This is a genomic window from Empedobacter sp. R132-2 (assembly GCF_030324375.1).
GTDB lineage: Bacteria > Bacteroidota > Bacteroidia > Flavobacteriales > Weeksellaceae > Empedobacter > Empedobacter falsenii_B.
Window position 1 is genome coordinate 1 of record NZ_JACAGG010000019.1, and the last position, 55169, is coordinate 55169.

General features: G+C 31.9%; 41 protein-coding genes, 2 tRNA genes and 2 pseudogenes. 20 read left to right on the forward strand and 25 right to left on the reverse strand.

Translation table 11 applies throughout. From position 1 onward, the window contains the following. The 3 genes and pseudogenes from HXZ69_RS09700 to HXZ69_RS09710 form a co-directional block, all read left to right on the forward strand. Positions 1 to 234 (forward strand): annotated as a pseudogene (locus tag HXZ69_RS09700) (IS481 family transposase); the annotation flags it as partial. A gap of 143 nt (positions 235 to 377) precedes the next feature. Beyond that, on the forward strand, positions 378 to 1655 hold the full coding sequence (locus HXZ69_RS09705) for a DUF389 domain-containing protein (protein WP_038337098.1): 1278 nt from the start codon (positions 378 to 380) through the stop codon (positions 1653 to 1655). 1709 nt (positions 1656 to 3364) lie between these two features. Further along, positions 3365 to 3619 (forward strand): hypothetical protein, encoded by a 255-nt coding sequence (locus tag HXZ69_RS09710; RefSeq protein ID WP_286495823.1) that lies wholly within the window; start codon positions 3365 to 3367, stop codon positions 3617 to 3619. A 281-nt stretch (positions 3620 to 3900) separates the two neighbouring features. Here HXZ69_RS09710 and HXZ69_RS09715 read toward each other — a convergent pair whose 3' ends face one another. The 5 genes from HXZ69_RS09715 to HXZ69_RS09735 form a co-directional block, all read right to left on the reverse strand. After that, positions 3901 to 4722 (reverse strand): helix-turn-helix transcriptional regulator, encoded by an 822-nt coding sequence (locus HXZ69_RS09715; RefSeq protein WP_286495824.1) that lies wholly within the window; start codon positions 4720 to 4722, stop codon positions 3901 to 3903. 108 nt (positions 4723 to 4830) lie between these two features. Then, the gene (locus tag HXZ69_RS09720; protein WP_286495825.1) at positions 4831 to 5478 is read right to left on the reverse strand and encodes a DUF6266 family protein; all 648 of its coding nucleotides are present in this window, start codon (positions 5476 to 5478) and stop codon (positions 4831 to 4833) included. Positions 5479 to 7535: 2057 nt separating this feature from the next. After that, positions 7536 to 8840, reverse strand: coding sequence for an OmpA family protein (locus tag HXZ69_RS09725; protein ID WP_286495826.1), 1305 nt, complete (start codon positions 8838 to 8840; stop codon positions 7536 to 7538). An 18-nt stretch (positions 8841 to 8858) separates the two neighbouring features. Further along, complete coding sequence (locus HXZ69_RS09730) at positions 8859 to 15158, reverse strand: MBG domain-containing protein (protein ID WP_286495827.1); 6300 nt, start codon at positions 15156 to 15158, stop codon at positions 8859 to 8861. Positions 15159 to 18067: 2909 nt separating this feature from the next. Continuing rightward, positions 18068 to 18262 carry a hypothetical protein gene (locus HXZ69_RS09735; RefSeq protein ID WP_084106967.1) on the reverse strand — a complete coding sequence of 65 codons (195 nt, stop codon included), beginning with the start codon at positions 18260 to 18262 and terminating at the stop codon, positions 18068 to 18070. Between the two features lie 322 nt (positions 18263 to 18584). Between HXZ69_RS09735 and HXZ69_RS09740 the strand changes: the two genes are divergently transcribed. The 6 genes and pseudogenes from HXZ69_RS09740 (at position 18585) to HXZ69_RS09765 (ending at position 24889) form a co-directional block, all read left to right on the forward strand. Further along, entirely contained in the window at positions 18585 to 18980 is a 396-nt protein-coding gene (locus HXZ69_RS09740; protein ID WP_286495828.1) for a DUF5675 family protein, read from the forward strand. Positions 18981 to 19009: 29 nt separating this feature from the next. Next, a complete protein-coding gene (locus HXZ69_RS09745; protein WP_286495829.1) occupies positions 19010 to 19234 on the forward strand; it encodes a hypothetical protein in 225 nt (74 codons plus the stop codon). Positions 19235 to 20481: 1247 nt separating this feature from the next. After that, positions 20482 to 20646 (forward strand): annotated as a pseudogene (locus HXZ69_RS09750) (pyridoxal phosphate-dependent aminotransferase); the annotation flags it as partial. A gap of 349 nt (positions 20647 to 20995) precedes the next feature. Then, entirely contained in the window at positions 20996 to 22132 is a 1137-nt protein-coding gene (locus HXZ69_RS09755) for a DegT/DnrJ/EryC1/StrS family aminotransferase (protein ID WP_286495831.1), read from the forward strand. A gap of 148 nt (positions 22133 to 22280) precedes the next feature. Then, positions 22281 to 23300 carry a phenylalanine--tRNA ligase subunit alpha gene (locus tag HXZ69_RS09760; RefSeq protein ID WP_221854081.1) on the forward strand — a complete coding sequence of 340 codons (1020 nt, stop codon included), beginning with the start codon at positions 22281 to 22283 and terminating at the stop codon, positions 23298 to 23300. An 83-nt stretch (positions 23301 to 23383) separates the two neighbouring features. After that, positions 23384 to 24889 (forward strand): NAD(P)H-hydrate dehydratase, encoded by a 1506-nt coding sequence (locus HXZ69_RS09765; protein WP_286495832.1) that lies wholly within the window; start codon positions 23384 to 23386, stop codon positions 24887 to 24889. A 22-nt stretch (positions 24890 to 24911) separates the two neighbouring features. On the opposite strand, the gene HXZ69_RS09770 is transcribed toward HXZ69_RS09765, so the two are convergent. Further along, positions 24912 to 25421 (reverse strand): MepB family protein, encoded by a 510-nt coding sequence (locus HXZ69_RS09770; protein ID WP_286495833.1) that lies wholly within the window; start codon positions 25419 to 25421, stop codon positions 24912 to 24914. After that, on the reverse strand, positions 25422 to 26489 hold the full coding sequence (locus tag HXZ69_RS09775; RefSeq protein WP_286495834.1) for an ABC transporter substrate-binding protein: 1068 nt from the start codon (positions 26487 to 26489) through the stop codon (positions 25422 to 25424). Positions 26490 to 26680: 191 nt separating this feature from the next. Here HXZ69_RS09775 and HXZ69_RS09780 point away from each other — a divergent pair. Next, a tRNA-Arg gene (locus HXZ69_RS09780) sits at positions 26681 to 26754 on the forward strand. 108 nt (positions 26755 to 26862) lie between these two features. On the opposite strand, the gene der is transcribed toward HXZ69_RS09780, so the two are convergent. From der to HXZ69_RS09800, 4 genes are all read right to left on the reverse strand, one after another. Then, positions 26863 to 28170, reverse strand: coding sequence for a ribosome biogenesis GTPase Der (der, locus tag HXZ69_RS09785; protein ID WP_221854085.1), 1308 nt, complete (start codon positions 28168 to 28170; stop codon positions 26863 to 26865). Between the two features lie 103 nt (positions 28171 to 28273). Next, complete coding sequence (locus tag HXZ69_RS09790) at positions 28274 to 28702, reverse strand: adenylyltransferase/cytidyltransferase family protein (protein WP_038336508.1); 429 nt, start codon at positions 28700 to 28702, stop codon at positions 28274 to 28276. 35 nt (positions 28703 to 28737) lie between these two features. Then, complete coding sequence (locus tag HXZ69_RS09795) at positions 28738 to 29088, reverse strand: phosphomannose isomerase type II C-terminal cupin domain (RefSeq protein WP_038336510.1); 351 nt, start codon at positions 29086 to 29088, stop codon at positions 28738 to 28740. Positions 29089 to 29200: 112 nt separating this feature from the next. Further along, positions 29201 to 29276, reverse strand: a tRNA-Phe gene (locus HXZ69_RS09800). Positions 29277 to 29407: 131 nt separating this feature from the next. Here HXZ69_RS09800 and cls point away from each other — a divergent pair. After that, positions 29408 to 30904, forward strand: coding sequence for a cardiolipin synthase (cls, locus tag HXZ69_RS09805; protein ID WP_286495835.1), 1497 nt, complete (start codon positions 29408 to 29410; stop codon positions 30902 to 30904). A gap of 34 nt (positions 30905 to 30938) precedes the next feature. Continuing rightward, on the forward strand, positions 30939 to 31082 hold the full coding sequence (locus HXZ69_RS09810; protein ID WP_160279606.1) for a hypothetical protein: 144 nt from the start codon (positions 30939 to 30941) through the stop codon (positions 31080 to 31082). 42 nt (positions 31083 to 31124) lie between these two features. Here HXZ69_RS09810 and HXZ69_RS09815 read toward each other — a convergent pair whose 3' ends face one another. Then, positions 31125 to 31763, reverse strand: coding sequence for an HdeD family acid-resistance protein (locus HXZ69_RS09815; protein WP_286495836.1), 639 nt, complete (start codon positions 31761 to 31763; stop codon positions 31125 to 31127). A gap of 173 nt (positions 31764 to 31936) precedes the next feature. Between HXZ69_RS09815 and HXZ69_RS09820 the strand changes: the two genes are divergently transcribed. Continuing rightward, positions 31937 to 33262: a hydroxymethylglutaryl-CoA synthase family protein gene (locus HXZ69_RS09820; protein ID WP_286495837.1), complete on the forward strand. Its 1326-nt coding sequence runs from the start codon at positions 31937 to 31939 to the stop codon at positions 33260 to 33262. Positions 33263 to 33296: 34 nt separating this feature from the next. Here HXZ69_RS09820 and HXZ69_RS09825 read toward each other — a convergent pair whose 3' ends face one another. After that, positions 33297 to 34721: an MATE family efflux transporter gene (locus HXZ69_RS09825; RefSeq protein ID WP_286495838.1), complete on the reverse strand. Its 1425-nt coding sequence runs from the start codon at positions 34719 to 34721 to the stop codon at positions 33297 to 33299. A gap of 199 nt (positions 34722 to 34920) precedes the next feature. On the opposite strand from HXZ69_RS09825, the gene HXZ69_RS09830 reads away from it, so the two are divergent. Both HXZ69_RS09830 and HXZ69_RS09835 read left to right on the forward strand, forming a co-directional pair. Next, the gene (locus HXZ69_RS09830; protein ID WP_286495839.1) at positions 34921 to 37035 is read left to right on the forward strand and encodes a prolyl oligopeptidase family serine peptidase; all 2115 of its coding nucleotides are present in this window, start codon (positions 34921 to 34923) and stop codon (positions 37033 to 37035) included. A gap of 79 nt (positions 37036 to 37114) precedes the next feature. Next, complete coding sequence (locus HXZ69_RS09835; RefSeq protein WP_219034651.1) at positions 37115 to 38164, forward strand: NAD(P)-dependent alcohol dehydrogenase; 1050 nt, start codon at positions 37115 to 37117, stop codon at positions 38162 to 38164. Positions 38165 to 38225: 61 nt separating this feature from the next. Here the strand turns inward: HXZ69_RS09835 and HXZ69_RS09840 are convergent, their stop codons facing one another. Beyond that, the gene (locus HXZ69_RS09840; RefSeq protein WP_125349179.1) at positions 38226 to 38447 is read right to left on the reverse strand and encodes a hypothetical protein; all 222 of its coding nucleotides are present in this window, start codon (positions 38445 to 38447) and stop codon (positions 38226 to 38228) included. 30 nt (positions 38448 to 38477) lie between these two features. Then, positions 38478 to 38735, reverse strand: a complete 258-nt coding sequence (locus HXZ69_RS09845) for a hypothetical protein (RefSeq protein WP_286495840.1) — start codon at positions 38733 to 38735, stop codon at positions 38478 to 38480. 306 nt (positions 38736 to 39041) lie between these two features. On the opposite strand from HXZ69_RS09845, the gene HXZ69_RS09850 reads away from it, so the two are divergent. Both HXZ69_RS09850 and HXZ69_RS09855 read left to right on the forward strand, forming a co-directional pair. Further along, positions 39042 to 40124, forward strand: a complete 1083-nt coding sequence (locus HXZ69_RS09850; RefSeq protein ID WP_286495841.1) for a hypothetical protein — start codon at positions 39042 to 39044, stop codon at positions 40122 to 40124. Further along, positions 40108 to 40737 (forward strand): hypothetical protein, encoded by a 630-nt coding sequence (locus HXZ69_RS09855; RefSeq protein ID WP_286495842.1) that lies wholly within the window; start codon positions 40108 to 40110, stop codon positions 40735 to 40737. Before HXZ69_RS09850 ends, HXZ69_RS09855 begins: the two co-directional genes overlap by 17 nt. Here HXZ69_RS09855 and HXZ69_RS09860 read toward each other — a convergent pair. From HXZ69_RS09860 to HXZ69_RS09870, 3 genes are all read right to left on the reverse strand, one after another. Then, on the reverse strand, positions 40677 to 41234 hold the full coding sequence (locus HXZ69_RS09860; RefSeq protein WP_286495843.1) for a 5-formyltetrahydrofolate cyclo-ligase: 558 nt from the start codon (positions 41232 to 41234) through the stop codon (positions 40677 to 40679). The two genes, HXZ69_RS09855 and HXZ69_RS09860, sit on opposite strands and share 61 nt — an antisense overlap. A 370-nt stretch (positions 41235 to 41604) precedes the next feature. Continuing rightward, complete coding sequence (locus tag HXZ69_RS09865; protein ID WP_038336269.1) at positions 41605 to 41835, reverse strand: ferredoxin; 231 nt, start codon at positions 41833 to 41835, stop codon at positions 41605 to 41607. A 14-nt stretch (positions 41836 to 41849) separates the two neighbouring features. Then, complete coding sequence (locus tag HXZ69_RS09870) at positions 41850 to 43142, reverse strand: peptidase U32 family protein (RefSeq protein ID WP_280035167.1); 1293 nt, start codon at positions 43140 to 43142, stop codon at positions 41850 to 41852. Between the two features lie 153 nt (positions 43143 to 43295). Here HXZ69_RS09870 and HXZ69_RS09875 point away from each other — a divergent pair, with 153 nt between their 5' ends. Together HXZ69_RS09875 and HXZ69_RS09880 are read left to right on the forward strand one after the other, a co-directional pair. Beyond that, complete coding sequence (locus HXZ69_RS09875) at positions 43296 to 43637, forward strand: DUF4377 domain-containing protein (RefSeq protein WP_219034657.1); 342 nt, start codon at positions 43296 to 43298, stop codon at positions 43635 to 43637. Between the two features lie 39 nt (positions 43638 to 43676). Beyond that, complete coding sequence (locus tag HXZ69_RS09880; protein WP_280035170.1) at positions 43677 to 44450, forward strand: TrmH family RNA methyltransferase; 774 nt, start codon at positions 43677 to 43679, stop codon at positions 44448 to 44450. Positions 44451 to 44510: 60 nt separating this feature from the next. Here HXZ69_RS09880 and HXZ69_RS09885 read toward each other — a convergent pair whose 3' ends face one another. From HXZ69_RS09885 to HXZ69_RS09905, 5 genes are read right to left on the reverse strand one after another with little or no spacing between them, the layout of a single operon-like run. Then, positions 44511 to 45425: a hypothetical protein gene (locus HXZ69_RS09885; RefSeq protein ID WP_125349186.1), complete on the reverse strand. Its 915-nt coding sequence runs from the start codon at positions 45423 to 45425 to the stop codon at positions 44511 to 44513. A gap of 29 nt (positions 45426 to 45454) precedes the next feature. Then, positions 45455 to 45928 carry a ribonuclease HI gene (gene rnhA / locus HXZ69_RS09890; protein ID WP_038336544.1) on the reverse strand — a complete coding sequence of 158 codons (474 nt, stop codon included), beginning with the start codon at positions 45926 to 45928 and terminating at the stop codon, positions 45455 to 45457. 3 nt (positions 45929 to 45931) lie between these two features. Continuing rightward, positions 45932 to 47782 carry a M1 family metallopeptidase gene (locus tag HXZ69_RS09895; protein ID WP_286495844.1) on the reverse strand — a complete coding sequence of 617 codons (1851 nt, stop codon included), beginning with the start codon at positions 47780 to 47782 and terminating at the stop codon, positions 45932 to 45934. Beyond that, on the reverse strand, positions 47779 to 48525 hold the full coding sequence (locus tag HXZ69_RS09900; RefSeq protein WP_286495845.1) for a lysophospholipid acyltransferase family protein: 747 nt from the start codon (positions 48523 to 48525) through the stop codon (positions 47779 to 47781). Before HXZ69_RS09900 ends, HXZ69_RS09895 begins: the two co-directional genes overlap by 4 nt. A gap of 55 nt (positions 48526 to 48580) precedes the next feature. Next, complete coding sequence (locus HXZ69_RS09905; RefSeq protein ID WP_286495846.1) at positions 48581 to 50206, reverse strand: alpha/beta fold hydrolase; 1626 nt, start codon at positions 50204 to 50206, stop codon at positions 48581 to 48583. A gap of 163 nt (positions 50207 to 50369) precedes the next feature. Between HXZ69_RS09905 and pgi the strand changes: the two genes are divergently transcribed. Then, a complete protein-coding gene (gene pgi / locus HXZ69_RS09910; protein ID WP_286495847.1) occupies positions 50370 to 52022 on the forward strand; it encodes a glucose-6-phosphate isomerase in 1653 nt (550 codons plus the stop codon). Positions 52023 to 52068: 46 nt separating this feature from the next. On the opposite strand, the gene HXZ69_RS09915 is transcribed toward pgi, so the two are convergent. Together HXZ69_RS09915 and HXZ69_RS09920 are read right to left on the reverse strand one after the other, a co-directional pair. Beyond that, entirely contained in the window at positions 52069 to 53307 is a 1239-nt protein-coding gene (locus HXZ69_RS09915) for an MFS transporter (RefSeq protein WP_286495848.1), read from the reverse strand. Beyond that, positions 53307 to 55040 (reverse strand): thiamine pyrophosphate-dependent enzyme, encoded by a 1734-nt coding sequence (locus HXZ69_RS09920; protein ID WP_286495849.1) that lies wholly within the window; start codon positions 55038 to 55040, stop codon positions 53307 to 53309. Before HXZ69_RS09920 ends, HXZ69_RS09915 begins: the two co-directional genes overlap by 1 nt. Positions 55041 to 55169 lie beyond the last annotated feature (129 nt).

Genomic DNA, 55169 nt, shown 5'->3' on the forward strand with positions numbered 1-55169 from the left:
TTGTAGATAAATTTCCTTTCAGAATTAATACAATTCAAACAGATAACGGACATGAATTTCAATCAAAATTTCATTGGTATGTTTAAGATTTAAGAATGAGACACAGGTTTATAAAAGTAGGAAGACCTTGGTTAAATGGAAAAATTGAACCATCTCATTTAACTGATAAAAAAAGAGTTCTATCAACTTTTAAGCTATACTAATGATCCCGATCTAAATCAAAAATTAGGGGAATGAGAAAAATTTTATAATCTAAATAGACTTTATGTTCATTTAAAGTAAAAACACCTTATTAAATACTAAAATCAAAACTAAAATAATTATATTTAATGCCTACGTAGTGATGAAGTACGACAATTAATATCAATAAAATGTCTATGAATAGAATATACAAATTGCTCAATCTACATATTGGAGAAGAAGATAAGAATAAGGTCAAAGAGGATGTACAAAGTAATATCTCATTTAAAGGAGCAAATTTATGGATTTTAGCATGTGCTATTTTGATAGCTTCAATAGGTTTAAATGTTAATTCAACAGCAGTTATTATAGGAGCTATGTTAATTTCACCTTTAATGGGACCAATTGTAGGTTCTGGTTTTGCATTAGCAACTTATGATTTTACCCTATTAAAGCGATCTACTAAGAATTTGTTTATTGCAACATTAGCTGGATTGGTAGTTTCGTGTTTATATTTTTATTTAAGCCCATTTAAAGAAGTAGAGTCAGAAATATTAGCCAGAACATCGCCTACAATTTATGATGTCCTAATTGCTTTTTTTGGAGGTGTCGTAGGAGCTATATCAATAACAAGAATTGAGAAAGGTAACCCAATACCAGGGGTAGCAATAGCTACTGCATTAATGCCACCATTGTGTACAGCAGGTTTTGGTTTAGCAACTCTCAACTTTAAGTTTTTAGCGGGTGCATTATATTTATATAGTATAAATTGTTTTTTTATTGCCTTATCTACATTTTTGGTATTGAAATATTTGAAATATAAGCCAATACAAACCCAAAACCCTGCACTAGACAAAAAAGTACGACTAACTATAACTGTTTTGATGTCTTTATTAATTTTACCTAGTTTCTATCTAGCCTATAATCTATTACAAGAAAAAAGATATACACAAAACGTAAATACATTTATCCAAAAAGAGTTTCAGTTGAAAGGTAAAACTATTATTTATAAAAATGTAAACTTTAGATCAAATCCAAAACGTATTGAACTTGCATTTTTAACAGAGAAATATGATAGTTTACAAATAAAAGAATTTAATAATAAGCTAGCGGATTTTGGTTTAGAAAATACAACTTTAGTTGTTCGACAAAATAATAGTGATTTAAAACAAGAAATATTAAGTGAAATAAATAAAAATCAGCTAAACGTAACAGAAAAAGATTTACAAATACAACAATTAAAAACACAAATAGAACAAAAAAAAATTGGAGATGCTACTACTGAACGTGAAATAAAATCCTTGTTTCCTTCAATACGTTATGTTTATTTTGGGATTATTCAACATTATAGTGATAGTTTAAAAGCAAAACCAATAGTGATATATCATTCAGAACAAGAAATTGATGAAAATCTATTGCATAACTGGTTGAAAATAAAATTAAAGAGTGATAATTTAGCATTGATTAAAGAATAATATTTATTTTTCGATTCTAAAAATCAGATTTAGAAGATGTTACAATATTTTATATAATAAGGTTATTTATAATCTGATAATCCTATTTTGCTGAACGATATAATAATACGAATTCTTAAGTTAAATTTTTTTAATGTTTATTCTTATTTTGAATTACGTCAAAACCTTTTTTCTCGCTACAAAATTCTTTCAGAATTCCACTCAAAATGATGGTTGTATAGTTGAAATGAGTAGAATGAATAACGTGATTAAATTAAACTTTATTTGACTTGGTTCAGCAACAATTCGAATGTAGACTGAATAGCTTTAAGTGATTGAAACTTGACGAGCTGTGAACGAAATTGGTAGGTGATGAAGGGGAATGATTGCTAAGGATGTAGATGTTAGATATTCGATTTTCGATTTGTGAAATGTATTATGTATTATGTATTATGTAAAATGTATTATGTATTAAGTAGTATGTTTTCAGATTAAGGATGAGGTTTTGAGATATCAATATTGAAAAAAGAATAAAAACGTAAAACTTATTACGTAAACATATCGCTCACTAATCTTTTTTACGCTTGTTTCAATGGATTGAAACTCGTCTGCAAATCGTATGTCGATTTGGAATTTGTTGTTAAAAGGGATTATAATATTGAAAAAGGATGAGAAACCGGCATTAAAACTCTCACGTTAAGAAAATGGTTGAATGGAGCGTTAAAAAGGTTTTAGCCCGTAGGGTTTTTAAAATCTTTAGTGGAATGAGGGCATTTTTAGTAGAGAGGTTTACGGCCAAGTCTTTTTTCGTTAGTTTTTTTGACGAAAAAAAGTGACAAAAGATTCTGCACTTCGATTGCCTCAGTGCCCGTATTAAAAGTGACTACGAATTTTAATTAAAAAGAAGGATTATGAAAAACTATATTCATTCATTTTTATTCATTACTTTTTTAATTGTTTTTAAATGAATTCATATGCCCTTCGGGGAAGTCTTGACACAAAAACATTTGAAATTAAAAATTTGAAATTAAAAATTTGAAATTAAAAGGAGAAGCTCCAGTGGAGCTTAGGTATAATGCTTACAAGTCGGTCAATAACGACTACTCGCTAAATTCATTTCTGCTTCTTTTATCGTCAGTCAGAGTGACGTTTGTAAAACGTTGTATCGAAGACTTAGACGATAAATAACAATTACTCGCTAAATGCTTAACTATGTTCATTTTTACCTTGATGAAAAAACATTTGAGATTAAGAGGAGAAGCTTGATAAGCTTCGGTATATTACTTTTTATTCATGGGTTATTATTGTTTTCAAATGAATTCATATACCCTTTGGGGAAGTCTTGATCAAAAAGTAATCAAAAGTTATTCATATGATTTATTATTATTTTTAAGGTATTCATGAATGCAAAGCATTACAAGACTGCGATTTTCGACGTTCAATTCTCATCTCACGCACTAAAAAGATTAAATGATTCGCATACGCTCACTAATCTTTTTAACGCTCGTTTCAATGGATTGAAGCTCGTCTGCAAATCGTATGTCGGCTTTAAAATTCTTATTTAAAGCAATCTCGACTCTTCAACAATGACGATTTATAAATTCGTTGTTAAAAATGAATTTTAGTATAGAAAAAGGATGAAGAAACCGGCATTAAAACTCTCACGTAAAGAAAATAATTTAAGTTTTAAGTATTGAGTTTTAAGTAATAAGTTTTTACAAAATTTATGAATGAAAAAAGGATTAGAAAAATGTCATATGATTTGGAGACGAGAGTCAAAAAAGTTGAAAGTTATGGTTAAAATGTTTGAGTGGAGCGTTAAAAAGGTTTTAGCCCGTAGGGTTTTTAAAATCTTTAGTGGAATGAGAACATTTTTAGTAGAGAGGTTTACGGCCTTGACTTTTTGGTTACTTTTTAGTCAAGTAAAAAGTGACATTAAAGAATTTTTAATCTCAAATGTTATAAAAAGTGGATTTGAATATTGAAAAAGGATGAAAACGTTAAACGTAAAACTTATTACGTAAACATATCGCTCACTACGCCGAATTGAAACTCTACTTTTCAGCAATGACGGTTTATAAATTCTTTGTTAAAAAAGGATTTGAATATTAATAAGAATAAAAATAAAAACGTAGAACTTAATACGTGTCACGTAAAACTAAAAAAAACACGTAAAACGTTAATCGTGAAACTTATACCAAGACCGTTAACCTATAAACTCATCGAACATCGAGAAGACAGTGAGATGTGACTGTACTTCGATAGTTTAGATAATTAATCGAGGAATTTCTTTTAAAGGAATTTGGTGTTTCGCAAATGTACGTTTTAAGGTAGTATAAGTGGAGAAACCACTTTGAATGGTAATGTCCTTGAATGGAGCATTGGTAAACATGATCAATTCTAATGCTTTCAACATTTTTAATTTTTGTTCGTATTCCGTAAAGGAGCAGTTGAAATAGTAGTTGAATCCTTTTTGAATTTCATAGTAAGTAAATTCCGTATCTGCTGTAAAAGCATAAAGTGTTTGGTTTTTTTGCAGGCATTCTTTGTAAATTAATTTGAGTTTTTGAATGGGAATATGATAAAATTTTTTCCAGTTTCCTTTCAATTCTTGGCTTTTGACTTGGATCGAAACACAATAATACGCAAATTGATTTTGTTTGTGTCGGTGAACAAAACCAGCGAGATGGTGGTAGCCGTGTGATAAACCTGAAATATCAATAAGAAAAGGAAAATATTGGTTTTGATTATAAGTGATTTGTGTGTTGTTTTTTAAAAGTTTGTAAAGTGCTTCTATGTCAACATTAAAATCTATTGATAAGGTTGGGGGACGTGGACATTCGCAGAGGTCATTGAAGTAAAAAATTAATTGCGGAATAAACAAAATCTGTGATTGATAATCTTGTATCGCAAACAAATTGATTTTTTGAATAAAGCCAAATGCATATTCAATCATTTGCATATACTGTTTGTTTAGGATATCTTGTTTTGCTTCGACTTGTGGTTCATTTTTCTTGATTACATCTCCATATCGATGAATAAAAAAGTTCAGGTACTTGATATATTCTTCATATACTTCAATTTTCATACGCTTAAAAATTAAAATTGAAAATGGTTGTAGTAAAGATGTATTTGTCTAATATACAATAAATTATAATATAAACAAAAATCCCCTCCAAAAGTAGAGGGGAAGTGATTAAAGTACAGTGACTTGACCTAAGTAAACAGATGGTGCAGCGTCTTGCTTTATGACGGATAAAAAACTCATCCATACATGTACATCTGTTCCTTGATATTTGGGTAGAAATTGGAGTACATATGATTCTTCGGAGCGTTTTACAGTTGTTTGTACAACCGTTGATTGTGCTTTTGTATTCCCATCTTCTACATACAATATAACCAAGGTGTCATTTTGATCCACAAGTTCTGTTGCATTATTGGTCCATGTAATCGTTGCCGATAGTGGATCGTCTGCAATAACATTTACAGGTTGTGGTTCGAGTAAATTACCTTTTGTGAATTGAATAGCATCATAATCAATAGAAAAGGTTAAGGTATCCATATTACAAGGCATAGATTGTAATAAATTTGCCATGGCTTGATTATAAGGCGATTTTAAACCAGCTCTTTTTCCGTAATAGGTTTTAGCCAATGCTTTATACCCTTGTATAAACTGCACAGCAAAATTGAATCTGTCTTTTATGACTTGTTGTTTTGGCGTTGGTATACGATTTGATTTTCGTGGTCGTATACGAGAAATTTCATTTCCTTCGATATTCGAAACAACAATTCGTCCTGTACGTCCTCGCGTACCCGACAATAGAGAATCTGTAATTTTTCCCATTTTTAATAGATTTTAAATTAAACTTTATTTGACTTGGTTCAGCAACAATTCGAATGTAGACTGAATAGCTTTAAGTAATTGAAACCTGACGAGCCGTGAACGAAATTGGTAGGTGATGAAGGGGAATGATTGCTAAGGATGTAGATGTTAGATGTACAATGTATTATGTATTATGTAAAATGTAGATGTTAGATATGAGATATGAGATTTGAGAAGTGAGATTTTAGAGTTGTATTATGTACAAAGTAGATGTTAGATGTTAGTATTGAGAGGGTTGTTGTACAATGTATTATGTATTTGAGGTTAAGAATGTGGTTCTGAACATAATTACGAGAATAAGAAGATAATTAGTAGTTCATTATTTTATTACGTTCATTTTTATTCATGAGTTATTATTGTTTTCAAATGAATTCATATACCCTTTGGGGAAATCTTGACACAAAAACATTTGAAATTAAAAGGAGAAGCTCCAGTGGAGCTTAGGTAAAATTGTTATAAGTTGATTAATAATTTTACATTCATTTTTACCTTGATGAAAAAACATTTGAGATTAAGAGGAGAAGCTTTATAAGCTTCGGTATATTACTTTTTGCTTGATCAAAAAGTAATCAAAAAATCAAGACTGCGATTTTCGACGTTCAATCTTCATTTTACTCTCTAAAAATCTTAAACGATTCGCTATCGCTCACTAATCTTTTTAACGCTCGTTTCAATGGATTGAAGCTCGTCTGCAAATCGTATGTCGGCTTTAAAATTCTTATTTAAAGCAATCTCGACTCTTCAACAATGACGATTTATAAATTCGTTGTTAAAAATGAATTTTAGTATAGAAAAAGGATGAAGAAACCGGCATTAAAACTCTCACGTAAAGAAAATAATTTAAGTTTTAAGTATTGAGTTTTAAGTAATAAGTTTTTACAAAATTTATGAATGAAAAAAGGATTAGAAAAATGTCATATGATTTGGAGACGAGAGTCAAAAAAGTTGAAAGTTATGGTTAAAATATTTTACTGTTTGCGTAGCAAATGATTTAAAACATTCAATGGCTGAAACTTATTTTGACCGTCGAAAATCAAAGACAAGTCTTTTTTCGTTAGTTTTTTTGACTATTCCCCGAAGGGCATATGAATACCGATAATTAAAATAGAAAAGTAATGAATAAAAAAGTGATAGAAAGGTTATTCTCGTTTTTCAAAACTATATTTCATTCATTTTTGTCTTGACACAAAAACGAACCAAAAAAGTCAAGTCTGTGCTTACAAGTCGGTCAATAACGGCTACTCGCTAAATGCTTTAGAACATTCGCATATGAAATGCGAACATAAATCATTTTTAACGCTCTTTACGCCGAATTGACACTCGACTTTTCAGCAATGACGGGTTTGAATTCATTGTTTAAAAGGGATTTTAATATTAAAAAAGGAGTTAAAAAACCGACGATTTAGAATCGAAATGCAATTCAAGTTTAAATTATTGAAATAAAAAAAGTTGGAGTATCTGAGTGGAGCGAGTTGCCAACTTTATGGAAATAATTTATTTAAAATACCTGAGCCATACCATGGCTCCTCCTTTTAATCTCAAATGTTGTTAAAAGAGAATTTGAATATTGAAAAAAGAGTTAAAAAACCGACGATTTAGAATCGAAATGCAATTCAAGTTTAAATTATTGTAATAAAAAAGTTGGAGTGTCTGAGTGAAGCGAGTTGCCAACTTTATGGAGATAATTTATTTAAAATACCTGAGCCACACAGTGGCTCCTCCTCTTAATCTCAAATGTTTTTTGGATGAGCAAAAAATGAAAAAAAGAAATAAGTATTACCTGAGCCATACCATGGCTCCTCCTCTTAATCTCAAATGTTTTTTGCGCTCTTCCCTGTAAGGCATATGAATTCAATATTCATAAAATAATATAGGTCATGAATAAAAAAATGAAAAGAAGATTCTGCACTTCGAGTTCCTCAGTGCCCGTGTTTAGAATGACATAAAAATCCCTTTATCTAAAAAAGACAAAGGGATTTATTTGAATGATATCAATAACTAATGAATAAAATAGAAAATTATTCTTTTAAATTGATTTCAACTCGTCTATTTTTCTGACGATTGTTATTATTTGTATTGGGGTAAAGCGGAGCTGTTTTACCCTTCGAAATGATTTCAATCTTTTCAGTTGGAATACCTTTATTAATTAGGTAATCAGAAACAGCTTGCGCACGTTGCATACCAACTTGTAGATTTCTATTTTCTGTACCTATATCACATGTATGTCCAGTTATTTGAATAGATTTCCAATCATGTTTTTTTAGTAAGTCAGCAATTCTACTCAATTGCTCTTGTTGATTTACAGAAACAGTTGTAAGACCTAAATGATGAAAAATTATTGGCTTTTCTATTTCTTTTTTGTCACTATCTGATAAATGTTTTAACTCTGGTATTTCTTGTTTTATCGGTTCTTTTATCGGTTCGACTACTGAAGGTAAAACTTCTTCTTCCAAACTAGCTTCTTCTATTTGAGGTGGCGAAAGTGATTGTGTTTTAGATTTTCCAATACCCAATCTTATTTGTATACCATATGCCAGTAGTTTCGATTGATCCATCATGTTTGATGATCCTAACACACCATTTGCCAGTTGAGTCATCTTTTCTGCTTCGTAGTTTACCAGTGGACTATTGACTGCAACTTGCTTAACCATATCATTCAATCCATAATCGAGATAAACTCCTGTATAAACTCTAACTTTGTCCGATAATTTGAAACTAACACCTGTTTCTGCGCTCAAAGTAAAACCTGTCTTTAGCTTTGTCGAGTTTTCAGCTTTCCAATCATTTAATGTTCCAAAACCATGTTGTGGTAAGTTTGTTAACTCTACATTAAGGTCTTCGTAATAACCACTTGTTTTAATCTCATTTACGTTAATTGTAGATTTTTGACTAAATGGAAAGACTACTTTTCCTCCTGCATTGATATAAAATTGTGTTGTTCCTTTGGTATGGTATTGAACCATTAACGGGATACTTACGCCATAAAATCGACTTTTTTCTTGATAACCTTTTGTTTGTACGCGATATTCGAAAGCATCACCGTCGCTATCGACTTGATACGTACTGTTTATTTCATCATTTAAACGAGTTGTATTGCGAAAGAGCGAAAATTCTGCTCCTGTTATCAGGCTCCAATTTGTGTTGATAAAGTAGGTGTAACCAACACCTACTTTTCCACTTGTTTTTAACGTTGTTTTTCCATTATAAACATTATAATTTAAACCTTGAGGTCCACCATTCAACGTAATACTCCATTCTTGTGCTTGTCCGATATTTCCTATTAGAGCTATAGCAATGCTTAATATAAATTGTTTTTTCTTCATCGTTTTGAGGTTCAAAAGTTAATTCACTAATAATTTTACAGATTCACGTTTACCATTTTCTAAGAATAAATAAATGATATAAATTCCTGGAACCATAGGAACTTGAGTTACCACTTCTGGTGATACTTGATTGATCTCTTTGTTCAATTTACCTGTGATATCTGTTATCATAATTTTGGCACCTTTCAATTCTTCAGATGGATAATCTGCTTTAATGGTAAATGTTGTCCCTTGTCGCGCAGGATTTGGAACTACTTTTACACCTCCTTTGTGTTGACCTGCAACAATAACCAATGGGCATGTTTCCATAGTGTTTCCATCTTTGTCTTTCACGACTAACATGTAACTACCATTAAGCGGAGTCGGAGATGTATAATATTGTCCTTGAGCACCTACAATTGCTTGTCCATCTTTGTACCATTGCCAGCTCACAAAATCATCTGATGAATTATCGAAAATTAAGACATCCTCCCATTTTTTCTTGACTTTTCCAATTAATCTCATGTTCACTTGTTTTATGACATGAGTTGCAGGTAAATAATTGTTATTTCCATCTTGCTGTGCTGTAATATCTACAGAACCTTGTTTATTAAAGGTCAAACTATTTCCAATAACAGCTGCAATAGTTGAATTGGATGATGTATAATAAACTGGTAAATCACTTGATGCCGTTGCATTCAATACCAATGTATTTTCACCATCACAACCAATTGTTAAGTCTTGTGTCCATGTGATTACTTGTGTTGCTTTATTAATCGTTAAATCAGCAGTTAGCGTTTGATCTTGATAGTTATTACCACCAGTAATATTCGCAGTAACGGTATATGTACCTGCTTGTGATTGATCATTGTTTACATAGTTAACCGTTGTTCCTTTTGGTAACAATCCAACAATAGCTAAGGATTTAGCTGTTCCATCGTATGTAAAATTATTGTCATTAAATGTAATACCTACTAAACTAGCTTTAGTAATCGCTAAGTCCGCTTTTTGATATGTAAAGTTATAGTTTGCTGAAGCAGTTAATGTTCCTTGAGTTATTGGATAATTTCCTACGTTTTCTCCTGCATCGCGTGCTAAACTTCCAGTCAATTGATCTGTTCCAATTAATTGCCCTGAGGTAATTTGATACGTTAAACTTGGGTCATTTGTTCCATAAACTTTAGACTTCGCATCAGCGGCTACTGTTAAACTAGCTGGTGTAATCGCTAAGTCTGCTTTTTGATATGTAAAGTTATAGTTTGGTGAAGCAGCTAATGTTCCTTGAGTTATTGGATAATTTCCTACATTTTCTCCTGCATCGCGTGCTAAACTTCCAGTCAATTGATCCGTACCAATTAATTTTCCTGAGGTAATTTGATACGTTAAACTTGGGTCATTTGTTCCATACACTTTTGATTGTGGATCAGCTGTAACGGTTAAACTAGCTGGTGTAATCGCTAAGTTTGCTTTTTGATAAGTAAAGTTATAGTTTGATGAAGCTGCTAATGTACCTTGAGTTATTGGATAATTTCCTACATTTTCTCCTGCATCGCGTGCTAAACTTCCAGTCAATTGATCCGTACCAATTAATTTTCCTGAGGTAATTTGATACGTTAATGTAGGATCTGTACTTCCATAAACTTTAGATTTTGAATCAGCAGTAACGGTTAAACCAGCTTTAGTAATTTCAAAGTCTGCATTTTGATACGTCAATGTATAGTTTGCAGAAGCATTTAATGTACCTTGATTGATAACATAGCTTCCAACATTTTCTCCTGTATCACGAGCTATAGCACCTGATAATACCTCAGAACCGATTAATTTTCCTGAGGTAATTTGATACGTTAATACCGGATCATTCGTGCCATATACTTTAGACTTTGCATCAGCAGTAACTGTTAAACCAGCTTTAGTAATGTCAAAGTCTGCTTTTTGATATGTAAAGTTATAGTTTGGTGAAGCTGCTAATGTACCTTGAGTTATTGGATAATTTCCTACATTTTCTCCTGCATCGCGTGTTAACGCACCTGTTAATTGATCCGTACCAATTAATTTTCCTGAGGTAATTTGATATGTTAATGCCGGATCTGTACTTCCATACACTTTTGATTTTGAATCAGCAGTAACGGTTAAACCAGCTTTAGTAATGTCAAAGTCTGCTTTATTAAATATAAAATCATAGTTCGAAGAAGCATTTAAAGTTCCTTGATTGATTGTATAGTTTCCTACATTTTCTCCTGCATCGCGTGCTAAACTTCCAGTCAATTGATCCGTACCAATTAATTTTCCTGAGGTAATTTGATAGGTTAATGCCGGATCATTTGTTCCATACACTTTAGACTTTGCATCAGCAGTAATGGTTAAACTAGCTGGTGTAATCGCTAAGTCTGCTTTTTGATATGTAAAGTTATAGTTTGGTGAAGCAGCTAATGTTCCTTGAGTTATTGGATAATTTCCTACGTTTTCTCCTGCATCGCGTGCTAAACTTCCAGTCAATTGATCCGTACCAATTAATTTTCCTGAGGTAATTTGATACGTTAATGTAGGATCTGTACTTCCATAAACTTTGGACTTCGCATCAGCTGTTACTGCTAAACTAGCTTTAGTAATCGCAAAGTCTGCTTTTTGATATGTAAAGTTATAGTTTGGTGAAGCAGCTAATGTTCCTTGAGTTATTGGATAATTTCCTACGTTTTCTCCTACATCACGTGTTAACGCACCTGTTAATTGATCCGTACCAATTAATTTTCCAGATGTAATTTGGTAGGTTAATGCCGGATCATTTGTGCCATACACTTTTGATTTTGAATCAGCAGTAACGGTTAAACCAGCTTTAGTAATGTCAAAGTCTGCTTTATTAAATATAAAATCATAGTTCGAAGAAGCATTTAAAGTTCCTTGATTGATTGTATAGTTTCCTACATTTTCTCCTGCATCGCGTGCTAAACTTCCAGTCAATTGATCCGTACCAATTAATTTTCCTGAGGTAATTTGATACGTTAAACTTGGGTCATTTGTTCCATACACTTTTGATTTTGAATCAGCTGTTACTGTTAAACTAGCTGGTGTAATCGCTAAGTCTGCTTTTTGATATGTAAAGTTATAGTTTGTGGAAGCAGCTAATGTTCCTTGAGTTATTGGATAATTTCCTACATTTTCTCCTGGATAGCGTGCTAAACTTCCTGTCAATTGATCAGTACCAATTAATTTTCCTGAGGTAATTTGATACGTTAAACTTGGGTCATTTGTTCCATACACTTTAGATTGTGCATCAGCAGTTACTGTTAAACTAGCTTTAGTAATGTCAAAATCTGCTTTTTGATATGTAAAGTTATAGTTTGGTGAAGCAGCTAATGTTCCTTGAGTTATTGGATAATTTCCTACGTTTTCTCCTGCATCGCGTGCTAAACTTCCTGTTAATTGATCCGTACCAATTAATTTTCCTGAAGTAATTTGATACGTTAATGTAGGATCTGTACTTCCATAAACTTTTGATTTTGAATCAGCAGTAATAGTAAGAGCTGCCGGAATAATTGTTAATGCTTGTGTAACAGATACTGCAGTTACATATTCATTATTACCAATTTGCGAAGCAATAATGTTTACTTGGCCTACAGCTTTTGGAGTTACAATCCAAACCGAATTAACGCGATTTACTTCTGCAATTGTAGGATCTGAGCTTGTATAAGTAATTTCTAATCCAGAAGAAGAAGTTGCTGTTAATGGTTTTGCAACATCTCCATACGTTATTAATGCAAATGGATTGAATGTAATCTGTTGTGATTTTTTATCAATATTAACCGTAGCTGAACTACTATTATTAGATGGATTAGGATCTAAAATTGGAGATGAAACAATAGCTGTTAATGTTTCAGACCCTATAGTATTTACTTGTGATGTTAATGTCAAATGTTTAGTTTCACCTTCATTTATGTTTCCTATACTCCACATACCTGTTCCATTATTATAAGATCCTTGGCTAGGTGTAGCTGAAACAAAATTAATACCTTGTGGTAATGTAATATTGACAGAAACATTATTTGCATCATCTGGTCCTAAATTAGTTGCAGTTACAGTAAAATTTACCGTTTCATTTAATTCAGAGATTGGTTTGTCAATAGTACTTACAACAGCTAAATCACTTTCTCTAGCATCTACTAAAACTCCTGTTGTTGATCCGACACCATTTAAAGTTAAATTAGCATCATTCCCTGCAAAATCTTTAATGCTACCTTCATTAAAATTTAACGATTTAACTTTAATACCATCTGCATCGTAATCACTTCTTTGTACAATGTATCTAAATGTTAAGCTACTTGTATTTGGCAGCGAAACATAATTAGCTTGTACTGTTTTTGTTCCTATTTCAATTGAAATAGTAGGAACTGCCGTTAGATCTATAGCCTCAGAAAAATTAACAATAAAATAAAGTTGTTGATTTTTTGTGTAAGTTGTATTTGGAGGTACTGAAAGTGAAGTGATTATTGGAGCTGTTTTATCTATTACAAAATTTACTGTTGCCGTATTACCTGCATTATCAGTAACCATGATTGTATAATGTCCTTCTGACGAAACTACACTACCAGAACTGAAACTACTACCATTTAGTGTTGCCGTTCCCTCACTGAAAATAATAGTGCGATTGGTATTGTATATACCATTATTTGTTACGCCTGAAACTGAAGGTGCAGTATGGTCGATAGTATAAATCTCACCACTGGTAAATCCACTAACAGCATTATTATCAGCATCTTTTATTCCTGTACCATTGTTTAAATCTAATCTAATCGTTCCATCTCCTGACAAACCTGTTATAGTTACAGTATAAGTAGTCCCCGATCCAGTTACATTAGAAATACTACCGATTGTATTACCTATAGAAGTTAATGTAAAATCATCAGTACTAACACCAGTTACATCTTTCGAAAATTCCACATTATATTCTACTGTATTTGCATTTGTAGGGTTGGTACTTCTTCTTGTAATTGATGATACGACTGCTGGAATTGATGCTGGCTGAGTAACTTGAAGATTATTAATTGTAAAAGTACATCCATTGTCATCGGTAATGGTAACAGAATAGGTGCCTGCAGTAAGATTTGACCTGTTCTGAGTTGTTATTCCGCCTCCCCAATTATAAGTATAAGAGCCGCTACCGCCTAACGGCGAAATATTTATTGCTCCATTATTTCCACCATAGTAACTCACGTCAGTAATAGTAATAAATCCTGGTATTATAGCCGGATTTTGAGCTATAGTAAAGGTTTTTGTTATAAAAGTTCCTTCATTATCTGTTATTGTAACAGTATAATTATTTGGAGATAAGCCAGTGGCAGTTGCACCATTTCCTCCCGATGGTGACCACGAATAGGTATACGGAGATTTTCCTCCCGAAGGTACAACTGTTGCCTTTCCGTTGTTCACACCATTACAAGCAATTGTTTGTGATTGAGTAGCAGATAGGGCAGGATTGGTTGTAAAAGATTTGACATCTCCATAAGCAGTCCCCGCGGCATTTGTCGCATAGGCTCTATAATATAGTGTTGTAGCTGCAGGCAATGAAGTTGCATTTATAGTAAACGCACCACTTCCATTGGTTGTTGCAGCTACATTTGTAACTCCTGGCCCATTTAGTACTGGGTTTGCTGTCGTTGACCAAACAATTCCTCTAGCACTTATTGTTGTTCCGTCATCAGTATTTGATCCTCCTACTGTAACTGTTTTGGCTCCTAAGTTTGTTACCGTAGCATCTGTTGTTACTGTTGGCTGGTTACTATATTTTTCCCAAGTAAAAGCATCAAGCCCCATGTATGCATAATCACCACCTGCCGTAATAACTAATTCATCAATAACAATATTAGAATAGTTCTGTCCATTCAAATTTGTTAAATCAATAAGTGTATGGCCATTCGCATATTTTATATCAGTATTAAAACCTGATGTTTTAATCGTACTATATTTGGTTACACCGTTTAATTTCCCTACTATTGTTAATGTCCCTGTAATAGATTGATTATCATAAACATCACTAAGATAGATCCAAAAACGATTCATTCTAAATAAATTGGATGTTGTCTTGATGCTAAAAGATGCATTTGCAGTCGGTAGAGTATTATTATCTATAAATTGATTGTCTGCCGAAGTGCCGCTCCATCCCCAACCATTTGATCTATAAATATTAAAAGTACCTTTATGTGAAATGATATTAAAAACAACACCATTATCGGTAAAATTGATACTTCCTTGAGATTCTGTTTCAAAAGTTTCTGTACTTGATTGTGCATTTACTACAATAGTAATAATAAACCACAACCAAAAAAATAAGTAGAGTTTTCTCATATTATTTGTTTTTAATTTTTAAAATAATTTGAGATAGTAAAAAAGTAGTCTTACAAATAAAGAGACAAAAACAGTTATTTCCTAATTTTAGGGGGGGACAAATAGGGGGACATTTGTAATGGTTTACGTTTTTAGAATACGGCAAAGTATTGATTTTGATTTTGTTAAATTTTAATAAATAGGAATATTATATTCATTAAGTAAATAATTTATTTTACTTTGTGTTTGTTGTGTATTTAAGAGTTGTATATTTTAATTTATTAGTAGTTTAAATATATTAAGTATTAAAAGCTTAGGTACATTTGTTCATTTTTTATTCATGAATTATTTTATACCCTTCGGGGAAGTCTTGAGGTAAGTTAAAATATTGTAAAAAGTATTATGTAAAAAGTAGAATGTATTAAGTATAAAGTAGATGTGAGGTGTTAGTATTGAGAGGACTGTAAAATGTACAGATTAGATGTTAGATATGAGAATTGAGATTTTAGAGTCGTAAAATGTATTTGAATATTGAAAAATAGTCATAAAAATGTCATATGATTTGGAGGCGAGTGTCAAAAAGTTGAGGGGCATGGTTAAAATGTTTGACTGTTTGCGTAGCAAATGATTTAAAACATTGAATGGCTGAAACTTATTTTGACCGTCGAAAATCAAAGACAAGAGTTTTTTGATTACTTTTTTGCTCATAAAAAAGTGATAGAAAGGTTATTCTCGTTTTTCAAAACTATATTTCATTCATTTTTTTATTCATGAGTTATTATTGTTTTCAAATGAATTCATATACCCTTTGGGGAATCTTGATAAAAAAAACATTTGAAATTAAAAATTTGAAATTAAAAGGAGAAGCTCCTGTGGAGCTTAGGTACATTTATTCATTTTTTTTCTTGATAAAAAAAACGAACCAAAAAAATCAAGTCCGTGCTTACAAGTCGGTCAATAACGGCTACTCGCTAAATGCTTTAAATCATTCGCATATGAAATGCGAACAGTAAATCATTTTTAACGCTCACTACGCCGAATTGACGCTCGACTTTTCAGCAATGACGGTTTATTAATTCATTGTTAAAAAAGGATTTGAATCTTGAAAAAGGATAAAAAACCGGCATTAAAACTCACACGTTAAGAAAATAATTTAAGTTTTAAGTATTGAGTTTTAAGTAATAAGTTTTTACAAAATTTATGAATGAAAAAAGGATTAGAAAAATGTCATATGATTTGGAGGCGAGTGTCAAAAAGTTGAAAGTCATGGTTAAAATGTTTTACTGTTTGCGTAGCAAATGATTTAAAACATTGAATGGCTGAAACTTATTTTGACCGTCGAAAATCAAAGACAAGAGTTTTTTGATTACTTTTTTGCTCATAAAAAAGTGATAGAAAGGTTATTCTCGTTTTTCAAAACTATATTTCATTCATTTATTATTCAATACTTTTTTAATTGTTTTTAAATGAATTCATATGCCCTTCAGGGAACCTTGATGAAAAAACATTTGAGATTAAGAGGAGAAGCTCCAGTGGAGCTTAGGTACATTTATTCATTTTTTTTCTTGATAAAAAAAACGACCCAAAAAAAATCAAGTCCGTGCTTACAAGTCGGTCAATAATGGCTACTCGCTAAATTCTTTAAATCATTCGCATATGAAATGCGAACAGTAAATCATTTTTAACGCTCTTTACGCCGAATTGACGCTCGACTTTTCAGCAATGACGATTTATAAATTCATTGTTGAAAGTGGATTTGAATATTGAAAAAGGATGAAGAAAATGGCATTAAAACTCACACGTTAAGAAAATAATTTAAGTTTTAAGTATTGAGTTTTAAGTAATAAGTTTTTACAAAATTTATGAATGAAAAAAGGATTAGAAAAATGTCATATGATTTGGAGACGAGAGTCAAAAAAGTTGAAAGTTATGGTTAAAATATTTTACTGTTTGCGTAGCAAATGATTTAAAACATTCAATGGCTGAAACTTATTTTGACCGTCGAAAATCAAAGACAAGTCTTTTTTCGTTAGTTTTTTTGACGAAAAAAAGTGACAAAAGATTTCTCGATACCTCGAAATGACATATTGAATGTGATTCTGAGACAAGCTCAGAATGACAAAATTCGTAAAACGTTAAGCGTAGAACGCAAAACTTAATAAAACCTATGTTTCTATTGTGGTTAGAGAAATAATGTGTTAAAAAGTGTTAAAATTCTGTATCGGTGTATATCGAAAATGACACTTTTCTGTATCGGCTGTGTATCCGCGCTGTATCCATTCTGTATCCATTGTATATCCGTTCCGTATGGTTTGTTCGGTGTTCGTGTATCGGTGTTGAGTTGTAAAATGTAGTATGTATTATGTAAAAAGTATTAAGTAAAAAGTATTAAGTAAAAAGTATTAAGTATTAAGTATTAAGTAAAAAGTATTAAGTAAAAAGTATTAAGTAGTATGTAAAAAGTATTAAGTATTAAGTATTAAGTAAAAAGTACAGATTAGATGATTGATTTTAGATGTGAGAATTGAGATTTTAGATTTACAAATTATGGGAGGAGAAATTCTTCACCCTAGCTAAAAACAGTAGTTTAGATTTTGTTTAGGCAAAAGCAAAAAGAGAAATAAAAGTTTATTTCTCTTTTTTTTGTTATTTCACTAAATGGGTAAGAATACCTCTGATAATATCGTGTTGTAAATATAGGTTTCGCTTGCCTATTTGATATACGTTAAAATACTTTTTTAAGCGATACCTTCGTAAGGTGGATTTTGAAATTTGTAATAGGGTTGTTACTTGATGTTCTTCCATTAAAATGGAATCGTTGAATTGGATAATATTATTTTTCCAATCTTGTTCCAATTCATCTATTTTTTTGATAATAGAATTGAACCATTGAACCGAAAATATAGTTTTATCGTTCATAATTTTTTGTTTTAAATTGATTCTTGAAAATCGAGAGGATTAATGTTATACACGTCGCAAAACTCTCTTAGACTTAACATGTCGTCTTTTGATTTACCTACTTTTTGTTTGGCTTTTTGTAATAAGCGAAGACTTTGCCTGTAACTTCTTCCGGTGGCATTTTGAATGTCTTTCGCATAAATGATCATTCTTTTGTTTTTTTTCATATTTCTTTTTTTTTTTTGATTGTGGAATTAAATTAAATAGAACTATATAGCTTGTTGTTGTTGCTGGTATTATTTGTTTAGTTTTTTTAGAAAATGATCTATTTTTCTAAAAATTATTGTTGTTGTATGACAAAAAGGGATAAAAATGTATTTTATTGATTATAAGTGACATTTGGTTTATGGTGACTTGTTTTATATGGAAATAGATTAGAATTTTATGAAAAGTTTATGCAGAGTTGACTTATTAGTATGAGGATTATGAGATGAGTAATGTGGAGGTAGGCGACAGATAAAATGACTAATAACTATAAAAAAATAAAATATGGATTTAGTTTTAAAAAGAAAATATTTACCTGATGGAACCAATGGACAGCTTTGGTTACAGCAACAACTGATTTGCATGACAATTGAGTTACCATGGAAGAACAATTTGAAACGCAAATCATGTATTCCTGAAGGTAAATATCCACTAAAGAAGCGATTTAGTAAACGTTTTGGGTGGCATGTATGGATTGATTTGGTTCCAAATCGATCGTTGATTTTATTTCATCCAGCGAATGATGCACTAAAGGAGCTGAATGGATGTATAGCTCCAGTTACTTCTCTGCAAGGAGAAGGAAAAGGTATTGACTCTCGTAAAGCATTTGAACGACTGAAAACAATCGTTTATGAATATTTACAGAGAGGTGAACAGGTTTTTTTAGACATTAAAAAATAAACGTTATGAATATAGTAGAACGTTTGCAATTGCCAACCCCTAAGTTATTTCAACGTATTCGTACAATAGGATTAGTCGCTGCTAGTATTGGTGGTGTATTGATTGCCGCTCCTGTTGTATTGCCAGCACTATTGGTGCAATTAGGTGGATATTTGGTTGTGACGGGAGGTGTTTTAACAGCTGTAAGTCAATTAACTGTTGACCATGATGTTGTTGATGAATCCGATGCCGCCTCACGATCACACGAAGTTTAGTGTGATTTGTGGAGCTATGTGCGGTATGTATGCGAGTATACAATGGCAGGATATTATTTCGACAATTTTACTTTCGCTCGTAGGGGCATTAAGTAGTTTCTGTCTTTCGCTGTTGTTGCAAAAATTGAAGAATGAAAATTTAATGTAATTGTTAAAGGCTACCCAGTAGATGGGTAGTTTTTTTTGTTGTGTAAAAGTAGATGTGGGAATTGAGATATTAGATATTAGATGTGAGAATTGAGACTTGTAAAATGTAAAAAGTAGAGGTTAAGTTTGAGATTTTAGATATGAGTATTGAGGGGTTGTAGAATGTAAAATGTAGAGGTTAAGTTTGAGATTTTAGATTTGTGAAATGTATTATGTATTATGTAAAAAGTACAATGTATTATGTATTTGAAAAAGGATCATAAAAATGTCATATGATTTTGAGGCGAGTGTCAAAAAGTTGAGATGCATGATTAAGATTATTCATTTTTTTATTCATGAGTTATTATTGTTTTCAAATGAATTCATATGCCCTTCGGGGAACCTTGATGAAAAAACATTTGAAATTAAAAATTTGAAATTAAAAGGAGAAGCTACAGTGGAGTTTAGGTAAAATTGTTACAAATTGATTAATAATTTTACATTCATTTTTGTCTTGACACAAAAACGAACCAAAAAAGTCAAGTCTGTGCTTACAAGTCGGTCAATAATGGCTATTCGCTAAATGCTTTAGAACATTCGCATATGAAATGCGAACATAAATCATTTTTAACGCTCTTTACGCCGAATTGACGCTCGACTTTTCAGCAATGACGGGTTTGAATTCATTGTTTAAAAGGGATTTTAATATTAAAAAAGGATGAAAAACCGGCATTAAAACTCTCACGTTAAGAAAATAATTTAAGTTTTAAGTATTGAGTTTTAAGTAATAAGTTTTTACAAAATTTATGAATGAAAAAAGGATTAGAAAAATGTCATATGATTTGGAGGCGAGTGTCAAAAAGTTGAGTGGCATGGTTAAAATGTTTTACTGTTTGCGTAGCAAATGATCTAAAACATTGAATGACTAAAACTAATTTTGACCGTCGAAAATCAAAGACTTGATGTTTTGTAATCACATACTCTGTTTGCACAGACTTTGCATTAAGGTAAAAGTTAGAAGAAAAATAATAAAACAGGTTTTTAATTTCTCGAAAAAAATCGACATCCTCTACAAATAAAAGCCAGAATCCTCAGTAATCCTTTCCTTCGTGAATTAACGGAAAGCAATGCATATGCAACCTGTTTTTGCTGATGCACCTTATTATGGAGGAACGGTAGCAGAAGAATTATTTGAAAATGGTTTATGTTTACCTTCTGGTTCTAATTTAACTGATGTAGAACGCGAACGAATTACAGCTAAAGTAAAAGAAGTATTTGGAAAATAATTTTTAAAAATATAATATCAATCAAATCCTCTTAAGTTTTCTTAGGAGGATTTTTTTATTAAATATGAAATAAATTTCCCTCTTGAGAGGGGTTAGGGGAGTGTGTAAATGATGTTAAGATTCAAATTAAGGTTAAGATTTCTCGATACATCAAAATGACAAAATTTCTTTTTGAAAAGAGTATTTGAATTAGAAAAAAGGATATAGAAATAGGCATTAAATCTCTTACATTAAGAAAATGTTTGAGAGAGTATTGATAAGATTTTTTATTTTATGAAGTTTTATGATAAACTAATGAAGCAAAAATCATAGTTTTATCATAAATTTGCTCAACAAAAACAACTATAAAATGGCTGAAAAGATATGGTTATCATCTCCTCATATGGGAGGTAACGAACTAAAATACATTCACGAAGCATTCGATGCAAACTGGGTTGCACCATTAGGACCTAACGTAAATGGTTTTGAAGCAGATTTAGAAAATTTCTTAAATGCAGATGTAAAAGTTGCAGCATTATCTGCAGGAACAGCGGCAATTCATTTAGCATTAATAGAATGTGGGGTTTCACATGGTGATGAGGTAATCTGTCAATCGATGACATTCTCAGCAACAGCAAATCCAATTGCTTATCAAGGTGCTACACCTGTTTTTGTAGATTCTGAAAAAGATACATGGAACATTTGTCCAATAGCATTAGAAGAATCAATTAAAGATAGAATTTCAAAAGGAAAAACACCAAAAGCAATTTTAGCAGTGCATTTGTACGGAATGCCATATAAAGTAGACGAAGTACATGCTGTTGCTGATAAATATAACATTCCTGTGATAGAAGATGCTGCAGAAGCTTTAGGTTCTAAATACAAAGAAAAAGCAGCAGGGACTTTTGGTCGTTTTGGAGCGTTATCGTTTAATGGGAATAAAATTATAACAACTTCTGGTGGTGGAGCATTAGTTTGTCAAACACAAGAAGATAAAGATAAAGCAGTATTTTTAGCGACACAAGCACGCGATAATGCACCTCATTATCAACACTCACATATTGGGTACAATTACCGTATGAGTAATATTACAGCAGGTATTGGTCGTGGCCAAATGGAAGTTTTAGCAGATAGAGTTGAAGCTCGTCGTGCAATGAATAAATTCTATCAAGATTTATTTGCGGATATTGATGGCGTAACGGTATTTACAGAACCAACTTCTGATTATTTCTCTAACCATTGGTTGTCAGCGATTTTAATTGATCCAAAGGTAGCGGGGAAAACGCGCGAAGATTTGCGTTTAGCTTTTTTAGAAGATGATATCGAATCTCGTCCATTATGGAAACCAATGCATATGCAACCTGTTTTTGCTGATGCACCTTATTATGGAGGAACGGTAGCCGAAGAATTATTTGAAAATGGTTTATGTTTACCTTCTGGTTCTAATTTAACAGATGCAGAACGAGAACGAATTACTGCTAAAGTAAAAGAAGTATTTGGGAAATAATTTTCAAAAATAAGATATCAATCAAATCCTCCTAAGTTTCTTAGGAGGATTTTTATTTATAAGAATTAGACGTTTTTAATAAAAGTACTCGAATAATTTGTTATAAGTTGATTATCGGTTAAATTTGTAATCAAATTGATCAGAAATTATGATTGACCAAATCAAACAATATATTGAAGAAGTAAAAAACTTCCATTCAACAAATGCTGCTGAAATTGAAGAATTCAGAATTAAATTTTTAGGAAAAAAAGGAATTTTAACAGACTTGTTTACACAGTTCAAATCTGTTCCGAATGAACAAAAAAAGGAATTTGGTCAAGTTGTGAATGAATTAAAAACATTGGCAACTGAAAAATCAACTGTTCTTAAAAATGAAATCTCAAACGAAGGAAAAACTGATTCTTCTTTAGATTTGACGCGTCCTGGAGAGCCTTTTACATTGGGATCTCGTCATCCAATTAACATTACAAAAAATCGTATTATCGAGATTTTTAATCGCATTGGATTTAGCGTTTCTGAAGGGCCAGAAATCGAAGATGATTGGCACAATTTTACAGCGTTAAATTTGCCTGCACATCACCCTGCAAGAGACATGCAAGATACATTTTTCATCGAAACTGATCCAGATATCGTGTTGCGTACGCATACATCGTCTACGCAGATTCGTCATATGGAGAACAATCAACCGCCCATGCGTTTCTTAGCGCCAGGTCGTGTTTACCGTAATGAGGCTATTTCGTCTCGTTCGCATATGATGTTCCACCAAATTGAAGGTTTGTATATCGACGAAGGTGTTTCGTTTGCAGATTTGAAACAAACGTTAAGTTATTTTACAACTGAGTTATTTGGTAAATCTGAAATTCGTTTACGTCCTTCATATTTCCCATTTACAGAGCCTTCTGCGGAGGTTGATGTATATTGGGGATTAGAAACTGAAACCGATTATCGTATGACAAAGGGTACAGGTTGGTTAGAAATTATGGGATGTGGTATGGTAGATCCTAACGTTTTGCGCAATGTAGATATCGATCCTGAGAAATATTCGGGTTATGCATTCGGTATGGGAATTGAGCGTATTGCGTTGTTGTTGTATCAAATTGGGGATATCCGTTTGTACACAGAAAATGATAAACGTTTCTTAGAGCAATTCCGATCAGAATTATTTTAAGATTAATAGAATATAAATAAAAAAAGGAACTCAATTTGAGTTCCTTTTTTTATTTACTACCTTTATGTAAACAAATGTTATTCATGAAAATACTCAATTCAAAACAGATAAAAGAATGGGATCAATTAACGATCAAACATCAAAATATATCCTCTTGGGATTTGATGGAGCGAGCTGTATTGAAATTGACTGAAAATATAGTGAATGATATTCCATCTAAAGAATTACCCATTATTATTTTTTGCGGAAAAGGAAATAATGGAGGAGATGGATTAGGAGTTGCAAGAGAATTGAAAAAATTAGGCTATAAAACATTGATTTATATATTGAAATCAGAGAATTATAGCGAAGATAATTTAAAGAATCAACAACTTTTGAGTTCTAATGATTTACATTTTTTTAATTTGAATGAAGAGTTACAACTTCCTGAAAATTCAGTTATTATCGATGCTATTTTCGGAATTGGAATTAATCAACCTTTGCATGATGATTGGAATTCAGTCTTCAATCAAATAGAAGAGTCAAATCCGACGCAAATTATCTCGATAGATTTGCCTTCTGGTTTTATTGCTGATTCTCCTATGCAAAAATATTTTCCGTGTTGTAAATCAAATAAAACATATACTTTTCAGGTTTCTAAATTAGGTTTATTATTTCCTGAAAATCAGATTTACACCGATGAATTTATTTTGTTAGATATTGGATTAGAACAACATGTGAGTAATGAATTTGAGACAAATTATTATTTTATACAGAAAAATGATGTTCAGAAATTTCTAAAGAAACCAAGTCAATTTTCGCACAAAGGTACATTTGGTCATACGTTGATAATTGGTGGAAGTTTAGGAAAAATAGGTTCAATTATTTTAAGTGCAAAAGCAGCCTTGAAGACGGGTAGTGGTTTGGTAACGACTTATACTCCTCAATGTGGATTAAATATTTTGCAAACAAATTTGATAGAATCAATGAGTTTGACTGATGATTCAGAAAAACAAATTGAACATTTTCCTGAGATAAAAATTTATCAAGGAGTTGCTGTTGGAATGGGAATGGGACAACACCCAACTACAGAAGCAAATTTTATCAATTGGATTAAGAATCAACAACAACCTTTGGTGATTGATGCTGATGCATTAAATTGTTTAGCTAATCAGAAAGATTGTTTTACGTTGATTCCACAAGATTCAGTTTTAACACCGCATCCAAAAGAGTTACAACGTTTAATTGGAGAATGGGAAAATGATTTTGAGAAATTAGAAAAAGTTAAAAAACTTGCTGTTTTTCATCAATTGACATTTATTATAAAAGGTTTTTATACTGCAGTTATTACATCCGAAGGTAAAATTTATTTCAATTCGACAGGAAATTGGGGAATGGCAACTGCTGGATCTGGAGATACGTTGAGTGGAATTATTGCGTCGCTAATTGGACAAGGTTATCATTCATCAGAAGCTTCAATTTTAGGTGTTTATTTACATGGATTGGCTGGAGATTTGGCTGTAAATAAAATTCATCCACATAGTTTAATTGCGTCAAATATTAGTGATTTTATCAGTGAAGCTTATTTTTATTTGGATTCGAATTTTTGAAAAAATAACAAAAAAACGGAACTCAATTTGAATTCCGTTTTTTGTTGAATATCTTTTCTAACTTGGTTTTATCAATTTGTTGATTGTTGACTTCTACGAAATAATCTTGTTGCCAATTTTGAGTTTTCTCCGCTTGTTTATTTTCAGGTTTTATCCAATTCGGATAAACTCTAAAACCTCTTTTTCCTTCTTTTTTAATTGAGGTCAAAATATGTTTTTCAATTAAAATTGATTTCGGAAAAATATAAAAACCTAGTTTAGAATCATCTTCTGCAGCAATAATGTAATAATCAAAACCATCATTTTCGTCGAAAGGTTCGGTTTGTTTAGCTGTATTTCGTTTCCATAATGTTACAAATTGACCAACTTTTTTAGGCGTAATTTTCGATTTTCTAAATTTTATAGAAAACTCATTAACATTGAAATTATAACCTATATATTCGTCACATTCTGCATCTTTTTCAAGAGTTGAAATGGATAAATTCGAAGATTTTAGAACAAAATCTTCGAATTTTTGAATAATTTCAGTCATTTATTTCAATTGTTGATAAAAGTACAACTCATACGTTGGAAATAAATTTGGATAGAAAATTTTTCCTAAATCATTCAAAATAATATCTGGACGAAGGATTCCTTGTTCAAAATAATCATTCGAACCTTTTGCATTCATTCGTTTGTTGTAAGCGTAAACATTTCCTTTCTTAAACGCATCAAACCACGCATAATTTGGATAAGAAGCTTTCATTTCTGCCAACGTATTTACGTTTGTTACATTAATCCAATAATTTGCAGATTTTCCAGCTGTATAAACTTCTTCAAATGTTAAGCTCAAACTATTTTCACCTGTTTTATTCTTGAAAATATAATTTCCTTTCGCATCGTCTATTAATTTTGCTTGCAACAAATCATTTGTCGGAACGTACCAAATGTCGCCATACATTGTATTCACAATTGTTGAAATGTTGCCTTTGGCTTTGGTTTGAATGATATTTTTGATGGAGTCGTAATTATTTTTAACCGTTTCTACACGTTTTTCAGCTTCTGTATCTTTTCCGAATAATTTTCCGAAAACCTTCAGATATTCAACTTGTCCCAATGGGTTTTGCTCTTTGTATTCATCTAAATACAATACTTTTATTCCATTTTGTTCCAATTGTTGATGAAATTTTGCTAAAACAGGATTAGAACTTGCAATAATCAATTGAGGCTTATTTTTTAAGATAATTTCTGTGAATAGTTCGTTTGAATTTCCAACTTTCAAGATTGATTTATTCGCAATTCCTTCGGCTATTTTAGGATTGTAAATAAAATCTGCATCGCAAACTCCTTTGATTAAGTCAAGACTTCCTAATTGATCTAAAAACGTCACAGCAGATGAAGTTTCTACCATCACAGTTTTGATAGGCAAGTCTTTTTTATCAAATGAAATTGTATTTCCAGAAGATTTTATCGTGATTGTTTCGTTGTTTTCTTCGATAGAAATATTTTTTGCAAACTGAAAAGTTGTATTTTCTTGTTCGGTTTTAACAGCTTCTTTCGACTGTTTACAACTACTAATGGCAAGAAGAACGAATGAACTTAGAATTAATTTTTTAATCATTTTGGATTGAATTTAGAGCAGGCAAGTTAAGAAATAGGATGAAATCATAAAAAAATATTTTTGTAAGCAATTGATTCGTTGTGAATTAAATTATTGTTAAAAATTTTTCTCGAAAAGCTTAGGTTTTTACGATAAAAGAGCTGTATATTTGCATTCGAAAATAAAGGAAAATACTTTCAATTATTTCAAACGGCCGAGTGGCGCAACTGAATAGCGCACTTGATTACGGCTCAAGAGGTTACAGGTTTGAATCCTGTCTCGGTCACAAAAATGCTCAGCGGCAATCGTTGAGCTTTTTTTATGAATGTTAAATTCTATTGTTATCAATAAAAAAGTCCATCTACAAATTGTAAATGGACTTTTTGGATTTTTATTATTTCTTTCTGAAGTAAACTTCAATAGGAACTCCTTCAAAATTGAATTCCTTTCTCAATTGATTTTCGATAAATCGTTTGTAAGGATCTCTAATATATTGCGGCAAGTTACAGAAAAACGCAAATTGAGGCGTTTTTGTAGGTAACTGCGTTACATATTTGATTTTGATGTATTTTCCTTTTACTGCAGGTGGAGGTGTAATCTCGATAATCGGTAACAAGGTTTCGTTTAATTTACTTGTTTTGATACGACGACTACGGTTCTCGTAAACTTCGATAAATGTATCCACAGCTTTCAAGACACGTTGTTTTGTAAGAGCCGAGATAAACAACACAGGAACGTCTGTAAAAGGCGCAATACGTTTTAGAATAGCATCTTTGTATTCTTTCATTGTATTGGTTTCTTTTTCCAATAAATCCCATTTGTTGATTAAGATGACCACACCTTTTCGGTTACGTTCTGCTAAATAAAGAATATTCAAATCTTGTGCTTCAATACCACGTTCTGCATCAATTACTAAGACACAAACGTCGCATTCTTCGATTGCACGAACCGAACGCATGACAGAATAGAATTCTAAATCTTCGCTTACTTTTCCTTTTTTACGCATTCCGGCAGTGTCTACCAAAACAAATTCGTGTCCAAATTTATTGTACAACGTTTCGATAGAATCACGTGTTGTTCCTGCGATATCCGTTACAATATTACGTTCTTCACCTAATAATGCATTGATTAATGTAGATTTTCCAGCATTTGGACGACCTACGATTGTAATTTTAGGTAAACCTTCGAATGGATCAATGTGTTGTTCTTCTGTAAAACAATCTACCACATCATCTAATAATTCACCTGTTCCACTTCCGCTCATTGCAGCGATAGTGTACATTTTTTCGAATCCTAAGTTATAAAACTCATAAGAATCTTCTAAATTTTTGTTGGTATCGACCTTATTCACAACTAAGAATGTAGGCTTCTTAGTGCGTCTTAAAAGGTTGCCAACTTCCTTATCCATATCCGTTAAACCAACTTGATTGTCTACCATGAACAAAATTACATTTGCTTCATCAATAGCCAATTCAACTTGCTTGCGGATCTCTTCTTCAAAGGTATCATCTGAACCAACGACATACCCTCCGGTATCGATTACGGTAAACTCTTTTCCATTCCAATCAGATTTTCCATAGTGACGGTCACGTGTAACACCAGAAGTGTCATCAACGATAGCTTGTCTTTTTTGGATCATTCTGTTGAAGAACGTAGATTTACCAACGTTTGGTCTTCCTACAATTGCAACTATATTTGACATTTTGCAAAGGTATAATTTTTAGAATTATTTTTTACATTAATTTTTTGATTGAGAAAGTATTGTAAATAAAAAAGGTTAGATAAACTCTAACCTTACTCCATTTTTATTTTACAACTTTAAGAAGTTCTTTTTCGGCAACCACTTTTCTAAGTCCAGAACTTGAGAAACGGTGGTCTCTTGAATTGTAATACAATTCGATTCCTTTTTCTTCACAATATTTACGTCCTGTGAAGTTTTTGTCTTGGTATTCAATCCCTAAAATACGCACATCGATTTTGAAAGATCTCAAAACATCTTCTAAATCCTGTTCTGTTGCATAAGGCACAATTTCGTCAACAAATTTGCAACCTTTTAACTGAATGTAGCGTTCTACAACAGTTTGTGTTGGTTTGTTTTTTTCTGGTCGATCTAATGTTGGATCTGTTTGTAAACCTACAATCAAATAATCGCAATGTTGTTTTGCGTCTTCTAGCATTTTGATATGTCCCGCATGAAGCAAATCAAAAGCACTAAATGTAATTCCGATTTTCATAGTCAATTAGTATAGTCTTTTATAGTTAGTTTTTATTAATCTTCAGATGATCGGTTGTAATCATCTTCAATGCGAATGATGTCTTCTTCCCCAAAATACGTACCATGTTGAACTTCGATAAAAATTAGAGTCTCATTACCTATGTTCTGAATACGATGTTTTGCTTTTAATGGAATAATAACGACTTCACCTGCTTTGTATTCATATTCTTTATCATCAAGTGTTACCATTGCAGTTCCTTGAACAATTGTCCAAACTTCTGCACGATGATTGTGGTATTGGTAAGACAAACGCCCGCCAACATTCACTTCTATTCTTTTTAATTTATATATATCGGTGTCCTCTAATACGTAGTACGAACCCCAAGGTCTATTTCCTATTTCCATGTTTTATGCAATTTACGGAATATTTAGATACAACTCTAAAATACTCGATGAATAAATTGTTATGTTCATTCAAAAAAAAAACCTCAAACACATGCTTGAGGTTTTATAAATGTGGTGGTGCCTCCAGGAATCGAACCAGGGACACAAGGATTTTCAGTCCTTTGCTCTACCAACTGAGCTAAGGCACCGTCATTTTGGATTGCAAATATAAGAAGGTTTGTTTTATATTTCCAAAATTATTTTTAAATATTTTCTATTAATTTTTTAAGGAATTGATTTTTATTCATTTATTTTTATAAAAATTACGAATTGGTAACAAATGGAATGGTCAATCACACTTTTGCACATCTGGAATTTTATCAAAGAATGGTATTGGGTTCCGCTTACCGTCCTTTATATAATGGTGATTGTTACTATTTTGATCGAAAATCGAAACCCTACTAAAACAATTGCATGGATACTGGTGATTGTTTTTCTACCGTTTATTGGAATAATCTTATATTTTTTCTTTGGACAGAAATTTAAAAAAGATGAATTTTTTAAACGTATAGATAAGAATCATCAAAAAATCATCAATGAAAAATGGGCTGAAATGGATCAATTTGTTCACGATGATTTAGATAAAGTAAATGCAAGAATTGGTTCTTTGTCACAGGTTTATCGTTATTTAAATAATGCAAGAGTTGCTTATCCTGCAACAAATAATAAAGTAAAGTTGTTGACAAATGGAGAAGAAAAATTTCCTCTTTTTTTGGAAGCTTTACGTGAAGCTAAAAATCATATTCATCTCGAATATTACATTTTTGATGAAGATCATATTGGAAATGAAATCATTGATATTCTGATTGAAAAAGCTAAAAATGGTGTAGAAGTTCGTGTAACTGCGGATGATTTTGGATCATCAAAACTGAATAAACATCACTCAAGATTTGATGGAACAGGTGTGGAGTTTCAAACATTTTTACCTGTTCGATTTTCTTCTTTAGCGAATTCTAATTACCGTAATCACCGTAAAATTTTGATTGTTGATGGTAAAAAAGCATTTTTAGGTGGAATTAACATTAGTGATAAATACATCAATCAAAATGGTGTAATAAGTCCAAATAATAAGATTTATTGGCGTGATACTTCTGTGATGATTGAAGGAGATTCTATCAATAGTTTGCAATTGCATTTTTACTTAAATTGGATGATGACGGAAGGCAAAAAGTATAATATTTCTGATTCAAATTATTTTTACAATTCTCAAAGTAAGATTTTTGAAGATGCTGCAACTGTTAGTTTCGGACTTTCTTCGCCTGGTAGTGATGTACATTCGGCAATGGAAGCGATGATTTTGGCAATTACTTTAGCGAAAAAGAAAGTGCAATTGTGTACACCATATTTTATACCAAGTGACGAATTTAAGACAGCGATGATGATTGCTGTTTCGAGCGGAGTAGAAGTGGAGTTGATTATCCCTAAAAAAGGCGATTCTATTGTGGTGCAACAAGCGTCATTATCATTCCTAAAACCTTTGATGAAGCGAGGTGTGAAGGTTTATTTGTACGAAAAAGGATTTCTTCATGCCAAAACTATTACTGTCGATGATAAATTGGCTTTTATTGGAACAGTAAATTTAGATTATCGTAGTTTTATAATTAATTTCGAGATTACTTCGGTGATTGAAAATGCAACGTTATTACAACAAATGAGTGCTCAATTTGATATAGATAAAGAGGATTCAGAATTATTAACTATTGAAAAGTGGGAAAATAGACCTTGGTATAACCGTGCGTTTGCATCGATTTGTAGATTATTAGCACCGATATTGTAAATATTTATTATATTTAATTTTAAATTAAGGTAATATGAAAAAGCTATCTTTATTATCAATTGGAAAAATTGCTATGGGTGCAGTTCTAGCTTATGGTTTTCTAAATTTTATCGATCAACCAGATGTTATGATTGAATCTTTTAAAACTGGATTTTTAGAAGGAATCTTAGGAAAATAAAACAAAAACCTCCACTTCAATTAAAGTGGAGGTTTTTGTTTTTTATTGATTTTTAAAATCTTCGATTTCTTTTCTAATTTCTTCATATCGACTTCTCAAATCGTCTGAAATATTATTCGGGATATCTTTAATTTTCTTCAATTGTAATGAAATAAAAATCGCAAATAATCCGGTAGAAATAACCGCTAATCCAAGCCAAGCTACTGCTGTTAAACCTGCTAATTGTGGAGATGATAATAAAATAAGCGAAATAACTAATCCAACAATTGCCAAAAATAACGAAACACCCCAATCTCTTACACCATAATTTTTTAGGTCAAAAGCATAACTAATTCCAGAAATTGAGCGGAATAACACTAAGAACCCAACATAATAAGCAAAAACTTCTAAGCTTAAAATAGGATTAACAACTAGCATAAATCCAACAATTGTGGTGATAATTCCATACGTTAATGTCCAGCCCCAACTGTCAATTTCATCTTTATTTGAGATCGAAAAAACAATTTCCGAAATTCCAGAGAATAAAAAAGATACAGCAAAAAATACTGAAAGTGCAACATACGATGCTGTTGGAAATGCGAATGTATAAATTCCAAGTCCAACGAATAATAATCCAATGATTAATAAAATCCACCAATATTTGACAGAATTTTTGATTGATTTGTAAAAAGTACGAGCCATTTTGAAAAAAAATATTTAAAATTATAGACTTAAAATTAAGAAATATTCTAATTAAACCTCTATTTTTTTGTTTTTTTATAATGATTATTGATTTCTTAAAATTCAGGATTTATTTCATGCTTACTAAAAATTAAATACTCTTAACTTTGAAGTTCGCTTAAAAATCAACGAAAATGAAGTATGGAATAGAGGCGGCTTCTATCTACGTTCCGCATATATATTTACCAATAAAAGATTTAGCAATTCAGCGCAATATTGATCCTGATAAACTTGAAATAGGATTAGGATTAAAAAAAATGTCTGTTTTAGATGTTCATGAAGATACAGCAACTATCGCTGCGAATGCTTTGTTGAAATTAATCACAGATTTTGATATAAATCCAACTGAAATCGGACGAATTTATTTAGGAACAGAAAGCGCTTTAGATGGAGCAAAACCAACCGCAACTTATGCAGTACAATTGGTAGAATCTGTTTTGGCTAAACAATTTGGTGAACGACCTTTTAGACATACAGATGTTGTGGATATGACGTTTGCGTGTGTGGGTGGAGTAGATGCGATGCACAATTCTATTGATTATGTTCGTGTAAATCCAGCTAAAAAAGCAATTGTAATTGCAGCCGATTATGCAAAATATGGCTTAGAATCGACGGGAGAATATACGCAAGGAGCTGGTGCAGTAGCGATGTTAATCTCGAATCAACCAGATTTGATTGCGTTTGATAACTATTGGGGAATTGGAATGGAATCTGTTTTTGATTTCTTTAAACCACATCAATCAACTTCTGATGAAGCGATTTTGAATGCTTTAGGAACAACAAAATCTGAAATCGAAATTTTTTCAGATGAACCAGTTTTCGAAGGGCAATATTCTAACGAATGTTATAAGAATAGAGTAAGAGAAGCTTATTTTAATTTTAAAGAAAAAGCAGGTGTTGAAGGAAAATTGTACGAAAATTGGCGATATATTGCTTTTCACTTACCTTATGCATTTCAAGGAAAAAGAATGTTTTCGGATGTTTTTGCGTTAGAAAATGGTCAAGATAATTCGAATGATAACTTGAAAATTGTTTCAAAATCGGATGAATATAAAGCTTTAATCAAAGAAAAAGTAGAACCAACTCAACGTGCTTCTTCTGAGATCGGAAATATGTACACAGCTTCTGTTTTCACGGCATTTTTATCGGCTTTACAAGTGAGTGCTGATAATGATGAAGAGTTGAATGGAAAAACTGTTGGATTTATTGCGTATGGTTCTGGATCTAAATCGAAAGTTTTTCAAGGACAAATTGGTGAAGGTTGGAAGAATGTGATGAATAAAATGGATTTGTTCACTTATTTAAATAAAAGAGAAGCAATTTCTTTTGAACAATACCAAGATCTACACAATAAAAATCTGAAAACATCTATTAATGATTCGAAAGGTTTTGCTTTAGATCGCATTGAAACTGAAATTCCAGATTTGAAAGGTGCAAGATATTATACTTACAAAGGATAAAACATAAAAAAATCGCTCATTTGAGCGATTTTTTTTATACTATTTTCTGCTTCCATTTCCCTCGTTTAAAGAGAATAAATGCTAAAATTGCAATAAACGTTTCCGAAACAGGAATTGCTATAAAAACGCCTTCTTCCTTCAAATTGAAATGATACGTTAACATATACGCTAATGGAATTTGGAATAACCAAAATCCAACAAAATTGATAATCGTTGGCGTCATTGTATCGCCCGCGCCGTTAAAAGCATTCATCATTACCATTCCAATTCCGTATAATAAAAAACCAGTTGCCAAAATGTACATTCCTTCTTTTGCAACAATTTTGATATGTTCTTCTGTTGTAAAAATTGAAACTAAATAATTACTTAATCCATAGAATATAACACTTACAATCAACATGTAGATGATATTAAATTTCATGGTCATAAGGACTGATTTTTCTGCTTTTTCGGGATCTTTATTTCCTAAGTTTTGACCAACTAAAGTTGCCGCAGCATTACTCAATCCCCAAGCAGGTAACATAAAAAACATCATCAGTCGTAAAGCTGTTTGATAACCAGAAGATGCAATTTCTCCACCAGATTGAGCAACAATTCGCGCAAGAATAATCCAACTACAACTTGCAATAATATATTGTACAATAGCAGGAACTGCAATTTTTACAATATTGATAATTAGTTTAGATTTTGGAACGAAATAACTCCATTTGATTTGAATTAATGAATCTTTTTTCGTTAAACCATACAATTGATAAACCACACCACCACTTCTACCAATTGCAGTAGCTAAGGCTGCTCCTTCTAATCCCATTTCAGGAAAAAAGAACCATCCGCGAACAAGAATTGGACACAGAATAATATTTATTCCGTTAGCTAACCACAAACTTTTCATCGCAATTGCTGCATTTCCAGCTCCGCGAAAAATTCCGTTAATCAAGAATAATAACACAATTGATAAACAACTTGCCATCATTATTTTAGTAAAATTCTTCCCGTATTCTGCGGCTTGTTCAGATGATCCCATCCAAATCAATAAATCTTTGGCGAATATAAATCCGAAAATACTCAACAGAATTGTAATGATTATCGATAATAAAATTGCTTGCGAAGCACTTTCCGAAGCTTTTTCGGGTTTCTTTTCTCCAATTCTTCGTGCAATAATGGCAGTTGCAGCCATACTTATTCCTATTGAAATCGAATAAACAATTGTTAATAAAGATTCTGTAAGACCAACAGTTTGTATGGCGAAAGCGCTTTCTTTTAAATGTCCTACAAAATATAAATCGACCAATGCAAAGACAGATTCCATCACCATTTCGAACATCATGGGAATCGCTAATAGAAATACTGATTTTTTGATTGGTAATGCGGTTAAATCTAAGTTTTCGCTTGAAAAAGATTGTTTAATCAACGAAAAAATAGACCCAATTTTGGCTGTTAAAGACTTTTCTACAGTCATTTTTTTTGGTTTTTCAAATTAAAAATACTTGATAAATTTTTAAATCAAAATGAATTTAACGTTAAGTTGCCGCGAAGTTGTAAGTATTCATTTCAATTAAAATCTGAGAGGATTTTGCCCAAAAATAAATCATTTTTTTCAATACCAATTTATCTTTTTGATTTTATTATCTTTACCAAAACAGCTATACTAAGAAGAAATGAAAAAAACTGCTTTTATTTTATTTAATGTTGCCCTTATGGTAGGAGTGAATGCACAGAGTTATAAGAAAAAGTATCCAGATTCAAAAAAAATTGATCATGTTGATACGTATTTTGGAGAGAATGTACAAGATCCATATCGTTGGTTGGAAGATGATTTGTCTGAAGATACTAAGAAATGGGTAATTGAACAAAATAAAGCAACTTATGCTTATTTGAATGAAATTCCATTACGTACACAATTGAAAAAATCGTTGACGGATATCTGGAATTACGAGAAAATTTCGACGCCTTTTAAAGAAGGAGATTATACGTATTACTACAAAAATGATGGTTTACAACAACACTCAGTTTTGTACCGTAAATTAGGTGAAAATGGAACAGAAGAAGTTTTTTTAGATCCGAATAAATTCTCGAAAGATGGTTCTGTTTCGTTGGCTGATGTTAGCTTTTCTAAAGATGGAAGCTTAGTTGCCTATTCAATTTCAGAAGGTGGATCAGATTGGAGAAAAGTAATTGTTCTTAACGCAAAAGATAAAACACAAGTTGGAGAAACATTGATTGATGTTAAATTCTCTGGAACAGCTTGGAAAGGAAACGACGGTTTCTACTATTCGTCTTATGATAAACCAAAAGGATCTGAATTATCTGAGAAAACAGATCAACACAAATTATATTACCACAAATTAGGAACAGCTCAGAAAAAAGATCAATTGATTTTTGGAGGAGCAGAAACACCTCGCCGTTATGTTGGTGCTTATTTGACGGATGATGAGCGTTTCTTAATTATTACAGCTGCAAATACAACAACTGGAAATGAGTTGTATTATCAAGATTTGTCTCAAGCAAATAGCCCAATCAAAACAATTGTGAATAATTTTGATACAAATACTTCTGTGATTGATAACGATGGAGAGACTTTCTACATTTTTACAAATAACAAAGCACCAAACAATAAAGTAGTTAAAGCAACTATTTCTGATTTGAGCGAAGCTGCTTGGAAAATAGTTATTCCAGAAACTGAAAATGTATTATCTGTTTCTACAGGAGGAGGTTATTTATTTGCTAAATACTTAAAAGATGCAATTTCGGTTGTGGAGCAATACAAATATGATGGATCAAAAGTCCGTCAAATTACATTGCCAGGCGTTGGTTCTGCATCAGGATTTGGAGGAAAAAAATCAGAGAAAGAAATCTATTTCGGATTTTCAAATTATATCACACCATCTACAAGCTACAAATACAATGTAGAAACGGGATCTTCGGATGTTTACATTAAACCAAATGTAAAATTTAATTCAGATGATTACATTTCTGAACAAGTTTTTTATACGTCAAAAGATGGAACAAAGGTTCCGATGATTATTACGTATAAAAAAGGATTGAAGAAAAATGGTAAAAATCCTACAATCGTTTATGGATACGGAGGATTCAATATTAGTTTAACGCCAGGATTTAGTCCAGCAACTGCTGCTTGGATTGAAAATGGTGGAGTTTACGCTGTTCCAAACTTACGTGGAGGTGGAGAATATGGTAAAAAATGGCACGATGGAGGGCGTCAATTCAATAAATTAAATGTTTTTAATGATTTCATTGCTGCTGCAGAATATCTACAGAAAAACAATTACACTTCACCAGATTTTACTGCATTATCAGGAGGATCTAACGGAGGATTATTAGTTGGCGCAACAGAAACAATTAATCCAAAAATAGCAAAAGTAGCATTGCCTGCGGTTGGGGTTTTAGATATGTTACGTTATCATACGTTTACTGCTGGTGCAGGTTGGGGTTATGACTACGGAACTGCTGATGACAGCAAAGAAATGTTCGAGTATTTGAAAGGTTATTCACCAGTTCACAATGTAAAAGAAGGAACATGTTATCCTGCTACATTAGTCACAACAGGAGATCATGATGATCGTGTAGTTCCTGCGCATTCGTACAAGTTTGCGGCTAATTTACAAGCGAAACAAGCGTGTGATAATCCAGTTTTAATCAGAATTGAAACGAAAGCTGGTCACGGAGCAGGTCGTTCGACAGAAGTTGTGATTAATGAAACAGCTGATAAATATGCATTCACTTTGTGGAACATGGGAATCAAAAAATTGAAATAATTATAATTTAATTCATTCAAAACCATCTGATTATTCAGGTAGATTTTTTAATTTTATAGGATTAAAAATTTTAAAAATAATGAACACAAAAACATACGCAGCGTTTAATGAAACTGATCCATTAGCGCCACACACAATAGAACGTCGACATTTACATGCGAAAGATATTTTTATAGATATCGAGTATTGTGGAGTTTGTCACAGCGATATTCATACAGCGAAAGGCGATTGGGGAAAACCAAATTATCCAGTTGTTCCAGGGCACGAAATTATTGGTCGAGTAAAAGAAATTGGTTCTGATGTAACAAAGTTTAAAGTTGGAGATTTGGTTGGAGTAGGTTGTATGGTAGAATCTTGTCAACATTGTCATTCTTGCGACGAAGGTTTGGAGCAGTATTGTGAAAATGGTTTTACAGGAACGTACAATTCTAAAAACTCGAAACATGGTGGAATCACTTACGGTGGTTATTCAGAAAACATCGTGGTAGAAGAAGATTTTGTGCTTCACGTACCCGAAAATATCGATGTAAAAGCTGCTGCGCCATTGTTGTGTGCGGGAATTACAACGTGGTCGCCTTTGCGTCACTGGAATGTAAAATCGGGCGATAAAGTTGGTATAATTGGTCTTGGAGGTTTGGGACATATGGGTGTTAAATTTGCAAAAGCAATGGGTGCACATGTTGTAATGATTACAACATCTGAGTCTAAAGGTGAAGATGCAAAGAAACTTGGAGCTGATGAGGTTTTGATTTCGAAAGATGCAACACAAATGAAAGCGCATGCAAATTCATTTGATTTTTTATTGAATACAATTCCTGTAAAACACGATGTTAATCCATATTTACAATTATTAAAATTAGATAAAACAATGTGTATGGTTGGAGCTATCGAGCCTTTAGATGCTGTTCACGGAGGTTTATTGATTATGAAACGTCGTAATTTAGCAGGATCTTTAATTGGAGGAATCAAGGAAACACAAGAAATGTTAGATTTTTGTGGAGAACATAATATTGTGTCTGATGTCGAAATGATCGATATTCAAAACATTAATGAAGCTTACGAGCGAATGATGAAATCTGATGTGAAGTACCGTTTTGTGATTGATATTAAATCATTGAAAGAATCTTAATCTTAGATATAGAAACAAAAAAATCCGCTTAACGAGCGGATTTTTTTTGAGTTTTTAAGTTCTATTTCGCAACAGAATCTTTTGTTGTTCCTGCTGGATTTACAGTTTTCGAAGAATCTACCGTAACTCCTTCTACAGAATCTGCCGAAGGAATTTCTGCTTTTTCAACATTTACAGAATCTTCAATAACTGTTGTTGGTTCTCCTACACTTGTTGGTTCTTGTTTACAAGAAATTGCTGTGAAAGAAATCGCTGCGAAAGCGAATAACGCTAATTTTTTCATTTGATTTTTTTGTTTAATCTATTCTACAAATTATTTTTTCTCTGTTGTTGTAGTCGTAGTTGTTTCAACTTTTACAGGAGTTTCTTTTACAACTGCCGAATCTTTGATAACAACAGAATCTTTTCCTACAGAGTCAATTTTTACAGAATCTTCGATTGTTGTAATCGTGTCATTTTTTACTTCTGTTTCAGTTTTTGTTTCTTTCGATCCAAATAAATTACAAGATGTTAGACCAAATGAAGTTCCGATTACTCCTAATACGATTACGTTTAATGCTAATTTTTTCATAACTTTAATTTTTGATATGTTTAATTGATTTTTTTTTCTTGATTTTTTCAATCATTTTGTTGAACCAAAGTTAAGCAGACATCAAAGTTTTTTGAAGTAAAATAGTTGTAAGATGATTGTAATCCAATCATCTAATATTCAACAAATGTTTTACAACAAAAGAAATCATTTAACAAAGCATTAATAAAGAAATACAACTCAACATATCAAAAAAATTATTTTATTTGTAGTTGTATTAAAAGAAAATTTGTAAAATCGAAATTATTTTACAAAATATTGAAAACCAACTTTATAAATTTTATTTTTTTGAGCAAATTTACAGATATAGAAATTTTCGAAATTCTGAAAAAAACGATTTCAAATCGATTTTTGGAAGAAAATTCTGCTCAATCCGAAAATATCTCCGATTGGAAGGGGCAAGAAATTACATCTTTTCAAGACGATTTATTCAATAAAACCAGATCTACTGTTAGTGAAAAATGGTTTTATACGTATTTTAAGTCAGATTTTAAGAAACTTCCGCGTATTGATATGCTCAATCTTTTGGCACAATATTGTGGATATAAAAATTGGGCACACTTTCTTAATGTTCAGAAAATCGAACATTTTGGTCCAAATAAGACTGAAGAATCGACGATTGAAGCAACAGAAAACGAAAATTTTTCATCAGAACATATAATTCCAGAAGAATCTGAAGTAGAGATTCCAGCAGAAGTTAAACCATCAACAGAAAAAGAAATAATTCCGGTAAAAGAGAAAGTTGCTAAAACAAAACCTAAGCTAAAATTGATTTCGATAATAGCAGCAGCAGTTGTTTTGTTGAGCGGAATTGGAGCAACTATTTATTATTCAATTTTTGGTCAGCGAGAATATGAATTTTGTTTTGTAGATTCGGATAGACAAGCTGCAATTACCAATTCTGTTGAGGTTACAATTATTAGAGATGGTTTTACGCCACTTTATTTATCAACGAAAACAGGTTGTATCAAATTCGAATCGCAAAAAGATACAATCAAGATGTTTGTGAGTTCACCTTATTATAAACAAGATACGTTTAAGGTTAATTTGCATCAATATAATCAGCCAGAAAAGCTTTTGTTAGAGCCAGATGATTATAAAATTATGCTGTATTATTATTCGAATTCAGCAAAAGATCTGAAACAACGAATTTCTAAGCTAAATCAAATGATTGCGGATGATGCGTTGATTTATCAAGTGTATGACAATGATTTTTTTGGTGTAGAGATTCTTTCGAAACAACAATATATCAATTTAGTTACAATGCCTACGACATCGTTAAAGAATTTTTCTTTGATCGAATCGGAAAGGAAAAATGGAAAAATTGTGAAATTAAAATTTAAAATCCAGCAAGATGAGAACGATAAGTAAAATAGTTCAGTTTAGCATGATATTGCTGATGAGTGTTTGGATGATATTTTCGTGCAAAGACGATAAATATAAAGGAGAGTATAACCCAGAAGCGATAAAAGGTTACAAAAACGAAGCATCAACAGTAAGTAGTAAGATGGATTCGGTAGAAGCTGTAAATTTTATTGCAAAGCAAAAATTACGCGAGTTTTTCGAGCTTTCGGCGTTGGCATCTAATACCAATGATACGGTTGTTGATAGCTTGTTGAGAGATCAATTGTTGTCTTATTTTCCTAAAAAAGATACGACCGAAATATTTTCGTTATTGAGAGAGCTTCGTTCGAAAAAAGTAACATTTACTTCCGTTTCTAAATTTGCAATTTTACCAAAAGATTCGATTACACCAGACTCTATCAAGCGAATTGCGTATACAATTAATTATTTCAATTCGGATAAAAAGTTAATCGAAACCAATAATCATGTTGGTGTATTTGTGTTAAAACAAGAGCCGATCAAATTTCAGCGAGAGTTTAAATTCTATTTCAGAACACTAAATGATAAAAAAGACTCGATTCAGAAAGATTCAATTCCATCTGGAGTAATACAGAAATCAAGAGGAAAATCGCCGAAATAGGCGTCTACAATATATTCGATAGGTCTAAAATAAGTTAGACCTATTTTTTTTGAATCAGCTCTACATCTTGCCAAAAACTTATCATAATATCCTCCTCCGTAACCTACACGATTTCCTTTTTTATCGGTAACAAACATTGGAATAAAAATAACATCAATAGCTTTAGAATCAATTTCTGAATAGTGAATAGGTTCTGGAATTTGAAGTGAATTTAATACCGTTTCGAAACCTTTTTCTACTTTACAATTAATCATATCATCGCCAATAACCATAGGCAAAACCACCTTTTTTTGTTGTTGAAATAGCCAATTTATGATTGGATAAGTATTGATTTCGTTATTTTTTTCGATAGGTAAGAAAATATGAAATGTCTGATCTGTAGAAAAATCTAACTGTTTGATATGTTCAAAAATTTGATCACTCAAGTCATCCACTTCTTCTTTAGTGAACGATTTTCTCAACGTTCGGTAATATTTTCTAGCTTCAGATTTTGTCATTTCTTCGTAGTTTGATACGAAGTTAAGAAATTATCAAAGTAAAAAAGTAGAGAGTAATAAATTCCAATTAATTTAGAAAAACTAAAACAAAAATAAAACAAGCGATTGCCATAAATAGTAATAAGTTTACTGGTTTTACTTTCATTTTACTGAATAAAGACTTTTTGTAAGTTTTGTGAATTCTTTTCGGTTTAGACATTTTATAGTTTATTTGTTTTCTATATAGATGCAAATATGTATAAAATATTGCTTATAAAAAAAAGGGAAACCGTAAATATCTTTTATGAATATGTATATTAATTAAATAAAATTAAAAAAATAAAAAGTCCATCAAAATTTTGATGGACTTTTATATAGCTAATGTTTTAACCTAAATTTCTTTTACTGTAATTATATTTACAGGGCAAGCTTTGGCAGCACGTTCGCAATTATCTGCGATAGAATGATCAGGGTCTTTCAACGTGTGGAAACCTTTTTTATCAATTGCTTTTAATAAAACAGATTTACCATCTTTTTTTGACATTCTGAATCGTTCTGGTGCTAACTCATAACAATAGTTGCATCCGATGCATTTATCGCGTTGTAACGTAATAATGACCATTGATAACTATTTTTTTAATGAGAATAAGCGCCTTCTTCAACACTATTTTGTTGCGTTCCTGGCTCTTCTACTTTTACTAATTTGTATAATTTATCAGATGGACGAATTCTAAATTCCATCGGAATTGTAATCGAATCACCTTTTTTAGCTGTATCAGATTTTACATCTTCCACCATCATTTCTGTTACCACCATTTCTTTGGCTCCAGTTGTTGGTCCTGTAACTAAAATTAAATCTCCAATTTTCAAATCATAGGCATCAATTACAAATTGACCAATACTTGGTTTTGGGAAGAAATGAACTCCTTTTCCGATATAAACTTTTTTCTGAGTTGCCATAGAACCTGGAACAGCAGACCATTCTCCTAATTTTTGACCTAAATAATATCCAGACCAAAAACCACGATTATAAACAGTTTGCAATAATCCCATCCAGTAATCCACTTTTTCTTTTGAATATGTTTTATCCGCAATAGAATCAATCGCTTCTCTATACGCACGAATTACAGTTGCAACGTATTCTGGAGCACGTCCACGACCTTCAATTTTCAATACTTTTACACCAGCATCAACCACTTCATCCAAAAATTCCATTGTACAAAGGTCTTTTGGCGACATCATGTATTCGTTATCTAATTCGATTTCGAAACCAGATTCTTGGTCGATTACCGTATATTTTTTACGACAGTTTTGTTTACAAGCTCCACGATTTGCAGAAGAATTGTGCGAATGTAAGCTCAAGTAACATTTACCTGAAACAGCCATACACAATGCTCCGTGACCGAAAATTTCGATTTCAACTAAATTTCCACTCGGTCCACGAACATCATCTTTGATAATCTGTTCACAAATCTTTTTCACTTGTTTCAAACTCAATTCACGCGACAATACCATTGTATCAGCAAACATTGCATAGAATTTTACTGTTTCGATATTCGTAACGTTAATTTGTGTCGAAATATGAATCTCAATCCCAATTTGTCTTGCATAAGCAATAACAGATTGATCCATCGCAATAACAGCCGTAATATTTGCTTCTTTTGCTCTGTCCAATAAGTTTTTGATTAAAGATAAATCGTGATCGTATATAATTGTATTTAAAGTAAGGTAAGAACGCACACCTTTTTCTTCACAACGTCTTACGATTTCTGGTAAATCGTCCATTGTAAAGTTTATTGATGCTCTCGCACGCATATTCAACTGCTCAACTCCGAAATATACAGAATCAGCTCCATTATCTAAAGCCGCTTGTAACGATTCGAAATTCCCAGCAGGAGCCATCAACTCCATTTTTCCATCTTTGGTCATACGAAAATTCTGATTTTAAGGTGCAAAGGTACAACAAAAAATACAAGTGATTAAGTTATTTATAATCAAGTTAAATTTTTGAGAATGAATTTACTTTGAAGTTTAAGTTAGTTTTTAGCATAATATTTGTTGTCAAACAATAAATGATATTCCATGAAAAAAATTATTTTATCAAGTATTTTAAGTATCGGTTTATTTGCCTCTTGTGCTTCAACTAAAGAATTGAAACAAGGAGAAGAATTGTTAACAGTTGCTCCAGAAACAAGAGAATGTACCGCAGGAGTTGCAAAAATGCAATGTATGATGGTAAAAGAAGCAAATGCAGCTGAATGGCAATATTTTTATAATCAGATTGAAGGATTTAAGCATGAACCAGGTTATGAATATCAAATTATTGTTTCAAAATCTGAAATTGAAAATCCACCAGCAGATGCATCTTCATTAAAATATAAGTTAGTAAAAGTTGTAAGTAAAAAATTAGCAACAATGAAATAATTTGAATCTACTTCAAAGAATTTCGAGTAATTTTGTAAAATGTTAATAGAAAGTCTTCAAAATCCAAGGATTAAAAACTTGCTGAAATTGCAAGAAAAATCGAGAGAACGTAAAAATCAAGGTTTATTTATTGTGGAAGGAACACAAGAAAATGAATTAGCTGTAAAAGGTGGTTACGAAGCGGTTGAAATTTATATTTGCGAAGATATTTATAACAAATCAATTGATTTTGGACAGGCAAAAGTATTTACAATTACCAAACAAGTTTTTGAAAAGCTTGCGTATAGAAAATCGACAGGCGGAATTATCGGTGCCTATAAAACGAAATCTTCGACATTAACGGATTTACAATTACCAGAAAATGCGTTGGTTGTTGTTTTGGAAGCTGTAGAAAAACCAGGGAATCTTGGTGCAGTTTTACGAACTGGAGATGGAGCAAAAGTAGATGCTGTAATTGTTTGTGATGAAACAGTTGATTTTTTCAATCCGAATGTGATTCGTTCTTCGGTTGGAACATTGTTTACCAATCAAATTACATCAGCAAGTAAAGAGGATGTTTTGGATTTCTTAAAGTCGAAAAATATTCAAGTTGTTTCAACATTTTTGAAAGATGAAACAAAGAATTTATACGAGGCTAATTTTACAAAATCATCTGCGATTATTTTAGGAACTGAAGCAACAGGACTTTCGGACTTTTGGGCTGATCATTCAGATTTGTTGATTAAAATTCCGATGTTAGGTTTTGTAGATTCGCTAAATGTGAGTAACGCAGCAGCGATTTGTGTTTACGAAGCTGTGAGACAAAGACAATAAGAGATAACTTAAAAAAATAAAAGCCACTTCTTTCGAAGTGGCTTTTATTTTTTTAAGTTATCAACCAAATTTTTTCATGCGCTTTGCAGCCTCATTCAACCAAGGTTGATAATTACAGTGTTTTTGTATCGCTTGATAAATTCCGTTGCTATTCGGATCTTTTGGATCAAGTTCATAGATTAATGAATTAATAAATCCGTTTTTTATCGATTGACTTTTGATGTTTTCCAATAAAGTATCTGGGGAAAGACCTTGATATAATTTTTCTTGTAAGTTTGTTAAGACAATATTACGGTAACTCTGATACGTTCTATAATCCTCGTCATTATCTAAATCAATTTCGTCTAATTCTGTCAAAAAATTAACGGGTAATTGTTGTGAAGCAGGATTGTAGTAAGTGTACGAATCCTTGTATATGTACAACAAATTGATAAAATCGTAATTTAAATTCGTTTTTTCTGTTTTGATGAACGAAGAATTAACTTCTAATTTTTCTAAATTTTCGAAAACTTTTTGATGAAACTTTTTGATTTGATTTTTGAAATCTGGCGGAGCAAGTTTAAATAATTCGGTATGTTCAGTTAAGAATTTATCCGTTTTAAAACTTTTGTCAACCAAATAATTGTTTCGATTTTTTCCTATTCCAGAGAATTTGAAATTATTCTCCAAATGTTTTAAATCTGTATTTAGAATCAAACTATCACCTGGAATCAAATAAATTGTAAACTCTTCGCGCTCGATAGAAAGTGTTTTGTAGCCTTCGTCAACTAACTGAAGAGTATCCGAAAAGTTTCCATCAAAATCTAAAGCAAAAGCTTTTTCACGATTATTCAATAATAGATAAATGCTATCTGTTTGCGCATTTGCGATTCGTCCACTAAAGTAGACAAGTTCACCTTTTTCTTTTTTAGGCGAACAACTGTAAATTGTAATTAAAAGTAGTAGGAGAAATCTCCACAACGTCTTCATTTTCATTTTTCTCTCTGCCTCACAAAAGTAGAAAATTATTCTTCGTTTTGATGAATTTCGAAGTAAGAATCTATCTTAAAATTTTCTGGTTTATTTGCTGCCGCAACCGCCAATTTATCAGCTTCTTCGTTCCAATGATGTCCAGCATGACCTTTTATCCATTGAAATTTTACGCGATGAATTTTATAAACCTCTAAAAATCTTTTCCACAAATCAGCATTCTTCTTTCCTTTGAAATTCTTTTGCACCCAACCAAAAACCCAACGTTTTTCCACAGCATCTACCACATATTTAGAATCCGTCACAATAGTAATCTCCGTGTTGGTGAACTTTAGCGTTTCCAAAGCCGTAATAACTGCCAACAATTCCATTCGATTATTGGTTGTTAGTCGAAAACCTTGAGAAATTTCTTTTTTGACTTTTTTCTCGGTTTCCAACAAAATACAACCAAATCCTCCTGGACCAGGATTTCCCAACGACGAACCGTCTGTATATGCTACAATCGCCATGTTTTATGGTTTGTAATTTAACATTGTATCAATTGTTTGACGCGCAACAAAATGATAATTTGGACGCGCATCTTTATAAATATTCTTCGCTAAATCCAATTGATTAGATTCTTTTAAAGCTAAATATAAAGGCTCTAAAAATTTACGACGACCAACATTTACCAAGAATTCTTTTGCATTTGTGTTGACTTTATCGTAATGCATTAAAAATGCTTTTTCGTACCAAGCACATTCAATTTCTGGATTTTTTGAATTTGTAAAATCATAAATAGCATCCAAATAAGCTAAATCTTCTTTCGTGTTTTTAGTCGTATCAATTTGACGAATAAAATGAACCCATTCGTTTGTAGATTTCGTAGATATCGCCACTTTTTTCGGAGCAACTTTATTTCGCCCGTTTTTAATATCTTGCTGTAACTGTGCTTCTGCTAAATCGAATAATTTTGAAGTAGGTTTTTTCAAATCTTTTGGCCAACCTGTGTTATAAATCCATTCTTGAACAAAAGAATCGTCTCCATTTGTCAAATTAGTTTTCAAATACTCCACAAATTTTTCTGTCGTCATCGTTTGGAAAGCGTGCGAAGAAAAATATTGATTCAAGAATTTATCAAATTTTTTACGACCATATTTATCTTCTAACATTTTCAAAAATAAATAACCTTTATCGTACGGAACATCAGAAAAAGCATCATCAGGATTTGCACCTTTCATGTTCACTTTTAATGAAGTATATTTTTCTGGAATATTTTTCATCGACGTTTCCAAATCTTGAAAACCGATTACCGAAATCATATCTGCATAATCTTTTCCTTCTAATTCTTCCATAATTCTACGTTCGAAATAAACTGTAAATCCTTCATTTACCCAGAAATCATCCCAAGTAGAATTCGTTACTAAATTTCCAGACCAAGAATGCGCCAATTCGTGTGCAATCAAATTCGTCATCGAACGATCACCTACAATTGCAGTTGGTGTTGCGAATGTTAAACGCGGATTTTCCATTCCACCAAAAGGAAACGAAGGCGGTAAAACCAATACATCAAATTGTTCCCAAGGATATTTTCCGTACAATTTCTCGGCAGCCGTTACCATTTTTCCCATGTCGGCAAATTCCCACGCAGCAGCTTTCAATAAGCCAGGTTCTGCATAAACTCCCGTTCTGTTATCGATTGGTTGATATTGTACATCACCAACAGCCAAAGCAATCAAATAAGGTGCAATTGGTTGTGGCATTTTGAAGGTATAAATTCCTTCGGAATTTTTTTCTTTTGGATTGATTGCACTCATCAAAGGCAACAAATCTTTTGGCGTTTTTACTTTTGCATCGTACGTTAAACGAACACTTGGTGTATCTTGAATCGGAATCCAAGAACGTGTTAAAATCGCTTGACCTTGTGACAATAAAAACGGATGTTTTTTATCGTGTGTTTGTTGCGGATTTAACCATTGTAAGGCATTTGCATCAGGCGAAGTTTTATAGAAAACTTTTACAATTGTATCATTTGGCGTAACATCAATGATTAAGGCTTGACCTTTAATAGAATCTTTTTCACCTAATTTGTATGTTGTTGTTTTTCCATTCGCTAATAAAACTGAATCAATTATTAGTTTTTCGGTATCTAAAATCAATTGTTTTGCTTGATTATTTTCGAATGTATAAGCCGCAGAACCTTTAATTTGATGCGTATCAAAATCGGTTTCGATATCCAAACTCAAATGTTTGATGCGAGTTTTATCTAAATCAGCAAAAGTTTGATTATCCTTTGCTTCAGTTTCTGTGGTAGAAGTGATTTGTTTATTGCAACTAACCGCCGTTAAAGCCGTTCCTAATGCGATATAAACTAAATTTTTCATTGTTCTAAATCTTTTAAAATCATGTTGTAAGCAGCTTCTTTCAGCGCCACTTTATCGTTTTTTACATTCAAATCTTTCGTTTCGAAAGTCGCCAATAATCGAACTTTTATTTTCCCTGGATATCCTCGAAACCAATTGAATGGAAACATTTTATTAACACCGTGAATCGCCAAAACAGCCAAAGGTGTTTGTGTTTCAATCGCAATGTTAAACGCTCCATCTTTGAAAGGATCCAAATAAATTTTGAATTCTTTGTCGTTTGTAACGCCGCCTTCAGGAAAAATAAAAATACTCAGATTTTTGTCTAACTTTTTCTTTGCTTCGGGATAAACAAGTGCTTTACTACGTGCACTTTTTCGGTCGACAGGGATACAAATTCGTTCGAATATTCGTCCAAAGATAGGGATTTTAAGCAATTCTGCCTTGCCTACAAATACGATTGGATGATGTTTTAGAATAGTCAACATCAACATAATATCCATCACCGAAGTATGATTAGCTATAAAAACATAATTTTCTTTTGGATCGAGTGGAACAAGTTTTTTGTAATCTATTCTAAATCCTGTTCCATACAAAACAAATTTTCCCCAATATCTTATAAATGGGTAGATGTAAGGAAATGTTTTATCGAAGTTTGCTAAAGGTAATACGATAAAAACACCAATTGTTAGGACATAAATTGCGGCTAATAAAATCATCCAAATGCGCCAAATAAGGACGAAGAAACCTGTGATGTATTTCATTGAGTTGGTTTAGTTGGGTAAAGATATGGAGAAAATGAAAACTAAACCTATGTTCCTATTTTTTCAAAAACTTCAAAATGGCTTCATTTAATACTTTTGGTTGCTCGAAAGGAACATAATGTGTCGAATTTGGAATAATCAATAACTCTGCTTTTGAAATATTTTGTTGAATTTCTTTAGTATGACTCTCTTTTACTTCATCTTTTTCTGCAGCAATGACCAATACAGGATTTTGAATTTTATTTAATTCTAGTTTAGTAATTTTTGGTTCATTTAACATCAATTTGATTAAGCGTAAATTCGTATTTTCTGAAGATCTATTTACTAAACTTTTCAAATTCTCAATCAGTTCTTCGCTTACTCCATTTGGATTAAGAACTGCTCCAATTGTTATAATTTTATTAACTAATTCAGGATGTTGAGTATTGATAATTAAAGCTGTGTTTGCACCATCACTCCAACCAACAAGATTTACTTTCTTTAGATTAAGTTTTTGTATCACTTGAAGTAAATCGTTTGAAAATTCTTCATAAGTGTAAGGTGTATTTGTCAAATCTGTACTTCTCCCTTGTCCGCGCGTATCAAGAACAATTACTCGATAATGCTTGGCAAAAAATGGAATTTGTTGATAAAAATCTTCTATACTTCCGTTATTTCCATGTAAAAAAATCAAAGGCTCACCTTGTCCATATTCTTCATAATAAATCTTTGCATCGTTTATGTCAATATATTTTCCTAACTTATTTTTTCCATAAATCAACTTTTTAGCATTCTCTTTATGTTGATAATATGAAATTAATTCTTTTATTTTTGTATCAATTTCTTCAGGCTTTTCCTCATTTATAGTCAATTTATCTTTTGAATATAAAAGATCTAAGTTGGCGATAAAAACGCCTTCGGAAGCTTCCCAATTACCTTGACTTTGATACCTAAACAATAAATCTTTTGCTAAAGATTTTTTAGCCGAAACACCAAAAACAAAATCTTCTTGATCTAATTTTTTATAACCAACTAATTGTAGTGTTGCAGCAATTTGATCAACATTTTTGAATCGAAATTTATAAGGTGTTAAATTAATTTTTTGCCATCCTGTTGTAGAAGTTTTATAAATAATGTTTTTATCTAAAATGGATTCTACGGGTAACCCATTTTTGACCGAATAAATATTAACTTTCAGCGTTATTTCTTCAAATTTAGAACTTGGAATAATATGAAAATTAAACGCATTCAGTTTTGTATTTGGGTAAATTTCAAAAATATTTCCTTGTTCAATTGTTGGTACATTTTCATCAAACATTTTAGAAAAAGTAAGCATTGGACGAGTTTTTTGACCAATTATTTTTTCTTTCATTTTTTCTGTTTTCAGTGTCACCTCTGACAATGAAATTGATTTTTCAGTTAATATAACAACAGAACTTTGTTGAATATCATGAACCGATTTTGAAGTTAAATTATAACCTGACGCATCAAAAACTAAATGAGTTTTAGTTAAATTTTCGGGAATTTCGATAGAAAATTGACCATTTTCATCTGTAATTGCTCCAACTTCTGAATTTTCTATTCCAATAGAACAGTATGAAATTGGCAAATTATTACTGTCTTTTACAGTTCCTTTCACTTGAATTTGGGCTTGAACGATTGTACAAATACTTAAAATTAATCCAAAAAAATAGTTGCTCATGACTTTGTTGTTTGCTATATGACGCATTGTTTTTAAAAAGGTTACATTAATCGTTTATTAATTATTTCATAAAATTTTCATCTAAAACGTTATCGTAATAATATTGGTTTTGAGATGAGCATGAAATGATTAAATTTGTTAAGGAAAGAATACTAAAAATATTATGGCTTTAAATACAATCAATCCAACAACTACGAATGCTTGGAATGCGTTAGAGAAACATTTTCAAACGATTCAACATACGTCAATCAAAGAATTATTTGCTCAAAATGCAAATCGTTTTGAAGAATTTTCGATTCAATATCCTTCATTATTAGTGGATTATTCGAAAAATAGAATTAATGCAGAAACGATTCAACTTTTGGTTGATTTAGCGAAAGAAATGGATGTTGATACAGCAATTCAGCAAATGTTTGAAGGAGATGTCATTAACGTTACTGAAAAACGTGCTGTTCTACATACAGCTTTACGCAATCGCTCTAATGAAGAAGTTTTGGTTGACGGAAAAGATGTGATGCCTCAAATTAATGAGGTGTTAGATCAGATGAAATCTTTTTCGGAGAAAGTAATTTCGGGTGAATGGAAAGGTTTTTCAGGAAAAGAAATTACAGACGTTGTCAACATTGGAATTGGAGGTTCTGACCTTGGACCTGTGATGGTGACGGAAGCATTGAAACATTATAAAACTCGTTTGAATATTCATTTTGTTTCGAATATTGATGGAACGCATTTAGCAGAAACTTTTAAAGAAATAAATCCAGAAACAACCTTATTTATTGTTGCTTCAAAAACATTTACAACGCAAGAAACGATGACAAATGCGTTTTCGGCAAAAGAGTGGTTTTTGAATTCTGATGCGCAAGAAGCTGATGTAGCGAAACATTTTGTGGCGTTATCGACAAATGCAGAAGGCGTTGCAAATTTCGGAATTGATACAGCAAATATGTTCCAATTTTGGGATTGGGTTGGCGGTCGTTATTCGTTGTGGAGCGCGATTGGTTTGAGCATTGCTTTGGCAGTTGGTTTCGATAATTTCGAAGAATTGTTAGAGGGAGCGCATGAAATGGATGTGCATTTCAAGACAGAAACTTTAGATCAAAATATACCAGTAGTTTTGGCGCTTTTAGGAATTTGGTACAACAACTTCTTTGGTGCAGATTCGGTTGCTTTGTTACCTTATGAACAATATTTATCGCGCTTTGCAGCATATTTTCAGCAAGGAGATATGGAAAGTAATGGTAAATATGTTGGTCGTGATGGAAAAAAAGTAGATTATGAAACGGGACCAATTATTTGGGGAGAACCAGGAACAAATGGACAACATGCTTTTTATCAATTAATCCATCAAGGAACAAAATTAATTCCAGCCGATTTTATTGCAGGAGCTAATTCGTTGAATGTTTTAGGCGACCATCATGCAAAATTATTATCAAACTTTTTTGCTCAAACAGAAGCTTTAGCTTTTGGAAAAGATGAAGAAACGGTTGTTGCTGAATTAGAAAAAGCAGGGAAATCGAAAGAAGAAATTGATTTCTTAACTGCTTTCAAAATTTTTGAAGGAAATCGTCCTACAAACTCAATTTTATATCAAGTATTGACTCCAAAAGTTTTAGGAAATTTAATTGCGATGTACGAACACAAAATTTTTGTGCAAGGTGTTATTTGGAATATTTTCTCTTTTGATCAATGGGGAGTAGAGTTAGGAAAACAATTAGCAAATGTGATTTTACCAGAGTTAGAAAATGATGAACAAGTTACTTCTCATGATGCTTCTACAAATGGATTAATCAATGCTTATAAATATTGGAGAAAATAATTTATCAATATAATTACTAAAAAATCCGCTCAATGAGCGGATTTTTTTATGAATTTTTGTGACCAGTTTCTTTTAAAAATAAGGTTAGAATAATGGCAATAAATATTCCAATGATCCAAAACCAAATTGCTTGATGATAATGTACAGTTTTATCTGTAACATTTACAATTTCGTTTCCATATAATTTAGCAAAAACAGGATTAACTAGAGAAGTTGCACCAAATGTCAAAAAGTTTTGAACTCCAGTTGCAGAGCCTTTTACATAATCTGGATTAGCTTCTTTGATAACCGAATATGGGATCATTGCGACTCCAGAGAAAAGCCCAAAAATGAAAAATGTAACTTTTATTGGAATTAAATCTGAAAGATAAATGAGTTGTAAAAACATCAGGATCATTCCGATACAACCAAAAAGAATAACAGGTTTTCTTTTTCCTATTTTATCCGTTATATAACCCATTAATGGACATCCAACTACCCAGCCTAGTGACGCCATAGCAGCAGTCATAGCAGCATTGTGAGCATCAAAACCTAAGTCTAATTTGAAAAAAGGAACAGCCCAAGTCATGGCAAAAATTGTTGTCGGTATAAATAATAATCCAGAAATAATACCAGTTAACCAAGAATTTGGATTGCTGAAAATAATTTTGAAAGGTTCAATAAAAGAGGTTTGTTTACTTTTTTCGATCTCTTCTTCAGACGATTTTGGAGTTATGAACAGCATTGCTACAGCTGGAATTATACATAAAACTCCAGCAATTATCCAAAATGTTTTATATCCAAAACCATTTTCTAATAATGGCGCAACCACAAATTGTCCTGCCGCTCCACCAAGCATTCCTATACATTGAGAGAAGCCTATTGCTGTTGCTAAAGATTTTGATGAGAATCCTTTGGTTGCTAAATAGACACAACCAGGAAAAGCAAATGCGCTACCTGCTCCTTGTAATAATCTGCCTGTTGTTCCAGCGAATTGGGAGGAAGCGATAAATAAAATACATCCTATTCCGAGTATAAAACATCCTGCAAACATCGAATATCTTGCACCAAATTTGTCTAAAAATATTCCAGCAATTAAAGCGAATATCGAATAGGTGTAATAATATGTTCCAATGAGAGAAACTAAATTTTCTTTAGAAATGTTGTAATTCTGAGCCAAATCTGTGATCATTAATGAAGGCGCAGAACGAGTTGCGTAATCAATGAAATAAAAGATTAAGCCTAAAACCCATGCAATGATGAAAAGTTTTTTACTTGATTGTGTGATAGATGATGGTTGATTCATTATAAATCTTTTAAATGTTTATAATTGGATTTAATCGTTTCCATTACCTCATTCATTTTTCCACCTAACATTAGTTTCGCCATAGATTTTGTCATTCCAATCATTTGATCAAGATCTACTTTTGGAGGCATTGCTAAAGCGTTTGGATTTGTAAATACATTTAATAAATACGGTCCATTATGCGCAAAAGCTCTTCCGATTGCATCAGGTAAATCATCAGGATTTTTAACCGATTCGCTTTCTATTCCCATTGCTTTTCCAATCAAAGTAAAGTCAGGATTTTCCATATCTGTTTCATTGTCAGGTAAACCAGCAACTTCCATTTCCAATTTGACCATTCCTAATGTTCTATTATTAAAAATAATTAGTTTAACAGGTAGATTATATTGTTTGATGGTTGCTAAATCTCCTAATAACATTGAGATTCCACCATCTCCACACATCGCAATAATTTGTCTATCAGGATATGCCATTTGTGCACCAATCGCTTGAGGCATTGCATTTGCCATAGAACCATGATTAAAAGATCCTAACATTTTCCTTTCCCCCGTACCCGTTATATAACGTGCTCCCCAAACACAACACATTCCTGTATCAACTGTAAAAATAGCATCTTTTGTAGCTAACTCATCTAATAAATAAGCTGCATATTCGGGTTGAATGGCATTTTCTTTTCCTTTTTCATGAACAAATGTCATTTTGCTTTCAAGAACTTTCTTGTACATTTCTAATTGACTATCCAAAAAATCTTTGTCTTGCTTAGGTTCTAATAACTCAATTAATTCGTTAATTGTTTCTTTTGCATTTCCGACTAATCCTAAATCAATTTTAGCTCTTCGTCCAAGTTTAGAGCCATCTGAATCAATTTGAATGATTTTTTTATCTGTTGGAATAAAATCTTTATAAGGAAAATCGGTACCAATCAAAATAATTAAATCAGCTTTGTGCATAGCATGATAAGCAGATGGTTGACCAAGTAATCCTGTCATTCCTATTTCATTTGGATTATTGGGTTGAATACTCATTTTTCCTTTGAACGAATATCCAACTGGAGCATGCAAATGACGAGAAAGTTTTATAACTTCTTCATTTGCTTGAGATGCGCCAATTCCACAGAATAAGGTAATATTATTAGCATCATTTATAATAGAAGCAGCTTCTCTTAATTCAGTTTTATTTGGAGTAATAATAGGTTGATTGAAATAGAAATTCGAGGTATAATTACTTTCAACGGCTTCCATTTCTGCAATATCTCCTGGAAGTCCAATAATTGCAACATCTTTTTTTGAAATAGCATGTTGTATTGCTGTTTGTACCATTCTAGGAACTTGTTCTGCTCGAGTTATAATTTGATTATAACAACTACAATCATCAAAAAGTTTAATAGTATTCGTTTCCTGAAAATAATCTGTACCAAATTCTATTGTAGGCAGAGTAGAGGCAATTACAACTAAAGGAGTTCTTGATTTATGCGCTTCATAAACTCCGTTAATCAAATGTACATGACCAGGACCAGAACTTCCAGCGCAACATCCAATCCCATTCAATTCTGATTCGGCAGTAGCAGCTATTGCTCCAGCTTCTTCATGTCTTACATGAACCCAATCAATTTTGTCACTTTGTTTAACTGCAATATTAAAAAAATTGAGACTATCACCAGTTACTGCATAAACACGTTTTATATTCGCTTTTTCTAGTAATTCTACAATTTGATGTGCTACATTCTTTCCCATAATAAAGTATTTTTTTGATTGTGACTAACAAGTTATGAAATTATAGGATAAAAATCAATAGCGTCCTAAATAAATTTAGGGCATAAAATATCCACCCACTTTAGTAGGATACAAGCTATAGTTGGACAA

What these genes read in the sequence shown, in the direction of transcription:
- HXZ69_RS09810 (WP_160279606.1), top strand. Translation starts at nt 30,939, where the DNA reads ATGAAAAAGCTATCTTTATTATCAATTGGAAAAATTGCTATGGGTGCA.
- HXZ69_RS09720 (WP_286495825.1), bottom strand. Translation starts at nt 5,478, where the DNA reads ATGGGAAAAATTACAGATTCTCTATTGTCGGGTACGCGAGGACGTACA.
- HXZ69_RS09900 (WP_286495845.1), bottom strand. Translation starts at nt 48,525, where the DNA reads ATGAAATACATCACAGGTTTCTTCGTCCTTATTTGGCGCATTTGGATG.
- HXZ69_RS09875 (WP_219034657.1), top strand. Translation starts at nt 43,296, where the DNA reads ATGAAAAAAATTATTTTATCAAGTATTTTAAGTATCGGTTTATTTGCC.
- HXZ69_RS09815 (WP_286495836.1), bottom strand. Translation starts at nt 31,763, where the DNA reads ATGGCTCGTACTTTTTACAAATCAATCAAAAATTCTGTCAAATATTGG.
- HXZ69_RS09765 (WP_286495832.1), top strand. Translation starts at nt 23,384, where the DNA reads ATGAAAATACTCAATTCAAAACAGATAAAAGAATGGGATCAATTAACG.
- HXZ69_RS09730 (WP_286495827.1), bottom strand. Translation starts at nt 15,158, where the DNA reads ATGAGAAAACTCTACTTATTTTTTTGGTTGTGGTTTATTATTACTATT.
- HXZ69_RS09870 (WP_280035167.1), bottom strand. Translation starts at nt 43,142, where the DNA reads ATGACCAAAGATGGAAAAATGGAGTTGATGGCTCCTGCTGGGAATTTC.
- HXZ69_RS09845 (WP_286495840.1), bottom strand. Translation starts at nt 38,735, where the DNA reads ATGAAAAAATTAGCATTAAACGTAATCGTATTAGGAGTAATCGGAACT.
- HXZ69_RS09825 (WP_286495838.1), bottom strand. Translation starts at nt 34,721, where the DNA reads ATGACTGTAGAAAAGTCTTTAACAGCCAAAATTGGGTCTATTTTTTCG.
- HXZ69_RS09915 (WP_286495848.1), bottom strand. Translation starts at nt 53,307, where the DNA reads ATGAATCAACCATCATCTATCACACAATCAAGTAAAAAACTTTTCATC.
- HXZ69_RS09725 (WP_286495826.1), bottom strand. Translation starts at nt 8,840, where the DNA reads ATGAAGAAAAAACAATTTATATTAAGCATTGCTATAGCTCTAATAGGA.
- HXZ69_RS09905 (WP_286495846.1), bottom strand. Translation starts at nt 50,206, where the DNA reads ATGAGCAACTATTTTTTTGGATTAATTTTAAGTATTTGTACAATCGTT.
- HXZ69_RS09865 (WP_038336269.1), bottom strand. Translation starts at nt 41,835, where the DNA reads ATGGTCATTATTACGTTACAACGCGATAAATGCATCGGATGCAACTAT.
- HXZ69_RS09710 (WP_286495823.1), top strand. Translation starts at nt 3,365, where the DNA reads ATGAAAAAAGGATTAGAAAAATGTCATATGATTTGGAGACGAGAGTCA.
- HXZ69_RS09820 (WP_286495837.1), top strand. Translation starts at nt 31,937, where the DNA reads ATGAAGTATGGAATAGAGGCGGCTTCTATCTACGTTCCGCATATATAT.
- HXZ69_RS09755 (WP_286495831.1), top strand. Translation starts at nt 20,996, where the DNA reads ATGGCTGAAAAGATATGGTTATCATCTCCTCATATGGGAGGTAACGAA.
- HXZ69_RS09790 (WP_038336508.1), bottom strand. Translation starts at nt 28,702, where the DNA reads ATGAAAATCGGAATTACATTTAGTGCTTTTGATTTGCTTCATGCGGGA.
- pgi (WP_286495847.1), top strand. Translation starts at nt 50,370, where the DNA reads ATGGCTTTAAATACAATCAATCCAACAACTACGAATGCTTGGAATGCG.
- HXZ69_RS09880 (WP_280035170.1), top strand. Translation starts at nt 43,677, where the DNA reads ATGTTAATAGAAAGTCTTCAAAATCCAAGGATTAAAAACTTGCTGAAA.
- HXZ69_RS09770 (WP_286495833.1), bottom strand. Translation starts at nt 25,421, where the DNA reads ATGACTGAAATTATTCAAAAATTCGAAGATTTTGTTCTAAAATCTTCG.
- der (WP_221854085.1), bottom strand. Translation starts at nt 28,170, where the DNA reads ATGTCAAATATAGTTGCAATTGTAGGAAGACCAAACGTTGGTAAATCT.
- HXZ69_RS09795 (WP_038336510.1), bottom strand. Translation starts at nt 29,088, where the DNA reads ATGGAAATAGGAAATAGACCTTGGGGTTCGTACTACGTATTAGAGGAC.
- HXZ69_RS09715 (WP_286495824.1), bottom strand. Translation starts at nt 4,722, where the DNA reads ATGAAAATTGAAGTATATGAAGAATATATCAAGTACCTGAACTTTTTT.
- cls (WP_286495835.1), top strand. Translation starts at nt 29,408, where the DNA reads ATGGAATGGTCAATCACACTTTTGCACATCTGGAATTTTATCAAAGAA.
- HXZ69_RS09885 (WP_125349186.1), bottom strand. Translation starts at nt 45,425, where the DNA reads ATGAAAATGAAGACGTTGTGGAGATTTCTCCTACTACTTTTAATTACA.
- HXZ69_RS09895 (WP_286495844.1), bottom strand. Translation starts at nt 47,782, where the DNA reads ATGAAAAATTTAGTTTATATCGCATTAGGAACGGCTTTAACGGCGGTT.
- rnhA (WP_038336544.1), bottom strand. Translation starts at nt 45,928, where the DNA reads ATGGCGATTGTAGCATATACAGACGGTTCGTCGTTGGGAAATCCTGGT.
- HXZ69_RS09860 (WP_286495843.1), bottom strand. Translation starts at nt 41,234, where the DNA reads ATGACAAAATCTGAAGCTAGAAAATATTACCGAACGTTGAGAAAATCG.
- HXZ69_RS09760 (WP_221854081.1), top strand. Translation starts at nt 22,281, where the DNA reads ATGATTGACCAAATCAAACAATATATTGAAGAAGTAAAAAACTTCCAT.
- HXZ69_RS09735 (WP_084106967.1), bottom strand. Translation starts at nt 18,262, where the DNA reads ATGAAAAAAAACAAAAGAATGATCATTTATGCGAAAGACATTCAAAAT.
- HXZ69_RS09855 (WP_286495842.1), top strand. Translation starts at nt 40,108, where the DNA reads ATGAGAACGATAAGTAAAATAGTTCAGTTTAGCATGATATTGCTGATG.
- HXZ69_RS09835 (WP_219034651.1), top strand. Translation starts at nt 37,115, where the DNA reads ATGAACACAAAAACATACGCAGCGTTTAATGAAACTGATCCATTAGCG.
- HXZ69_RS09830 (WP_286495839.1), top strand. Translation starts at nt 34,921, where the DNA reads ATGAAAAAAACTGCTTTTATTTTATTTAATGTTGCCCTTATGGTAGGA.
- HXZ69_RS09920 (WP_286495849.1), bottom strand. Translation starts at nt 55,040, where the DNA reads ATGGGAAAGAATGTAGCACATCAAATTGTAGAATTACTAGAAAAAGCG.
- HXZ69_RS09775 (WP_286495834.1), bottom strand. Translation starts at nt 26,489, where the DNA reads ATGATTAAAAAATTAATTCTAAGTTCATTCGTTCTTCTTGCCATTAGT.
- HXZ69_RS09840 (WP_125349179.1), bottom strand. Translation starts at nt 38,447, where the DNA reads ATGAAAAAATTAGCGTTATTCGCTTTCGCAGCGATTTCTTTCACAGCA.
- HXZ69_RS09705 (WP_038337098.1), top strand. Translation starts at nt 378, where the DNA reads ATGAATAGAATATACAAATTGCTCAATCTACATATTGGAGAAGAAGAT.
- HXZ69_RS09740 (WP_286495828.1), top strand. Translation starts at nt 18,585, where the DNA reads ATGGATTTAGTTTTAAAAAGAAAATATTTACCTGATGGAACCAATGGA.